The 48,091-nt window shown below is 62.1% G+C and carries 47 protein-coding genes; 37 read left to right on the forward strand and 10 right to left on the reverse strand.

Annotated elements, in window-relative coordinates:
* The first annotated feature begins 181 nt into the window (after positions 1 to 181).
* The 3 genes from yabN to H7C19_RS02565 all read left to right on the forward strand — a co-directional run bounded on the left by yabN (position 182) and on the right by H7C19_RS02565 (position 2,417).
* Complete coding sequence (yabN, locus tag H7C19_RS02555; RefSeq protein WP_185141010.1) at positions 182 to 1,663, forward strand: bifunctional methyltransferase/pyrophosphohydrolase YabN; 1,482 nt, start codon at positions 182 to 184, stop codon at positions 1,661 to 1,663.
* 196 nt (positions 1,664 to 1,859) lie between these two features.
* Positions 1,860 to 2,132: a non-specific DNA-binding protein Hbs gene (gene hbs / locus H7C19_RS02560; RefSeq protein WP_185141011.1), complete on the forward strand. Its 273-nt coding sequence runs from the start codon at positions 1,860 to 1,862 to the stop codon at positions 2,130 to 2,132.
* Between the two features lie 3 nt (positions 2,133 to 2,135).
* Complete coding sequence (locus tag H7C19_RS02565; protein ID WP_185141012.1) at positions 2,136 to 2,417, forward strand: RNA-binding S4 domain-containing protein; 282 nt, start codon at positions 2,136 to 2,138, stop codon at positions 2,415 to 2,417.
* A 159-nt stretch (positions 2,418 to 2,576) separates the two neighbouring features.
* Here H7C19_RS02565 and H7C19_RS02570 read toward each other — a convergent pair whose 3' ends face one another.
* Positions 2,577 to 3,065: a hypothetical protein gene (locus H7C19_RS02570; RefSeq protein WP_185141013.1), complete on the reverse strand. Its 489-nt coding sequence runs from the start codon at positions 3,063 to 3,065 to the stop codon at positions 2,577 to 2,579.
* Between the two features lie 420 nt (positions 3,066 to 3,485).
* Between H7C19_RS02570 and H7C19_RS02575 the strand changes: the two genes are divergently transcribed.
* The 10 genes from H7C19_RS02575 (at position 3,486) to H7C19_RS02620 (ending at position 11,752) form a co-directional block, all read left to right on the forward strand.
* On the forward strand, positions 3,486 to 4,634 hold the full coding sequence (locus H7C19_RS02575; protein WP_185141053.1) for a serine hydrolase domain-containing protein: 1,149 nt from the start codon (positions 3,486 to 3,488) through the stop codon (positions 4,632 to 4,634).
* 12 nt (positions 4,635 to 4,646) lie between these two features.
* On the forward strand, positions 4,647 to 5,969 hold the full coding sequence (locus tag H7C19_RS02580; RefSeq protein ID WP_185141014.1) for a serine hydrolase domain-containing protein: 1,323 nt from the start codon (positions 4,647 to 4,649) through the stop codon (positions 5,967 to 5,969).
* On the forward strand, positions 5,966 to 6,784 hold the full coding sequence (locus H7C19_RS02585; RefSeq protein WP_185141015.1) for an ABC transporter permease: 819 nt from the start codon (positions 5,966 to 5,968) through the stop codon (positions 6,782 to 6,784). Before H7C19_RS02580 ends, H7C19_RS02585 begins: the two co-directional genes overlap by 4 nt.
* Positions 6,781 to 7,563 (forward strand): ABC transporter permease, encoded by a 783-nt coding sequence (locus H7C19_RS02590; protein WP_185141016.1) that lies wholly within the window; start codon positions 6,781 to 6,783, stop codon positions 7,561 to 7,563. The genes H7C19_RS02585 and H7C19_RS02590 overlap by 4 nt, the downstream gene beginning before the upstream one ends.
* A gap of 23 nt (positions 7,564 to 7,586) precedes the next feature.
* Positions 7,587 to 8,600: an ABC transporter ATP-binding protein gene (locus tag H7C19_RS02595; protein WP_185141017.1), complete on the forward strand. Its 1,014-nt coding sequence runs from the start codon at positions 7,587 to 7,589 to the stop codon at positions 8,598 to 8,600.
* Positions 8,601 to 8,620: 20 nt separating this feature from the next.
* Complete coding sequence (locus H7C19_RS02600; protein ID WP_246469269.1) at positions 8,621 to 9,469, forward strand: DNA alkylation repair protein; 849 nt, start codon at positions 8,621 to 8,623, stop codon at positions 9,467 to 9,469.
* Between the two features lie 256 nt (positions 9,470 to 9,725).
* Positions 9,726 to 10,007 carry a sporulation protein YabP gene (gene yabP / locus H7C19_RS02605; protein ID WP_185141018.1) on the forward strand — a complete coding sequence of 94 codons (282 nt, stop codon included), beginning with the start codon at positions 9,726 to 9,728 and terminating at the stop codon, positions 10,005 to 10,007.
* Entirely contained in the window at positions 10,004 to 10,597 is a 594-nt protein-coding gene (gene yabQ / locus H7C19_RS02610) for a spore cortex biosynthesis protein YabQ (RefSeq protein WP_185141019.1), read from the forward strand. Before yabP ends, yabQ begins: the two co-directional genes overlap by 4 nt.
* Positions 10,598 to 10,742: 145 nt before the next feature.
* Entirely contained in the window at positions 10,743 to 11,063 is a 321-nt protein-coding gene (locus tag H7C19_RS02615; protein WP_185141020.1) for an FtsB family cell division protein, read from the forward strand.
* A gap of 242 nt (positions 11,064 to 11,305) precedes the next feature.
* Positions 11,306 to 11,752, forward strand: coding sequence for a S1 domain-containing RNA-binding protein (locus H7C19_RS02620; protein ID WP_185141021.1), 447 nt, complete (start codon positions 11,306 to 11,308; stop codon positions 11,750 to 11,752).
* A 120-nt stretch (positions 11,753 to 11,872) separates the two neighbouring features.
* On the opposite strand, the gene H7C19_RS02625 is transcribed toward H7C19_RS02620, so the two are convergent.
* Positions 11,873 to 12,535: a peptidylprolyl isomerase gene (locus H7C19_RS02625; RefSeq protein WP_376775308.1), complete on the reverse strand. Its 663-nt coding sequence runs from the start codon at positions 12,533 to 12,535 to the stop codon at positions 11,873 to 11,875.
* A gap of 393 nt (positions 12,536 to 12,928) precedes the next feature.
* Between H7C19_RS02625 and spoIIE the strand changes: the two genes are divergently transcribed.
* Positions 12,929 to 15,508 (forward strand): stage II sporulation protein E, encoded by a 2,580-nt coding sequence (gene spoIIE / locus H7C19_RS02630; RefSeq protein ID WP_185141023.1) that lies wholly within the window; start codon positions 12,929 to 12,931, stop codon positions 15,506 to 15,508.
* A gap of 1 nt (position 15,509) precedes the next feature.
* Positions 15,510 to 16,343, forward strand: coding sequence for a hypothetical protein (locus tag H7C19_RS02635; RefSeq protein WP_185141024.1), 834 nt, complete (start codon positions 15,510 to 15,512; stop codon positions 16,341 to 16,343).
* A 255-nt stretch (positions 16,344 to 16,598) separates the two neighbouring features.
* Here the strand turns inward: H7C19_RS02635 and H7C19_RS02640 are convergent, their stop codons facing one another.
* Positions 16,599 to 17,633 carry a helix-turn-helix transcriptional regulator gene (locus H7C19_RS02640; protein ID WP_185141025.1) on the reverse strand — a complete coding sequence of 345 codons (1,035 nt, stop codon included), beginning with the start codon at positions 17,631 to 17,633 and terminating at the stop codon, positions 16,599 to 16,601.
* Positions 17,634 to 17,769: 136 nt separating this feature from the next.
* Here H7C19_RS02640 and H7C19_RS02645 point away from each other — a divergent pair, with 136 nt between their 5' ends.
* Entirely contained in the window at positions 17,770 to 18,660 is an 891-nt protein-coding gene (locus H7C19_RS02645) for an SDR family oxidoreductase (RefSeq protein WP_185141026.1), read from the forward strand.
* 610 nt (positions 18,661 to 19,270) lie between these two features.
* Here the strand turns inward: H7C19_RS02645 and H7C19_RS02650 are convergent.
* Both H7C19_RS02650 and H7C19_RS02655 read right to left on the reverse strand, forming a co-directional pair.
* Positions 19,271 to 20,506 (reverse strand): sigma-70 family RNA polymerase sigma factor, encoded by a 1,236-nt coding sequence (locus H7C19_RS02650; protein WP_185141027.1) that lies wholly within the window; start codon positions 20,504 to 20,506, stop codon positions 19,271 to 19,273.
* A gap of 72 nt (positions 20,507 to 20,578) precedes the next feature.
* On the reverse strand, positions 20,579 to 21,034 hold the full coding sequence (locus H7C19_RS02655) for a carboxymuconolactone decarboxylase family protein (RefSeq protein WP_185141028.1): 456 nt from the start codon (positions 21,032 to 21,034) through the stop codon (positions 20,579 to 20,581).
* A gap of 156 nt (positions 21,035 to 21,190) precedes the next feature.
* On the opposite strand from H7C19_RS02655, the gene H7C19_RS02660 reads away from it, so the two are divergent.
* The 5 genes from H7C19_RS02660 to ftsH all read left to right on the forward strand — a co-directional run bounded on the left by H7C19_RS02660 (position 21,191) and on the right by ftsH (position 27,011).
* Positions 21,191 to 21,946 (forward strand): vWA domain-containing protein, encoded by a 756-nt coding sequence (locus H7C19_RS02660; protein ID WP_185141029.1) that lies wholly within the window; start codon positions 21,191 to 21,193, stop codon positions 21,944 to 21,946.
* Positions 21,930 to 22,850, forward strand: coding sequence for a serine/threonine protein kinase (locus tag H7C19_RS02665; RefSeq protein ID WP_313731287.1), 921 nt, complete (start codon positions 21,930 to 21,932; stop codon positions 22,848 to 22,850). The genes H7C19_RS02660 and H7C19_RS02665 overlap by 17 nt, the downstream gene beginning before the upstream one ends.
* A gap of 16 nt (positions 22,851 to 22,866) precedes the next feature.
* Positions 22,867 to 24,300, forward strand: coding sequence for a tRNA lysidine(34) synthetase TilS (gene tilS, locus H7C19_RS02670; protein ID WP_185141030.1), 1,434 nt, complete (start codon positions 22,867 to 22,869; stop codon positions 24,298 to 24,300).
* A 68-nt stretch (positions 24,301 to 24,368) separates the two neighbouring features.
* Positions 24,369 to 24,911 carry a hypoxanthine phosphoribosyltransferase gene (gene hpt / locus H7C19_RS02675; protein WP_185141031.1) on the forward strand — a complete coding sequence of 181 codons (543 nt, stop codon included), beginning with the start codon at positions 24,369 to 24,371 and terminating at the stop codon, positions 24,909 to 24,911.
* A gap of 102 nt (positions 24,912 to 25,013) precedes the next feature.
* Positions 25,014 to 27,011 carry an ATP-dependent zinc metalloprotease FtsH gene (gene ftsH / locus H7C19_RS02680; protein ID WP_185141032.1) on the forward strand — a complete coding sequence of 666 codons (1,998 nt, stop codon included), beginning with the start codon at positions 25,014 to 25,016 and terminating at the stop codon, positions 27,009 to 27,011.
* A 163-nt stretch (positions 27,012 to 27,174) separates the two neighbouring features.
* Here ftsH and H7C19_RS02685 read toward each other — a convergent pair whose 3' ends face one another.
* The 3 genes from H7C19_RS02685 to H7C19_RS02695 form a co-directional block, all read right to left on the reverse strand.
* Positions 27,175 to 27,498, reverse strand: a complete 324-nt coding sequence (locus H7C19_RS02685; RefSeq protein WP_185141033.1) for a 2Fe-2S iron-sulfur cluster-binding protein — start codon at positions 27,496 to 27,498, stop codon at positions 27,175 to 27,177.
* Between the two features lie 68 nt (positions 27,499 to 27,566).
* Positions 27,567 to 28,745: a hypothetical protein gene (locus H7C19_RS02690; protein WP_185141034.1), complete on the reverse strand. Its 1,179-nt coding sequence runs from the start codon at positions 28,743 to 28,745 to the stop codon at positions 27,567 to 27,569.
* Complete coding sequence (locus tag H7C19_RS02695) at positions 28,738 to 29,277, reverse strand: RNA polymerase sigma factor (protein ID WP_246469270.1); 540 nt, start codon at positions 29,275 to 29,277, stop codon at positions 28,738 to 28,740. Before H7C19_RS02695 ends, H7C19_RS02690 begins: the two co-directional genes overlap by 8 nt.
* Positions 29,278 to 29,856: 579 nt before the next feature.
* Here H7C19_RS02695 and nadA point away from each other — a divergent pair.
* The 7 genes from nadA to cysK all read left to right on the forward strand — a co-directional run bounded on the left by nadA (position 29,857) and on the right by cysK (position 37,051).
* Positions 29,857 to 30,795, forward strand: a complete 939-nt coding sequence (gene nadA / locus H7C19_RS02700) for a quinolinate synthase NadA (RefSeq protein WP_185141035.1) — start codon at positions 29,857 to 29,859, stop codon at positions 30,793 to 30,795.
* Positions 30,796 to 30,817: 22 nt separating this feature from the next.
* Positions 30,818 to 32,428: an L-aspartate oxidase gene (gene nadB / locus H7C19_RS02705; RefSeq protein ID WP_185141036.1), complete on the forward strand. Its 1,611-nt coding sequence runs from the start codon at positions 30,818 to 30,820 to the stop codon at positions 32,426 to 32,428.
* A complete protein-coding gene (nadC, locus tag H7C19_RS02710) occupies positions 32,421 to 33,320 on the forward strand; it encodes a carboxylating nicotinate-nucleotide diphosphorylase (protein ID WP_185141037.1) in 900 nt (299 codons plus the stop codon). The genes nadB and nadC overlap by 8 nt, the downstream gene beginning before the upstream one ends.
* Positions 33,317 to 34,081, forward strand: coding sequence for a type III pantothenate kinase (locus H7C19_RS02715; RefSeq protein ID WP_185141038.1), 765 nt, complete (start codon positions 33,317 to 33,319; stop codon positions 34,079 to 34,081). The genes nadC and H7C19_RS02715 overlap by 4 nt, the downstream gene beginning before the upstream one ends.
* Positions 34,082 to 34,114: 33 nt before the next feature.
* Positions 34,115 to 34,996, forward strand: a complete 882-nt coding sequence (gene hslO / locus H7C19_RS02720) for an Hsp33 family molecular chaperone HslO (RefSeq protein WP_185141039.1) — start codon at positions 34,115 to 34,117, stop codon at positions 34,994 to 34,996.
* Between the two features lie 18 nt (positions 34,997 to 35,014).
* Complete coding sequence (locus H7C19_RS02725) at positions 35,015 to 35,980, forward strand: peptidylprolyl isomerase (protein ID WP_185141040.1); 966 nt, start codon at positions 35,015 to 35,017, stop codon at positions 35,978 to 35,980.
* Between the two features lie 132 nt (positions 35,981 to 36,112).
* The gene (gene cysK / locus H7C19_RS02730) at positions 36,113 to 37,051 is read left to right on the forward strand and encodes a cysteine synthase A (RefSeq protein ID WP_185141041.1); all 939 of its coding nucleotides are present in this window, start codon (positions 36,113 to 36,115) and stop codon (positions 37,049 to 37,051) included.
* 393 nt (positions 37,052 to 37,444) lie between these two features.
* On the opposite strand, the gene H7C19_RS02735 is transcribed toward cysK, so the two are convergent.
* Both H7C19_RS02735 and H7C19_RS02740 read right to left on the reverse strand, forming a co-directional pair.
* Positions 37,445 to 38,605: a copper amine oxidase N-terminal domain-containing protein gene (locus H7C19_RS02735; RefSeq protein WP_185141042.1), complete on the reverse strand. Its 1,161-nt coding sequence runs from the start codon at positions 38,603 to 38,605 to the stop codon at positions 37,445 to 37,447.
* A 179-nt stretch (positions 38,606 to 38,784) separates the two neighbouring features.
* On the reverse strand, positions 38,785 to 38,946 hold the full coding sequence (locus H7C19_RS02740; protein WP_185141043.1) for a hypothetical protein: 162 nt from the start codon (positions 38,944 to 38,946) through the stop codon (positions 38,785 to 38,787).
* A 224-nt stretch (positions 38,947 to 39,170) separates the two neighbouring features.
* Between H7C19_RS02740 and H7C19_RS02745 the strand changes: the two genes are divergently transcribed.
* From H7C19_RS02745 to lysS, 9 genes are all read left to right on the forward strand, one after another.
* Positions 39,171 to 40,850, forward strand: a complete 1,680-nt coding sequence (locus H7C19_RS02745; RefSeq protein ID WP_246469271.1) for an anthranilate synthase component I family protein — start codon at positions 39,171 to 39,173, stop codon at positions 40,848 to 40,850.
* Complete coding sequence (gene pabA, locus H7C19_RS02750; protein WP_185141045.1) at positions 40,847 to 41,425, forward strand: aminodeoxychorismate/anthranilate synthase component II; 579 nt, start codon at positions 40,847 to 40,849, stop codon at positions 41,423 to 41,425. The genes H7C19_RS02745 and pabA overlap by 4 nt, the downstream gene beginning before the upstream one ends.
* The gene (locus H7C19_RS02755; protein ID WP_185141046.1) at positions 41,426 to 42,331 is read left to right on the forward strand and encodes an aminotransferase class IV; all 906 of its coding nucleotides are present in this window, start codon (positions 41,426 to 41,428) and stop codon (positions 42,329 to 42,331) included.
* Positions 42,328 to 43,182, forward strand: coding sequence for a dihydropteroate synthase (gene folP, locus H7C19_RS02760; protein WP_185141047.1), 855 nt, complete (start codon positions 42,328 to 42,330; stop codon positions 43,180 to 43,182). Before H7C19_RS02755 ends, folP begins: the two co-directional genes overlap by 4 nt.
* 5 nt (positions 43,183 to 43,187) lie before the next feature.
* On the forward strand, positions 43,188 to 43,550 hold the full coding sequence (gene folB, locus H7C19_RS02765; protein ID WP_185141048.1) for a dihydroneopterin aldolase: 363 nt from the start codon (positions 43,188 to 43,190) through the stop codon (positions 43,548 to 43,550).
* Between the two features lie 39 nt (positions 43,551 to 43,589).
* The gene (gene folK, locus H7C19_RS02770; RefSeq protein WP_185141049.1) at positions 43,590 to 44,099 is read left to right on the forward strand and encodes a 2-amino-4-hydroxy-6-hydroxymethyldihydropteridine diphosphokinase; all 510 of its coding nucleotides are present in this window, start codon (positions 43,590 to 43,592) and stop codon (positions 44,097 to 44,099) included.
* A 6-nt stretch (positions 44,100 to 44,105) separates the two neighbouring features.
* The gene (gene dusB, locus H7C19_RS02775; RefSeq protein ID WP_185141050.1) at positions 44,106 to 45,128 is read left to right on the forward strand and encodes a tRNA dihydrouridine synthase DusB; all 1,023 of its coding nucleotides are present in this window, start codon (positions 44,106 to 44,108) and stop codon (positions 45,126 to 45,128) included.
* 260 nt (positions 45,129 to 45,388) lie between these two features.
* On the forward strand, positions 45,389 to 45,865 hold the full coding sequence (greA, locus tag H7C19_RS02780; protein WP_185141051.1) for a transcription elongation factor GreA: 477 nt from the start codon (positions 45,389 to 45,391) through the stop codon (positions 45,863 to 45,865).
* Between the two features lie 205 nt (positions 45,866 to 46,070).
* Complete coding sequence (lysS, locus tag H7C19_RS02785; RefSeq protein ID WP_185141052.1) at positions 46,071 to 47,588, forward strand: lysine--tRNA ligase; 1,518 nt, start codon at positions 46,071 to 46,073, stop codon at positions 47,586 to 47,588.
* Positions 47,589 to 48,091: the final 503 nt, after the last annotated feature.

Here is a 48,091-nt window from a genome sequence, read left to right on the forward strand (position 1 = left end):
CCCGCGCGACTGGCCCGCGCTGCCAGGCCTCGCCGGCTCGCGCCTGGGGCGCGGGCTCGCCCGGCTGCACCCCGACGCGCGGCGCTCGCGCCGCGGCGCCACGGATACGGCGGGCTCCGATTCCCGCTGAACCGCGCTGTCTGAAGCTTACATACGCCCGAAAACGAAAGGATGATCACGCATGCCTCCATCCCTGACTGTCGTCGGACTCGGTTCCGGCGGGGAAGACCAACTGACGCTCGGCATCTTGAAGACGCTGGAGGGCGCGCGTCTGCGCTATGCGCGCACGAGCGGCCACCCGGCGATCGACGACTTGCGGGCGCGCGGGATCGCGTTCGAATCGTTCGACGCGCTGTACGAGCGCCGCGAGCAGTTCGAGCAAGTGTACGAAGACATCGCGGGCACCCTGCTGCGCGCCGCGTCCGAGCACCCGGACGAGCCCGTGGTCTATGCCGTTCCCGGCCATCCGATGGTCGCCGAACGCGCCGTTCAACTGCTGCGCGAACGCGCCGCCGGCGCGGGCGTAGCCTTGCGGATCCTGGGCGGCGAGAGCTTCCTGGACCAGGCGTTCGTCCGCCTCGGTTTCGACCCGATCGAGGGCTTCCAACTGCTCGACGCGACCGATCTGAGACGGGAGCATCTGCGCCCGAGGTTGCATACGGTCATCGGTCAAGTGTATGATGCCTACACGGCATCCGACGCGAAGCTGACGCTCATGAGCGTCTATCCGGACGATCACGAGATCGTCGTGGGACAAGCGCTCGGCGTGCCGGGGGAAGAGCGGATTCACCGCATTCCGCTGCACGAGCTGGACCGGCTCCAGGATTACGGGAATCTCACGCTGGTCTACGTGCCCGCGAGCGGCGACGAGCGGCTCAGCCGCCGTTCGTTCGAACGCCTGCATGAGATCGTCGCGATTCTCCGCAGTCCCGAAGGCTGCCCTTGGGACCGCGAGCAGACGCATCAGTCGATCCGGCGCAACTTCATCGAAGAGACGTTCGAGGCCGTCGAAGCGCTCGATCTCGACGATCCGGACGGCATGAAGGAAGAGTTCGGCGACGTCCTGCTGCAGGTGCTGCTGCACAGCCAGATGGAAGAGGAAGCGGGCGCCTTCGACGTGTACGACGTATTGGCCGAGCTGAACGACAAGCTGATCTTCCGCCATCCGCACGTGTTCGGCGGCGACGATGCGTCCGATGCCGAGGAAGCGCTCCGCAATTGGGAAGCGATGAAGGCCGAGGAGAAGCGCCGCAAGGGCATTCCCGAGCGCCAGTCGCTGATGGACGGCATTCCGAAGGATCTGCCCGCGCTGCCGCGGGCGCACAAGATTCAGAAGAAGGCGGCCGGCGTCGGCTTCGACTGGCCCGACTTGAACGGCGTATTCGACAAGATCGCGGAAGAACTGGACGAGCTGAAGACCGCCGTCTCTAGCGAATCGGCGGAGCGCCAGCGCGACGAATTGGGAGACTTGCTGTTCGCCGTCGTGAACGCTTCGCGCTTCATCAAGGCCGATCCGGAGGAGGCTCTCGCCGGGACGAACCGGAAGTTCGCAATCCGATTCCAATATATCGAAGAGCGACTACGTATAAGCGGCCGCACGTTTGACCAAACTGATTTACTAGAGATGGAAGGCTGGTGGCAAGAGGCCAAGCAGCGTTCCTGACCGGTCCGGGAGCCGCCGAATTCGGCACCGTTCAAGCATTTTCTTGCTTTTTCGCGAAAAAAGTTTGTCCATCGTGCAGGATTTTTTTAGCAAAGGCAGAATAGTTATCATCGTGCCCTACTCACAACCACGCTTTCTAGCGCCACGGCGCAAAGAAAAAAATTTGATTCTCTATTTACGGGAGGAATATCAAACCATGAACAAAACCGATCTGATCAACAACATCGCAGAAAAAAGCGGCTTGACGAAAAAAGACGTAGAATCCGTACTGAACGGCTTCCTGGGCGAAGTTACGGACGCGCTCGCTAGCGGCGACAAAGTCCAACTGATCGGCTTCGGCACGTTCGAGACCCGCAGCCGCTCCGGCCGCGTGGGCCGCAACCCGCAAACGGGCAAGTCCATCACGATCGCCGCTTCCAAAGTTCCCGCTTTCAAAGCCGGCAACAAACTGAAAGACGCCGTAAAGTAATTCATGCGTCTTGATAAATTTCTGAAGGTGTCGCGCCTCATCAAGCGCCGCACCGTTGCGAAGGACGTGTCCGATCAAGGGCGCGTCCTTCTCAATGGTCGGGAAGCGAAGCCGAGCGCCGACGTGAAGATCGGCGACGAGCTGGAGATCCAGTACGGGCAGCGTATTCTGACCGTCCGGGTGGAGAGGCTGGCGGAGTCGACCAAGAAGGAAGACGCGGAGGGACTGTACGCCGTGCTCAAGGAAGAGGTCCGCAAGCGAGAGGACGACGGGCTGCTGTTGTGATAGCAGGAGTCCTACTCCGGCCGTAAGTTAGATTCGATAGGCAAAGAAGGCCTTTCCCGAATGGCGGGAAGGTCTTCTTTTGGTTAGGCGGGGCACGATTCGCAGCGGCGGGCACGGCTTTTCTAAATCCCGGTCGTCCTCTTGAATCGCTCTCCAGATTTAAGGCGTCACAGGTACGCCCATCGATTTTAAATCGTCGAAGTACCAGGTCTTGTAACCGTCTATCGGCCGATCTGTCGCCCCCTCGACCCCCGGTCCGTAATAGTCGGAAGTATATTGGTAATCGGCCTTGTCCTTTTGCGTGCCGTAGAAGCGAATGATCATGTCCGGATACCGGCGATCGTCCTTGGCGTAATTTTTAAAGTAGGACTCTTCAATGGCGGTCTGCTGGAATTCCTGAGAAAGAATGAGCGCTTTCGTCTTCAAGAAGATTTCCTTGTCCGCCTCTCGGTCCGACTTCCGATTCAGACGGTAGTTAAACGCGACTTGGGTGGGCGCCATTTGGATTTTGAGGTCTTTAAATTCCTTATGCTCCGAACGAACCTTTTTCTTAAATTCGGTTAATTGTTGGGTTTGGACGTTCTTATGGGTCATGCAGCCGGCTAAAAGAAAGAGAAAGGCCAACAACGTTGTCGCGAATTTCCTCACCGGGAACCCCCCTTCAAGTACAAAGGATAGCGCTATGGAGAAACCATAGAACTATCCTTTATTTTATGCGATTTTTATTGGAAGTACATTACCCCGCCCTGAAGCCATCCATTGGCCATCGCGTCAAAATGGACCCGGTAATCGATGCTGCGGCGCTGACCCCAAGTGGAGACGGCAATCCAACGGTTGTCGTTTACGCGACAGGCGAGTTGATAGAGAGGCCGGCCTTCATATAATTGGCTACATTATCCAGCGCGAAGAATGCAGAGCTTTTCACCCCGCTCAGGGTAACCCCGCGGTCCTTTGCATTGTTTAGAAAACCTTTAATGGACAGACGAACGTGTGATCGCTTAAAATAGGGTCACTTCCTGGCTATTGTCAACATGTACCAAATTGGACGAGAGGATTTGGTATGAATTGATGGAGACGACTGCGTTACATCATGGCCAGACGGACACCGGCCCGGAGGAGACGGGCTACGATTCGGCCGCCCTGCGGCGGCTGAACGAACATTATGCGGCGTTGATCGCCGACGGGACGCTCCAAGGCGCGTCCTACCTGCTGGCGCGGGACGGCCGCATCTTCGCCCATTCGGCGATGGGCAAACGTTCCTATCGGGAAGACGGCCCCGACCTGCTGCCGGATACCATCCGCAAGACTTACTCCATCACGAAGATGGTGACCGCCGCCGCCATCCTGCAGCTGATCGACCGCGGCCAGATCTATCTTAACCAGCCGGTCAGCACCATCCTGCCCCCTTTCGATACGCCCATGCACCGCGACATTACGCTTTTCCATCTCTTGACGCACACTTCCGGCATGAGGCCGGATCCGGGCTTCCGCGAGGAGCCGCACCAGCTCCCTTGGTTCGAATGGGGGATCCGCGAGCGCCGGCGGATCGACCCTAGCACCGATTGGATCCGAATCGCCATGAGCGGACCTCTTACCGCCGAGACGGGCAAGGAATGGCAGTACTCGACGGTCGGCTACGCCCTCTTAGGCGAGGTCGTCAGCCGCGTCTCCGGCTTGTCTTACGCGGAATATATCGAACGGGAGATCCTGATTCCGCTCGGCATGAACCGTTCCTACTTCCTGATCCCCGAGGGACTGCGGTCCGAAGTGTGCGTCACCAATCCGTGGGAAGAACGGAACCTGGACAAGATCTCTTATGAATCCGGCGAGCCGCCGACGGCCGGCAACGGCATGTACGCGAGCCTGCGGGATCTGTACCGTTTCGGCCAGATGCTGCTGAACGGAGGCGGCTTGGACGGCAAGACGATTCTGTCCCCGCGAGCAGTCGCCCTCATGACCCGCAACCACCTGTCCGGCGTCCGGATGCAGGGCTGGGGCGCGAACGAGCGGAATTTCCGCTACGGCCTCGGCGTCTCCCTGGACGATCTGGACCTTTGCTCGCCGGGCACCTTCAGCCATGAAGGCTACGGCCGCAGCGGGCTGTACGTCGATCCGCAGGAGCGGCTCGTCTTTGCCTATCTGGCGCCGAGCCGCAGCGATTATTCGGAAGCCGCCGTCGTTGCGCCCAAGGCCATCGTCTGGTCGGGTATTCAATAGGGGGACCGGGACATGCCAATCATAGAAACGCTTAACCGGTGGACGCCGCAAGAGGCCGGATTCCGTCCGGAGGCGCTGGCCGCGTTAGACGAGCATTTCCGCAAGCTGGTCGCCGACCGCAGAATGCAATGCGGGTCCTACTTGATCGCGCGGGAAGGTCGAATCTTCGCGGAGGCGGCGTTCGGGAGCCGGACGTTCCGAGCGGGATCGGCATCCGAATCGGGGTCGGCATCCGGATCGGAATCGGCAGCCGTAGCAGAATCGTCCTCGGGAACGGACTCGTCCCCAGCAGCGGACTCGGAAGCCGCCCCGCAATCGAGTTCGGCTCCAGCTTCGGAAGACGACCTGCTTCGAACCGACTCCATCCGGCGGATCGCCTCGATCACGAAGCTGTTCGTCGCCGTGGGTATTTTTCAACTGATCGAGCAGGGCAAGCTGAACTTGCGTCAGCCGGTCTCGCATTGGATCGAGGAGTTCAAGCATCCGAAGCATGCGGGAATCCGCGTCTGGCATCTGTTGACGCATACTTCGGGAATCTGGCCCGACCCGGGTTATTACACCGAGCCGTACCCGTTCGGTTCCTGGGACGTGCGGTTCGCCTTCGAACCCGAATCGGAGGGCCCGTTCGCCGTGAAGGACGAGGAGGCGGCGCTGAAGCTGCGCCGTTCGGCCTGGATTCGCGCGATGCTCGCGGGAAGCCCGGGCGGCGAGCCCGGCCGGGAGTGGCGTTACTCGTCGATCGGGTACTCGGTCTTGGGCGAGATCATCAGCCGGGCTAGCGGGATGCCGTTCGAGACGTATATTCTGCGGCATATCACGGAGCCGCTAGGCATGTCGCGCACGTTCTTCGAGGTGCCGGAGGCGCTGCACGGAGAAGTATGCGTCACGATCGATTGGGACGAGCGGCGCCTTACGGACAAGCGGGATCGCACGTTCGACCCCCCGCGCGCGGGAGGCGGGCTGCATTCGACGCTCGGGGACCTGTTCAAGTTCGGTCAGATGCTGCTGGACAACGGCGTCTACGGCGGAACGCGCATCCTCTCCCGCAAGTCCGTCGAGCGCATGACCCGGGACCATCTCGCCGGACAAGACGTGTTCGGCTTCTGCTGGGGCGGCCGCGTCCCCGCGATGAAGCACGGGTTGGGTCCGGGCTTGACGGGGGACGACGAGTGGTACGCGCCGGGCTCCTACGGCCATGAGGGCGCCGGCCGCAGCAAGCTGCTCCTCGATCCGAGCCGCCGCGCCGTCATCGTCTACTTCGTGCCGTCCAATCTGGATTGGGTGCCGGAGTCGCTCCTCATGACGAACAATCTGATCGGATCGGGTTGGCAATGAATCCAGTCGTCCACCTATGGCAATCCGTACGCGCCATAGGGTTCGCTACCTACAAGGAATGGGCCGCCTATCGCTCCCACATGGCGGTCTCCTTGTTGGTCGGACCGGTCTACTTTCTCGTGCAATATATGATCTGGCACGCGATCTACGAGGGCAAGGACGCGATCAACGGCTTGACGCTGGCGCAGATGCTGTCTTACTTCGGGATCGCCGCCGTCGTCAACTACTTCGCCTTCGACTTCGCCGACTGGAACTTGCAGATGCTGGTCCGGACCGGGAAGTTCGTCACCTTCGCGCTGCGTCCGATGCCGCACTGGCTGTTCGCGCTCGCGCAGAAGCTCGGACATCGGTCCTTGGGCTTCGCGATCGAATGCGTGCCCGTCTTCCTCATCTTCCTGTTCGTCTTCCGCATCGACCTGAAGCCCGCCGCCCCGGGGTGGGCGGCGATCTCCATCGCGCTCAGCTTCCTGATGAACTTCATGGTCAATTACTGCGTCGGCCTGACCGCGTTCTGGCTGGTGCGCGCGGAGGGCGTAAGGCGGGTCTTCCTGCTCCTCAAGGACATCAGCGCGGGCTTGTTCGTGCCGTTGTCCTTTTTCCCGGGATGGGCGCAGCATGTGCTGTTCTACCTTCCGTTCCAGTTCATCACCTACGTCCCGACCCGGGTATACGTCGGGAAATACGAGCTCGCGGGCATGCATCTGTCTCTGCCGGGCATCGTCGGGCTGCAAGCCGGCGCGACCGCGATCGTAGCCGGCTTGATGCTGCTCCTGTACCGCCAAGCGCTGAGACGGTTTACGGGGGTGGGCGTATGATCGGCGTGCTCGCCTGCATCGGCGTCGTGCTGCGAACGAAGCTGGCCGCGCAGATGGCTTACCGGAGCCACTTTGTCCTGAGCGTCCTGCTGCTCATCGTCGGCGATCTGATCGTGCCGATGATCACCGTGCTGGTCTATCGGTCCGGCGCATCGCTGCCGGGATGGACGCTGCACGAGGCGCTGCTGGTGCAGGGCATATTCGGCTTGGCGAAGGGGATCGCCTTCCCGCTCTTCTTCGGGATGGTCGGCGCCACGCTCTCTCAGGTGCGGGAGGGCACCTTCGACCTGCTGCTGCTGAAGCCCCGCCCCACCTTGTTCATGACGATGCTGAGCGGCATCGATCCGGACGACTTCGGCCGTCTGGTCAGCGGGGGCGTCTTGTTCGGCTACGCGATCTCGGGCATCCCGTCGCCGAGTCCGGTTCAGTGGCTGCTGTTCGCGGCCTGGTTCCTGGCGTCGCTGGCGGTTCTGTTCGCCTTCTCGCTGCTGCTGTCGGGTCTGCTGTTCCGTTGGGTAGGGAGCAGCCGGGTCTACGATATTTTCGACTCGGTGACGAGCTTCGGGATGTATCCCGGCACTATCTACGCCAAGTCGTTCCAACAGCTGCTCACCTATGTCATCCCGGTCGGTCTGATCGCGTTCGTGCCGGCTTCCACGCTGCTCGGCCGCGCGGGCGGGGGATATGCGTGGGCTGCGGCGTCGGCGGCATTATTCCTGTCGGTTGGGGTCTTCTACTGGCATCGGATGCTGCGGGGCTATACGAGCGCCGGAGGCTAATCCGGAAGGGAGGAACGCAAGCCATGATCGAAGTGAGCCGTCTCACCAAATGCTATATGACGCATGAACGCGGACATACGCTGCGCGAGATCGCGGCGAATCTGATCCGCAGGCCGGTCCGGGAGGTCCGCGCCGTAGACGGGATCTCGTTCTCCGTCGACCGGGGAGAGATCGTCGCCTTCCTGGGTCCGAACGGCGCCGGCAAGTCGACGACGCTGAAGATGCTGACCGGCGTGCTTCATCCGACCTCGGGAGAGGCGAGCGTCATGGGCATGGTGCCTTGGAGACAGCGCAGCGCCTACGTGAAACGCATCGGCGCCGTGTTCGGGCAGAAGTCCCAGTTGCTCTGGGACATCCCGCCGATCGACGCATTCTATATGAACAAAGCCATCTACGGCGTCCCGGAGCCGGCCTACCGCCGAACGCTCGACCAACTGGTCGAGCTCCTGGACGTAGGAGAACTCATCCGCAAGCCGACCCGGCAGCTCTCGCTGGGCGAGCGCATGAAGTGCGAGTTCATCATGGCGATGCTGCATCAGCCGGATCTCGTGTTCCTGGACGAACCGACGATCGGTCTCGACATGATCGCCAAGGAGCGGATCCGCGGCTTCATCGCCGACATGAACCGCCAGGGCGTCACCTTTATCCTGACGACGCATGATCTGGACGACGTAGAGGCGCTGGCGCGGCGAGCGATCGTCATCAACCGCGGCGAGATCGTCTTCGACGACGAGCTGCATGTCCTGCGCAGCCGTTTAGGCGGCCGCAAGGCCATCCGCGTCACGACCGAGACGCCCCTCCCCGATTCGCCGCTGCCCGGCGTCGAGATCGTCCGGCGTACGCACGCGCTGGAGGCCGACATCGAGATCGATACCGCGGTCCTCCCGCTCAAGCGGCTCATCGGCGAGCTGAACGACCGGTACGGCATTCACGATATGTCCATCGAGCCGCTGTCGATCGAGACGGTGATCAAGGAATTGTATCTCGGACCGGTCGAACAGGAGTCGGCCGCTTCGACTGCGGGGCGCAGCGAATAAGAGACAGGCAAGAGGGGATCATGGCGCAACGTCGAAGGCGAACCGCGCAAGACATAAGCGAAGATAGCGTCAACAACAGCGCCAAGACGAGCGCCAAGACGAGCGCCAAGACGAGCGCCAACACGAGCACCAAGACCATAACAGCGAAGATACGCCCAAAGAAAGCGAGGCTATCCATGAACAAGCCGATCGACCCCGAAGCCTACGCCGCCGATCTGGCGTCGTTGCTGCGCGCGCATGCCCATCCTGCCGAAGCCGTCCGGATGGCGGCCTATATGAAGAACCGCTATCCCTTCTTCGGCATCAAGTCGCCCGCGCGCGAAGCCCTGACTCGGCAGTTCGCCGCCGAGCGCGGCATCCCCGAAGGGGATGCGCTGGAGCGCGTAGTCTTGGCGCTATGGGCGCAGCCGGAGCGGGAGCTGCAGAACGTCGCCATGTCCTTGCTGGAGAAGCGCGTCAAGCGGGCCGACCGCGGACAGGCGGACCTGCTGGAACGGCTGATCGCGGACAAGTCGTGGTGGGACACCGTCGACATGCTCGCGGGCAAGCTGGCGGGCACGCTGTTCGCCAAGTACCCGGATCTGATCCCGGCGTACCCCGACCGCTGGATCCTTTCGGACAACCTATGGCTGCGGCGTTCCGCGCTGCTCTTCCAGCTGTCCTATCGGGAGCGGACCGACACGGAGCGGTTGTTCCGCTATATCCGGCTGTGCGCGGGCGAAGCGGACTTTTTCATCCGCAAAGCGATCGGCTGGGCGCTGCGGCAGTATGCGCGGACGGATGCGGACGCCGTACGCGCCTTCGTGCGCGACACCCCTCTGTCGCCGCTGAGCGTTCGCGAGGCGCTGAAGCGTATCGGCTCCGACTAAGCGTCATCCTGCCGCGCGTCCGGCTTCGCCGCCATCCCCGGCCCTGCCGCCTGCCTTCCAAGCGTGCCCGCCGCCCGATCAGGCGCCGTCCCCCGCTCATCGGCTTCACAGGCTTCGCCGACGCCAACCGATCGGCTCCCTCTTAACGTCCGCGGTCCCGCCGCAGCCTCCGAATCTCTTTTCCCCGCGCCGCCTGCCGCCCTGTTCTATTCTGCCAAGCCCTCCCATATGCTAGTCTCAAAAGGAGGGACGTGCCATGGACCAAGGGAAAAGCGGCAAGCGGCAGGAGATCCGCATGCAGAACCGCAAGGTGATGGATATCACCGGGGTGAGCAACGTGGAGAGCTTCGACAACGAGGAGTTTCTCCTCGATACGGAGTGCGGGTTCCTGGCGGTGCGCGGACAGAACCTTCACATGAAGAACTTAAGCCTCGAACAAGGGCTGGTGTCGATCGAGGGATACATCAACTCCCTCGTCTATATGGACGGCAACACCGGCGGGAAGTCGAAGGGCTTGTTCGGGAAGTTGTTTAAGTGAACGCGGCAGTCCACTGGGCTACCATCGGAGCCATGGTGCTATGCGGGCTCGGGATGGGCGCCCTGTTCGACGTCTATCGCGTGTCGAGCCGCCGCTTCCATCTCGCCCGCTGGCTGCTGCCCGCGTTCGATCTCCTGTATTGGGTGGCCGCGACGATCGTCGTCTTCCGCGTGCTGCTCGCGAACAATTTGGGCGAAGTGCGCTTGTACGTATTCCTGGGACTTGGCATCGGCATTACGGGCTACTTCGGTTTGTTCAGCCCGTTCGTCATCAAGCTCACCTCCGGCACGATTACGGTTGTCGGCAGGCTGTTCCGGCTGATCTGGCGGACGTTCCGCACCTTGCTGCTGAATCCCTTCCTCTGGATCGTGCGCATGCTTGCGCGTCTCTTGGATATCGCGTTCATCGTGACCGCAGCGATTCTGCTGTGGCTGTTCCGGCTGCTGCTGAAGCCGTTGGCCCCGCTCGGGCGCTGGCTGTGGGCCAAGCTCCTCCCGGTCCGGCGTTCCGCGCGCAAGGTTCAAGCCAAGTTTCAAGCGGTCCTGAAGCGGGTAAAGGAGATCTGGGAGCTCCTCCAGAAGAAGCTCTGATTCGCCTGCGTGCGGGAGTCCGCTTCTTCGACAGGGCTCGTCCGGGTACCTAAGCCCGAAGAAGGATATGTTCCCCCCACCAAATTATGCTATAATAGTCGCGTCTATAGGCTGAACCGTGAACAAAAGGAGGGGAGCATCAGCCATGGCTGCACACAACGCGACTACAACTACGCCGGTCTCGGTCGGCGCCAGACGACGTCTAAAGCTGCTGCTGCTCGTCGTTGCCTTGTTCATGAGCTGGGCTGCCTATACCTTGATCGTCCAGCAGCACCATACCGGCGAACGCGCGAGCCAGATGCGCGCCGCGAAGGACAAGCTCACCCAAGTCCAACAGAAGAACGCGCAGCTGCAGAAGGAGATCGAGCGGCTGAACGATGACGAGTACATTGGACAGATTGCCAGACAGCAGGGAATGGGCCTGCCGGGCGAACAGTCCATCCATATGGAGAAGCCTTCGCCCTGAAGCCCGAGAGGCCAAGCGTGGACGGGGACGAACGTCTGTTGACCTTGCTTTTCGCAATCGGTTATAATCGGCATAGCCGGACTTATCCAAAGTAAAAACGGCCTCGCCGTCCTCTGAGGAGGGCGATACGTTTTTATCGTAGACGATTTCGAAAAGATAGGTGTAAACTTATCTTGCCGAATCGTGATACTAAGCCGATTCACGTCTCGGCACACTTTGTTCAGGGAGGAACATCGGTTTTTATGGCCATCGAAGTGGGCTCCAAATTGGAGGGTAAAGTAACCGGTATCACGCATTTCGGAGCTTTCGTGGATCTGTCGGGAGGCGTGACGGGTCTCGTGCACATCTCCGAGATCGCAGACAGCTATGTCAAAGACGTTCACGAGCATTTAAAGATTAACGACATGGTCACCGTCAAGGTCATCAACGTGGACAAGGACGGAAAGATCGGGCTGTCGATCCGGCAAGCGGTAGACAAACCGCCGGAGCAACAACAGCAACAGATGCCGCCACGCGGGCCACGAGGCGGAGGCGATCGCGGCGGAAGGAACTTCAGACCGGGAGGACCGGGCCGCGCCACTTTCGAGGACAAGATGTCTCGCTTCCTGAAGGACAGCGAAGAGCGCATTTCCAACCTGAAGAAGAGCACCGAATCCAAACGCGGCGGACGCGGCGGACGTCGTTCGTAAGCCGAACCGCGAACGCGATTATAGAACCATAGAAAAAGCCGGACCCAGGGGGTCCGGCTTATTTGTGCGTTAAGGCGTGCATGGGCATGGCGTCATGGCGTTAGCGCGAAGCCTGGCGGCTTAGGAAACCTTCTCCGGCTCCGGATAGTTCACGCCTTTCGTGTCGACCGTCACCTTCTTCATGATCGGCATCTTGACGGGCTTGTCCTGCGCGTCCGTCTCCACGTTCACGATCTCGTCGACCGTCTCGATGCCCGACGTTACGATGCCGAAGGCGGCATACTTGCCGTCCAGCGTCGCATTCTCCGCGACCATGATGAAGAATTGGGACCCTGCCGTGTCGTTGCTCTGCGCCCGGGCCATCGAGATGACGCCGCGCTTGTGCAGCAGGTCGTTCTTGAAGCCGTTGGCTTCGAATTCGCCCTTGATCGCATAGCCGGGCCCGCCCGATCCTCTGCCGTCGGGATCGCCGCCCTGGATCATGAAGTTCGGAATGACGCGGTGGAATCCGAGCCCGTCATAGAAGCCCTTCTTCACGAGCGAGATGAAGTTGTTCACCGTATTGGGCGCGACTTGGGGGAAAAGCTCGAGCGTAATCTTTTTGCCGCTGTCCATCTCGATGGTGACGACCGGATTCGGGCCGGGAGAGGCGCTGGGGGAAGCTTGCGGGGCCGAAGCGGCCGGCGTATCGTTCATGTTCCTCTTGCCGCAGCCTGCGGCGACGATCGCGATCGCGAAGATCAGGATCAGCATCGCTACCGTTTTTCGATTGACGTGAATCAAGCGGGTGACCTCCTTAGACGTTGATGCCACCCGTATCATAGCATACAATCCTTCGGGGATTCCATTTGAAAAACAGGCAGACTTAATTCGCCTTTGTGCGGCAAAGGCGTGCGAACGCCGTCTACGGCGCGGTGGCGAATCGCCGTCGGATGACGGCGGTTTCCGTCCGGGTGGGGAGGGGCGCGGTGGGGCGATCGGCCTGCGGGACAGCGGTCCGGCCGTTCAGCCGCGCGGGTTTGACGCGCGTCCCGGCGATGTCGGCACGGCGCGTCCGGATCTGTCGGAAAAAACTTTTCGTTCGCCAACGCCGTCTGACAAACTTCATGAATGGACGCTCCTATAATTAGAGGCACTCACTCTTTTGAGGAATCGAGAAACGAGGTGCATTCATTCATGGACAAGCCGTCCGTCATTCCGTTCGTGCCGCGTCCCGGCCAGTCAGGTCAACAGCAGGCCCCGAGCGGGAAAAGGAGAGGAAGGCCATGGTTCGCAAAGCGGCGCGCGCGACGGGCGAACGAGGAACGGCCGCCTCAGCCCGAAGCGGTCAGAGAGGGGCGGTGGGTCGCTTGGCAACGGTCGATCCGGGAATACCAATGGCTCGCGATGGTCCTGATCGTCGGTTTCTTATTAGGACGCGCGTCCATGTTGGAGGGCATTGCGCCGTTTGCGGCGGCGTACTTCGGCGTCATGCTCTATTTGCGCAGGGAGCAGGCTTTCTGGGCGGCGCTTGCCTTGATCGGCGGGAGCTTCTGGGCGGCGCATCCGACCCCGCTTGTGATCGTTGCGGAGATCGGCGTCATCTATCTGCTGTATCGCGGCTTGGAAGCTTATGAGCGGGCGGACTTGTCCCATGCGCCGGTCGTCGTCTTCTCAGCCGACCTGCTGGTGCGGCTGTTCCATACGATGATGATGGACAAGACGGACTGGCTGCCGTACGTGCTCACGGCGGTCGAAGCCGGACTCGCGCTCGTGCTTACGCTGCTCTTCGTCCATGCGGTGCCGATCCTCGCCAAACCGTCGCGTTCGGTGCGCCTGCGGCACGAGGAATGGATCGGCCTCATGATCCTGCTCGCCTCGATCATGACCGGGTTCGTCGGATGGACGGTCTACGGCGTCGCGACGGCAGCCGTGCTCACCCGCTATATCGTCCTGCTGTTCGCGATGTCCGCCGGCCCTGCGCTGGGCACGTCGGCAGGCGTCGTAGCGGGCATCATCCTCAGCTTGTCGGATCTCGGCGCGGTTCCTCAGATCAGCTTGCTGGCCTTCGGCGGACTCCTGGCGGGGCTGCTCCGGGAAGGCGGCAAGGCGGCGGCGGTCTTCGGCTTGCTCTTGGGAACGTCGGTGCTGGCGCTGTACACGGGCAGCTCGGCGGATACGATGGCCTCGGCTTGGGCCTCGGTGGCGGCGTCTCTCCTGCTGTTCGTCACGCCGCGGGCTTGGACGGACTCTATTGCAAAATATGTGCCGGGCACCTCGAATTATGCACAGAATCAGCAAGAATACGCCCAAAAAGTTCGGGACCTGACGGCGGCGCGGGTGGAGCGGTTCTCCGAGGTATTCCGCCAGCTGTCCACGAGCTTCCGCCAGCTGACGCAGGCCGGGGAGACGGCGCGTCAGAATCAGGACTTCAACCACTTCATCAACGCGGTGCACGAACGCAACTGCGGCACTTGCCACAAGCGGGGCCAGTGCTGGGACGGGCAGTTCTTCCAGACGTACAAGCTGATGACCGACCTGATGACGGCGGTCGAGGAGCAGCCGGAGATGACGGCAGGCAGCGTCCCGAAGACGTGGCACCGCCAGTGCGTGAAGATCCCGCAGGTGCTCGACACGCTGAAGCGGCAGTACGAGCTGTACCGCCACGATCTCCACTGGCGGACGCAGCTGCAGGACAGCCGCCTGCTCGTCGCGGACCAGCTGTCCGGCGTCTCGCAGGTCATGGACGACCTGGTCAGGGAGATCCGGCGCGAAGCGCAGGAGCAGAGCCACCACGAGGAGCAGATCCGGGACGCGCTCGACCGGCTCGGCCTGGCCATTCAACATATCGACATCATTAGTCTGGAGGAGGGACATATCGAGATCGAGATGGTGCACGCGTTCCGCCCCGGCTTCGACGAGTGCCGGAAGATCGTCGCGCCGCTGCTCTCCGACATCCTCGGCGAAGCGGTGTCGGTGCGGCATGAGCGGAGCCACGAGCAAGGCGGGCACCTGACTTCGGTGACGTTCGCCTCGGCCAAGGCGTACGAAGTCGAGACCGGCGTCGCGGGAGCGGCGAAGGACGGCGACCTGCTGTCGGGGGACAGCTTCAGCATGATCGAGCTTGGGAACGGCAAGTTCGCGGTCGCGCTGAGCGACGGCATGGGCAACGGCTCGCGGGCTCGCATGGAGAGCAGCGCCGCGCTGTCGATGCTCGAGCAGCTGCTGCAGTCGGGCATCGACGAGCAGCTCGCGATCAAGTCGGTCAACTCCGTGCTCCTGCTGCGCTCGCCGGAAGAGATGTTCGCCACCGTGGACCTGGCGCTCATCGATCTCTATTCGGCGCACGCGACGATGCTGAAGATCGGCTCGACCCCGAGCTTCATCAAGCGCGGCCGGGAGGTCATCCCGATCGCCGCGAACAACCTGCCGATCGGCATCCTGCAGGACATCGAGATCGACGTGCTGCGGGTTCAGCTGCAGCCGGGCGACACGCTCGTCATGATGACCGACGGCATCCTCGATTCGCCCGGACATGCCGTCCACGCGATGAACAAGGAGCTGTGGATGAAGCGGGTGCTGCAGGAGATCGACGGCGACGACTCGCAGGAGCTGGCCGACAGTCTGCTCGATACCGCGCTGCGGCAATTCCCCGGCGGCGACATCCGCGACGACATGACGGTGATCGTGACGCGCATCAGCAAGCATCAGCCCGAATGGGCGACATTCCGCTGGCCGGGGCTGTCCCGGTTGGAGCGGCCAAGGACGGTGAGCTGACATGGGCAAGCTGGCGGGCATTCGCTGGAACGGGCTGAAGGGGTTTAAAATCCGGCTGTATGCGGGTAAAAAGGGGGAGACGAGCATGATCGCGAGGAAGCTGAGGAGTACGGAAAGTACGGTCGGAGAAGAACAAGGGAACGAGGCGATTCGGGCGACTGCGGAGGTTGGCGCCGGTCAGGAGGCGGGCGTCACGCTGCCGGTCGTCGCGAACGAATCCCGTGCGGCGAGCGGCAAGGCGGTCGGCCTGCGACGCCTAACCGGCGCGACCGGCTTCCGGCTATCGGGCGTGAAGCTCGCGGGTCTCCAGCGCGGAGCCGCTCTGACGGTCGTCCGGCAGACGGGCATTCGCGTCTCGGCCGATGAAGCCGTCGTCAAGCGGTCGGTCTTCGGCGCGGCGCGGATAATGCCCGGGCTGGAGGACGCCACAGCAGGCGGATCTCAACCGCACCGCGAGCAAGCGAGCTTCCCGATTGCCGGCGGGCCGGATGCCCGCTTCGTGAAGGGCTTCACGCGCGGCGCAGGCTGGCTCGCTCCGCAGGACGCCGCCGTATCGGAACGTGACGGGCATGAGGGCCGTGAACAGCAGCAGCCGCGCCTGTGGCGCACGGCCGGAGAGACGGCCGCGGCCGTCCAATTACCGGCGGCCGGGAAGATGCGCCGATGGGCGCTCGTTCGCGCGCCGCGTGCGCAGCAGGGACCGGTCGTCGCGAGACGCGGCGCGTCCTTCGGGGCGCAGGCGCGAGGCGCTTCGGTGAGGCAGGGCCCGGAGGTCTCGATCACGGGGCCGCCGCAGAATGCGGCGGCGTCCGTCCCCGCCGGACACTCGCGTTAGCGTAAGATCAGACGCGGGCCTGCCAGCAGGAGCCGTCCCGGGGACATGCCGGAGCCCATTCGCCCGGGTGCCGCCGCAGCCGCTCCTCCTCGTCCGTACCGTCAGCCCTTCCTACTGAATGAGGGCCCTCGTCGGCAGGGCATCTACATAATTTCGTTGGCATGCTCCAGGCATGTGGGAGGTGAGTACCGTTTTTTGGCTTTTCGGGACAGAGCGCGCAGTCATGATGAATAGCAATGATCATCAGGCCGGCCATCAGACCTTTATCTGGCCATGGTCTTGGGGAGGTGAATCGGGTCCGGCATACAGCGCCAGGAGCGCCTTTGCTTCGCCGATCAGCGAGCATCGGAGCGTCTCCGGGAAGAGGACGCTGACAGAAGCGCCATATCCGAGCAGCAGCGTCCGCGCCGAATCCTCCGTGTGAAAATCCGCATCGACTTCCACCCACCCGCTCCCGGAGAGCCGGGTGGTTTTTATATGGACGTAGGGCTCCCTGCGCAGCCGATCGAGCGCTTCGTCGCGAACGCGAACGCGGGCCAGGTAGACGGGCAGCGCGGCCTTGAACCGCTCCGTCGAAAGGGACCACCACGCGGCGAGATCGAAGTCCGGCGGCACCGCGAAGCGATCCTCGAGCAGATGGGCTTCTTCGATCCGGGACACCCGGAAGGTACGGAGATCGTCCGCCGCCGTCGGCGCGGGATTCGTCCCGTCATCCGCCGTCTCGATCCGCGCGACGAAGTACCAGGTCTGCCGCTTCGCCACCAATCCCCAGGGCGCCACGATCCGGTCGGGACGCGGCTCATGACCTGTCGCGGCATAGCGGATGCGAAGTTTGCGCTGCTCCCACACGGCCTGCTGAACGACGGTGAGGAAGCGGGCCGGTTCGCTCGGCGCGCGCCACCCCGCGCCGTCGACATGAAGGTGCCGCCTCGCGAACTCCGCTTCGTCGCGCGCCGTCGGCGGGAGCGCCGAAGCGAGCTTGCGAAGCGCGACAGCCGTATCGCCCGGGAGATCCAGATCGGCTACCGCGCTGGAAGATTGCAGGAGCAGCAGGGCGCGAATCTCCGCCGCCGTCAGTCCGGTCAGCTGGGAGCGGTACCCTTCTTGGAGCACCCAACCGCCTCGGGATCCGCGTTCGGCGTAGACGGGAATCCCGCTCGCGGCGAGCGCCTCCATGTCGCGATGAATCGTCCGCTCGGACACCTCAAGCTTGTCGGATAGCTCGCGCGCCGTTGCGCGTCCGCGGGATTGGAGCTCGTTCAGGATATGGATGAGCCGATCGGCACGCATTCGTTGACCTCCTCTGCGCCTTGGCAAGCAAGGCCCTGTATCGATACGAATATTGTACCACGCATACATGACAACAGATGTCCGGTATGGGGAGGTAATCTAAACTTATCTTGAGGCGAGAGGGGTTCGATAAGCGATGACAAGAGCGTTGGAAGGACAAGTAGCCGTCGTGGCGGGAGCGACGAGAGGGCTGGGCCGGGCGATTGCGGTGGCGTTGGGCGAAGCCGGAGCGACGGTCTACTGCACCGGGCGCAGCGTGAGAGGCAATCCGTCGGACTTGAAGCGCGGCGAGACGATCGAAGAGACGGCGGAACGGGTGTCCGCGAGCGGCGGGCATGGGATCGCGGCGAGGGTGGACCACACGGACGCGGAGCAGGTGCGGAGCCTCTTCGAACGCATCTCGGCAGAGCGGCAAGGCCGGTTGGACATCGCGGTGAACGACGTCTGGGGCGGGGATCCGCTCACCGACTGGGAGCAGAAATTCTGGGAGCACGACCTGAACAACGGCTTGAAGATGCAAGAGCGGTCCGTCTGGTCCCATATGATCACCAGCTATTACGCCGCTCCGTTGATGAAGGCGCGGGGACGGGGATTGATCGTCGAGATTACGGACGGGTGGAACTATCGCTACCGCGGCAATCTGTACTACAGCTTGGCCAAGATCTCCGCGATCCATCTGGCTCAGGGCATGGCGGAGGATCTGAAGCCGTTCGGGGTAACGGCATTGGCCCTGACTCCAGGGTTCCTGCGCTCGGAGGCGATGCTCGATCACTTCGGCGTGACGGAGAAGTCCTGGCAGGATGCGGTGCGCCAAGATCCGAACTTCATCATGTCGGAGACGCCGTACTTCGCGGCACGCGGTTTGGCCGCGCTCGCGGCCGACCCGGATCTGCACGCCAAGACGGGCGGCGTCTTCACCTCTTGGGGACTGTCCGACGTATACGGGATCGAGGATATCGACGGGCGCCGTCCGCACTGGGGACGTTATGCCACGGAGAAAGGCTTCTATCCGGAGGAAGACCAATAATCGGTTGGCCATGCGGCAGATAGCCGTCTGTCTGGAGGGGATGAGGCGGACGTCGATCTGGAGGTGGGCAGATAGCCGCCCCGCAAGAAAAAAAGGGATTCCGTCGTAATCTGTCGTAATCCGTCGTAATACTCGTCAAACAAGCCGATTCGCAGGGGGAGCCAAGAGGAGTTGGCTTCCTTCTGTCGTTAGGGAGTCTTTGCAGAATGGCGTTAGTCGGAAAAATCGACTAATGCGGCACAAAGGGGCAGCCGGCGGGAGAGATAGTCGAGAAAATCGACTAACGCGGTGCAAAAGGGGCAGCCGGCGGGAGAGATAGTCGAGAAAATCGACTAACGTAGCGCAAAAGGGGCAGCCGGCGGGAGAGATAGTCGAGAAAATCGACTAACGTAGCGCAAAAGGGGCAGCCGGCGCGAGAGATAGTCGAAAAAATCGACTAACGTGGCGCGCAAGAGGCAGTCGGCGGGAGAGATAATCGAAAAAATCGACTAGCGGGGTGTACGAAGGCCATTCGTCAGGAGTGATGATCAAAAAAATCGAGCAACGCGGCGCGCCCGGAATTTGGGCTGGATGCGTTGCTCGATTTTTCGTGTTATCCCGTAATCGCCGCTCAACCCTCCAGGAGCTTCAAGTGAGCCAGCTTGTCGGGATTGACGACGAAGTAGAGGTTGGTGAGGAGCGGCGCTTCAGCGATGTCCTCCGCGCCGGAGTTCCAGGCAAGAATAATGACCCCCTTGAGCACGCCGTCGATCCAAAGGGTGATTCCAGGCCGGCCGTTAACGCGCGAGACGGTCATCTCCGCATTCAGGTAAGTGCCCGAAGCCATGGCGGCGAGGAGCGCGATCACGCGCGGACGCGTATAGATCGGTTTGATCGCCGCGCGCGTCTTGCCGCCTCCGTCGGAGACGAGCACCGCATCCTGAGTCAACAGCCGCGCGAGCTCGTCCGCCCGGCCGAGGCGGAACGCGGCGATGAATCGGCGGACCCGCTCTTCCTCCAGGGCGTAGGAGGAGGACGCTGCAGGCGCTCTGCCAGCCCCGCCGCCGCCAGACGCCGCGGTCCCGCCACCGCGGCGCCCTTCTTCCGGCCCGGCCGAGAGCAGGCCCCCGCCGCCGTTGTGCCCGGAACTAGGCGCCTCCGCTTCCTTTCCGGCCGAGAGCAGGCCCTCGCCCCCGCCGTGTTCGCCGCCGCGCTGCCTTTCTTCCTGCCCGGCCGACGGCCGAACCTCGCCTCCGGCATGTCCGGCGCTCGGCGCCCCAGCCTCCGGACCCGCCGCCAGCCTTTTCCGCTCGGCGTCTCTGGCCGCAGCTTCCGCCGCTTCGCGGGCGGGCTCCGCGATCTTCTCCGTCAGCTTGCGCTTCGAGCGGCTAAACAGTTGCCGGCAGTTCGCTTCGGACTTGCCAAGCATCTCTCCTATCTCCGCATATTCGAACTGCAGCGCCTCCCTCAGCACGAACACGGCCCTTTCGGTCGGCGTCAACCGCTCCAGCAGTACGAGGAATGCGTACGACATCGATTCGTCCAGCTCCGCGGCTTCATGCGGAAGAGCCGATCGCGATTCCACGATCGGCTCCGGCAGCCATTCGCCCACGTAGGACTCTCGCCGCCGCCGCGCCGACTTGAGCACGTTCAGACAGCGATTGGCGATTAGTTTGCTTAGATAAGCCCGCGGGTGCCGGATGGCTGCTTCCTTGCCCTGAGGAACGGCGGCCAGGGCGACGAAGACGTCCTGCACCGCGTCTTCGGCATCCGATACGATGCCGAGAAGGCGATAGGCCAAGTTGAACATCTGCCGGCGATAGGTTTCGTACCATTGTTCTACATCGCTTCTTGCCGATTCTCCCATCCGGTACCGCTCCCTGCGCTTCCATTTTCTATATTATAGCGGAAGCTGCGACGGAGCGCCTCTTCCGGCGGCTCAGTGTCCTCCGATCGCGCACCCGGGAAACATGCCTGTCGCCACGCCGATCCGGTTCCAGCTGTTGATCGCGTTGATCGCCATGATGATGTCTACGAATTCTTTCTCGTCCACGAACTCGCGCACGCGCTCATATACCGGCTGCGGCACGCCGGCTTCCGACAAGCGGGTCGCGTGCTCGGTCAGATCCAGCACCGCGCGCTCCTTGTCCGTGTAGCATGGCGCTTCCCGCCAGACCGGGAGCAGGACGACGCGGTCGAGCCCGCCTTCGAGCTTAAGCAGATCCTTCGCGTGCATGTCGACGCAGAACGCGCAGCCGTTGATCTGGGAGGCGCGCAGCTTGATGAGCGCATAGAGACTGGGTTCGATGCCGCGGCTCGAGGCGAATTGCTCCAGGGCTAGCAGCGCTTGGAGCGCCTCGGGGTTGGCGTCGTGGTAGGAGAATCTTGTTTGCATGTGTTTTCCCTCCAAAGGATGAATTTATAGATCTCACCCTATAGACAACGCAGCCTTCGCATTTGTGACAAAGCCGCCGGATTCCCGCCGAACGGTTAAATCTCCCATCCGTTGGCGACAATGCTAATAGAGAAAGAGATAAGGAGTGAGTGCGTAATGAACCAAATTCTACTGATCACGGACGGCGGCTCGAACGTAGGCGAGAGTCCCGTCATCGCGGCGGCGCAAGCCTATGCGGAAGGCATCACGGTAAACGTGGCGGGCGTCGTGGACGACGGCAGCGTGGGCGAGCAGGGGTCGATCGAGATCGCCGAGATCGCCCGCGCGGGCGGCGGGATGAGCCGCATCGTCTCCACGCAGCAGCTCTCGCAGACGGTGCAGATGATGACCCGTCAGACGGTGCAAGGCACGATCCGTCAGGCGGTGAATCACGAGCTTCGCCAGCTCTTGGGCGTGGAATCGGTCGCCGAGTTGCCGCCGGTCAAGCGGGCCGAAGTGGTCCGCGTCATGGAGGATCTAGGCGAGACTTCGCCGCTGCGGGTCGCGCTGCTGATCGACGCGAGCGGCAGCATGAAGCCGAAGCTGAACGCGGTCGAGGAGGCCATCCGCGACCTCGGGCTGAGCTTGCAGGCGCGGAAAGGCGAGAGCGCCGTCGCCGTGTTTCATTTCCCGGGCGAATTGTCCAATGAAGCATGTATGCTCGATTTGGATTGGAGCGACGCGCCGAGCCGCTTGGGCGCGATCTTCGCCAAGCTGCGCATGAAGGGGACGACGCCGACCGGGCCCGCCCTTTTGCGCGTGGTAGAGTTTTTCCGGGAAACTTGTGGTAAGATTATTACAGAACCGCAGCAACCAATAACGCTGACGAAGCGTGACGATATGGGCGGGGTGCGGAGTGATTACGTCGTCTGAGAAGCAACTGCCGCCTGGTACGGTATTGCGTGGCAAGTGGAACGGCAAGCGTTACCGCCTCGAGCGCCTGCTCGGCCTCGGGGCGAACGGGCAAGTCTACCTCGCGACGTGCGGGAGCCGGACTTGCGCCTTGAAGATCGGCAAGGAGACCGAGGACCTCCAAGCGGAAGCGAACGTGCTGGCCTCGCTGGATCAGCGGGAGCGAAGCCGTCCGCCTTTTTTGCTGGACGTGGACGATGCGGAGTGGCAGGGGAAGAAGCTGCCGTTCTATGCGATGCAGTACGTGCCGGGGTCGCCCGTCAAGGCGTATCTGCGGCTGCATGGTTCGCAATGGTTCGGCGTCATCGGATACCGTCTGCTGGAGCGGCTGTCGGAGCTGCATGAGGCGGGTTGGGTGTTCGGCGACGTGAAGAGCGACAACGTGCTCGTCTCCGGCTACGGGCGCGTCGCGCTCGTGGACTACGGCGGAGCGACGGCCATCGGACGGGGCGTCCGCCAGTTCACGGAGATCTACGACCGGGGCTACTGGGCCGCGGGCAGCCGGACGGCGGACCCGGCTTATGACGTATTCGCGGTGGCCGTGCTCTGGATTCACGCGCTCGACGGCAAGCGCCTGCTCCAGCTGACGCGGACGCTGCTCCCGCAGAACCGCCATCCGAGGGAGCTCGTGGAGCTTATCCGGACGAATCCGACGCTGAGGCCGATGGAGACGTGGCTGGATCGGGCGCTGTACGGCCGGTTCCAGCATGCGCGGGAAGCTAGCGAACACTGGCGCGCGCTCGTGCACGCGGCGGCTCAGCCGAAGGATGCGAGCGACGGGCATGTACCCGGATGGATGGCCGGCCTGCTGGCGGCCTCCGTGGTACTGTGCGGCTCGGCGGCGGCGATCTGGTTTCTTCATTAGATAGGAGGACGAACCGTTGGCGGCAAAAGGCGATCTCCTGGCCCGCGTGAGGGCGCTGGTCCAAGCGGAAGGCTGGCTGCGCGAAGGCGCCTGCGTCGTGGCGGCCGTATCCGGCGGTCCGGACTCGATGGCGCTGCTGCATCTGCTGCGCGAGCTGGCTGGCGAAGCCGGCGTCCGCCTGGTGGCGGCTCACGTGAACCATCGGTTCCGGGGCGCGGAGTCGGATGCCGAGGCGTCGTTCGTGAAGCGGATCTGCGAGGCGTGGGACGTGGACTGCGAGGTTGCCGAGATCGACGTGCCCGCGTATATCGCCTCGACGGGCATGAATCCCCAGGAGGCCGCCCGGGAGAAGCGCTACGCGTTCCTCCGCGAGACCGCCCGGCGGCACGGCGCGCGCACGATCGCGCTGGGCCACCATGCGGACGATCAGGCGGAGACCGTGCTGATGCGGCTGATGCGGGGGAGCGGCGTCGGCGGCCTGGCTGGAATTCCCATGCGGCGCGCCGAAAAGGAATTGGAACTCATTCGGCCGCTGCTGCGTATTACCAAAGGTGAGCTTCTATTATATGATGAGCGCAACGGCGTGCCGTACGTGACGGACAGCAGCAATGCCGATCCGCATTACTTCCGCAACGCGATTCGTCTCGAGGTGATGCCGCTGCTCGAACGATACAACCCGCAGCTTCGCGGGTCGCTGGTCCGGCTCGCGGAGCTGGCGTCGGCCGACCACGATTATCTCGAAGCGGAGGCGGCGAAGGCGCTCGCGGACGCGGCTTCCCGCGAAGGGGAAGGCTGGTCGCTGCAGTGCGGGCGGTTCCGCGGCCTTCACGTTGCTTTACAACGCAGATTGATTAAACTAATATTAGATTGTCTTGCGGGACCGCGTTCCCCCCAGCCGTTCGAGCAGGTGGAGGAAGTCTCGGCGGCGATCGCCGCCGAAGCGCCCGCTGTCGTACGGATGGACGTCGGTTCCGGCATCGTCCTGATCCGCGAATACGACGTTGCGTATATCGGGCCTTCACGGCCTGCGCAAGCCGCGTTCGCCTATCGGGTGCCCGAGGCCGACGCGGACGTGAACGTGACGGAATCGGGCCTGATCTTCCGGTTCCGCCGCGCGGACGGACCTCACACCTCTCCGTCGGATTTCCGAAGGGAGGCTTTTTTTGACGAGACGGATATCGCCTGGCCGCTCGTCATCCGCAATCGAAGGCCTGGAGACCGGATGGACCCGATGGGACTAAACGGCTCTAAAAAAGTGCAAGATATGTTCGTTGACGCCAAGATCCCCAGATCCGAGCGCGATCAGCGGCCGCTGCTCACGGACAGCGCGGATCGCATCCTGTGGATTCCCGGATTGAGACGCTCCCGGCACGCCGTGCCAGGCGCGGGCGCACATTCGGTCGTCCATGTCGCATGCGGGCCGTTCCGTCCGGAGACCGGAGCCGATTGACGATACGGCGACATGAAGTTCGTCAAGCCATCATACCGTGTATTAATTCGGACTGGGAGGTCCCCTCTTTGCAGAACGACATTCAAGAAGTACTCTACTCGGAAGACCAGATTCAATCGAAGGTTCGGGAGCTTGGCGCTGCCATCAGCCGCGATTACGAAGGGCGCAACCCGCTCGTCATCTGCGTGCTCAAAGGCGCTTTTATTTTTATGGCGGATCTGTCCAAGAACGTCACCGTCCCGATCGAGCTCGACTTCATGGCCGTGTCCAGCTACGGCAACTCGACCCGCTCGTCGGGCGAGGTGAAGATCGTCAAGGATCTGGACACGTCGGTCGAAGGCCGCGACGTCATCATCGTCGAGGACATCATCGACAGCGGCTTGACGCTTAGCTATCTGATCGACGTGCTGGAGCGCCGGAACGCGCTGTCCGTCCGGGTCGTCGCCTTGTTCGACAAGCCCGGCCGCCGGACGGTGGACCTGAACGCGGACTATACCGGATTCGTCATTCCGGACGCGTTCGTCGTCGGTTACGGTCTTGACTATGCGGAACATTACCGCAATTTGCCTTATGTCGGCGTCCTGAAGCCGGAAGTGTATTCCAACCGTTAAGAGATGCCCAGTTATCCATGCTTTCGCGCTATCGCGCCTTCTATTGAGATGCCAAGACAGGCTATGGTAAAATGATGTAAGCGTGTCGGGAGGAGGTCAGGGATGAATCGGATTATCCGCAACACAGGCTTTTATTTGCTTATCTTTTTGGTGACCGTCGGTATCGTCCAGTTCTTCATCAGCAAGAACGAGACGGCCGAGCCACTTACTTACAACAAAATTATCGAATCGATCGAACAGGACAATATCAAGGATTTGACCCTGCAAGTCGATCGCGGCACGTACCTGGTTACCGGCCACTACAAGACCAAGCCGGACGGTCACAAGTCGGATACCTTCTCTGGCCGGGTCGCTCTGACCGAGCAGCAGGCCAATATGATCTCCGAAGCGGGGCTTAAGCAGAAATTCGACGTCGTGAACAAGCAAATGCAGGGCGAAAGCTTCTGGCTGACTTTCCTCACTTCGATCATCCCGTTCGTGATCATGTTCATCCTGTTCTTCTTCCTGATTAATCAGGCGCAGGGCGGCGGCGGGAAAGTGATGAACTTCGGCAAGAGCAAAGCCCGTCTCTATAATGAAGAGAAGAAGCGGGTCACGTTCGAGGATGTGGCCGGCGCCGACGAAGAGAAGCAGGAACTGGTCGAAGTCGTCGAGTTCCTGAAGGATCCCCGCAAGTTTGCGGCGCTGGGCGCCCGCATCCCGAAGGGCGTCCTGCTCGTCGGGCCTCCGGGTACCGGTAAGACGCTTCTCGCGCGCGCGGTAGCGGGCGAAGCGGGCGTGCCGTTCTTCAGCATCTCCGGCTCGGACTTCGTCGAGATGTTCGTCGGCGTGGGCGCGTCCCGCGTCCGCGACCTGTTCGAGAACGCGAAGAAGAACGCGCCTTGCATCATCTTCATCGACGAGATCGACGCCGTCGGCCGTCAGCGGGGCGCAGGCCTCGGCGGCGGACACGACGAGCGCGAGCAGACGCTGAACCAATTGCTCGTCGAGATGGACGGCTTCGGCGCGAACGAAGGCATCATCATCGTCGCGGCGACGAACCGTCCCGACATCCTGGATCCGGCGCTGCTGCGCCCGGGCCGCTTCGACCGCCAGATTACGGTCGACCGTCCGGACGTGAAGGGCCGCGAAGCGGTACTGAAGGTGCATGCGCGCAACAAGCCGCTCGCCAAGGACGTCAAGATGAACACGATCGCCAAGCGCACGACCGGCTTCACCGGCGCCGACCTGGAGAACTTGCTCAACGAAGCGGCGCTGCTCGCCGCCCGGAAGAACAAGAAGGACATCGCCATGCAGGAAGTCGACGAAGCGATCGACCGCGTCATCGTCGGTACCGAGAAGAAGAGCCGCGTGATCAGCGACCGCGAGAAGCGGATCGTCGCCTATCACGAGTCCGGCCATACGATCGTAGGCTTCTTCCTGGAGCATGCCGATATGGTGCACAAGGTGACGATCATTCCGCGCGGACGCGCGGGCGGCTACGTCATCATGCTGCCGAAGGAAGACCGCATGCTGGTCACGAAGCAGGAGCTGCTCGACAAAGTCACCGGGCTCCTGGCCGGCCGCGTCGCCGAAGAGCTGTTCATCGGCGAGATCGGCACCGGCGCCTACAGCGACTTCAAGCAAGCGACGGGCATCGTGCGCAGCATGATCATGGAATACGGCATGAGCGACAAGCTCGGGCCGATGCAGTTCGGTCAGACCCAAGGCCAAGTGTTCCTGGGCCGCGACCTCGGCCATGAGCAGAACTACTCGGATGCCATCGCATACGAGATCGACCAAGAGATGCAGTCGATCATTCAGTCCTGCTACGACCGCGCGAAGAAGCTGTTGACCGAGAAGAGCGCCGAAGTGCACCTGCTCGCCAACACGCTGCTGGAGCAGGAGACGCTCGAACTCGAACAGATCAAGGCGCTGATCGAGAAGGGCAACCTCGAAGTTACGGAAGACGGCGACGACGATGGCGGAGAGCCGAAGTCCGAACCGATCATCGATACGCTGGGCGGCAACATGCGCGTACGTATCCAACCCCGCGACGAAGAGGGCACGCCTCCGAATCCGGACCAACGCCGCGACGACGGCGAAGGCGAACCGCAGTAAGGCAAGTATTTCAGCATGAAGACGCACCTCCAGGTACCATCGGAATCCGAAATTCCTTCCGATGCTATTCCTGGAGGTGTTTTTTATCGTAAACGGGTCGGAGCAACCACAAGACAGGCCGTCACCCTAAGCGGATGACGGCCTGCAGCTGCTCAACCTAAGACTATTCGGCGACTGGCGTGCCCGGCTCGAGACCGGATTCGGACACGGTCATAACAGGCTTCACGGTCAGATCGCGATGAACCCGGATCTGGCAGGACAGGCGAATGTTCTGATCGGCGTAGCCTTTGGCGTTCAAGATCGCCGCCTCAGCTTCGCCTACCGGGCCGGCGTCTCCTGCGAGCACTTCGACGCGGCACGTGGTGCATCTTGCGTTTCCTCCGCAGCGGTGAAGCATGTCCACTCCGTTGCTCTCCAGAGCCAGGACGAGCTTCTGCCCCTCCGTCGCTTGGATCGACGCTCTGCCTTCTACTTGAATCGTGGGCATGCCCATCCTCCTTTATTTGCGCTTCCTCTCTATCTTACCCGAATTCTACTAGAAAAGAACGTGTCCGATTAAGCCGGCATCGTAAGGACCATGAATCGGACTTTGCCCTGCTCGAAGAGGAGGTGGAACTTCAGGTAGTCGCCGATGCGGTAGCTCCACTTCGTGTCCGTCTTCGCATTCGGCTCGCCCAGCTTCCGAACCACTTCGTCTGCCGTGAGGCCAACTCCAATCCCGTCCGAGGTCCGGTTCGCATCCGTGGCGAACACGATCGTCTGGCCCAGCCGGAGAACATCCGGTTCGTTACCTTGACCGATCATTTGGATGAAGCCCGACGTCCCGAGGCTGCTGTCGCAATAGCGGATGCCGGAGGAGAGGACTAGGAATTGCTGCTCCCACGCGTTATAGTCGCGGCCGGAGACTTGGAGGCGGTCCGGCTTATAGGATTTGTTGTTCGGCTCCCCGTTACCGCTCGAATTCTCGGCCTCGACGCGCCCTTGTTCCGTGAGATCGCCGTAATCAGCCCAGACGGAGCCCGAATTCAGCAGGCTCTGCAGGAACAGCCATACTTGGTCGTCGGCGTAGAAGCGCGTTCCCTTGCCGCCTATGATTCCATAAGTATTGCTGGCGGGATCGTAGTCTAACGTATAATTCTTGCCCGATGCCTTGAAGATGAGCGTAGAGGAGTCGGATGATCCCATGTAATACTCGGGTCCCTGTCCCTCCGGCATCCGTGCCGCCTTGAGATCCAATCCGTTCAGATTCTGCAGCAGGACATACATGCGAGCCTTCGGGACCGTCAGTACCGGACCGGACCTAGGGGGTTGAACCGTAATCTCCTCTACGTCTTCCGTAGAGAAAGGAAGCTGATCCCCGAGCGTCCCCTCTAACCGCTCGGGGTTGATCGCTTCGCCCCAGTCCGACTGGGGATTCTGCGTAGCCCCGCCATTCGGCCCTGGGGCCGTCGCGATCTGGCTGGGTGCCGGCGGTTCCGCGACATGGGATCCCGTCCCGCCAAAGCGCCAAAGCGCCGTTAATCCGACGATGACGATCAGCGCCACGGCCGCGCTCGCGCGAAGGCGATTCGAGCGGCGGCCGCGCGAAGAGCGCCTGTCTTCGATCATGTTACGCATCTGCGCATCCCCCCAGGCTCGCCGTTCGATGCGGCTCATCTGCGCTTCCGTGAATCCCGGCTCGCGCACCGGATTTCCTTTTAACCTGGCGTACCAGTCCGGTTCTCTCTCACGCATCCGCTTCCTCCTCCTCTCGGCTGTCCGTCATTCGTCCGCGCGCCCGGGCGAGCCTGGACTTCACGGTTCCCTCCGAGAGCCGCAGTAGATCCGCGATCTCACGGATGCTCATCTCGTACTTGGCCTGGAGGATGAGGACTTCCCGCAGCTTGAACGGCAGCGCGAGCACCTTCGCCCAGATCTCGTCCGACAGCGTCCTGGCCAACGCTTCGATCTCGGCCGACGGACTCGCCCGCGTGTCGGTCACCCATGCCGTCAGCGTCACTCGGCGCATGAAGGCGGTCCGCATCGCATTGATCGACGTATTGCGGGTAATCGCGAGCAGCCAGGTCCGGACCGAGGAGGAACCGCGGAAGGAGCCGATGGTCGTATAGGCTTTGAGGAACACGTCCTGAGAGACATCGTCCGCCATGTCGCGGCTGCGGGTCAGGATGAAGGCCAGATTCCATACGTCCTGACCGTACTTGTGCATCAATTCGCGGAGCCCGGTCGGGTCCATCCGCTCGATATAGGACCAATGCGCGTCCTCCAAACCCCATCACCTCCCTAGATTAGACAACGCAGATCGGGATGAAGTTCCGCTGCAGGGTGAATGTCCATCGGAGTGCGTGAAAATCATCTCTATAATATAGGAACATTCATTGACAGCCCCTCCCTACCCGTGTAAATTAGTTGTTAAACAGCCACATTTGACACGCGCGGAAGCGCTGTGGTCCCATGTACCCGGCCGTTTGACCTGATCATTCCGGATTCGGGCGCGTTCGCGCTCGGTCACTCCTGAATGGTCGCCGATACAGACGTCTCGCCTGCTTCCGAAGAACGGCGAAGCCGTGTTTTCCGAATCATTCAGCGTGTATACGTTTCAAGCCTATTCATCACTGAATGATCTCCGATAAAAACGTATCGCCCTCCATGGAAGGCGGCGAAGCCGTTTTTACTTGCATGAAGAGCAAGGTTGTCCCAACCTTTGTGCCTAGATTCACAAACTATGGAATACGACCCGAACTTGCGTCACTCGATCCCGGCGCCCGGTCGGCGGCAGTCGCCGCCCGAACCGGGATGATGTGCGACGGACCCCGGCAAAGTTCAGGCCGTAGGGAGGAGAACCCACATGGAAGCTTTGGCCCTGGAACGCAAGGCGGAACAGAACCGCGAATTGCGCGAGCGCCTACTGCAGCTGAAAAAAGAACGCAACGCCATCATTCTGGCTCATTATTACCAACGCGACGAGATTCAAGAGGTCGCCGACTTCCGCGGCGATTCGTTCCTGCTGGCCCAGAAGGCGGCGGCGACCGATGCGGACGTCATCGTCTTCTGCGGCGTGCACTTCATGGGCGAGAGCGCCAAGATCCTCGCGCCGAACAAGGTCGTGCTCGTGCCTGACGAGCGCGCGGGCTGCCCGATGGCCGACATGGTGAACCCGATCGGCCTGCGGGAGCTGAAGGCGAAGCATCCGAACGCCAAAGTCGTGACCTATATCAACTCCTCGGCCGACGTGAAGGCGGAGACGGATATCTGCTGTACGTCCGCCAATGCGGTGAAGGTCGTTAATTCGGTCGATTCCGACGAAGTGATCTGGTGCCCGGACAAGAACCTGGGCCACTACGTGCAGCAGCATACCGACAAGAAGATGATCATCTGGGAAGGCTACTGCAACACGCACGACATGCTGACCGTGAAGGACGTCCACGAGATGCGGGCGAAGTATCCGAACGCCCAATTCGTCGTCCATCCGGAATGCCGTCCCGAAGTCGTGGAGCTGGCGGACTTCGTCGGCAGCACGACCGGCATCCTGAAGTACTGCCGCGAGTCGAGCCACCAAGAGTTCATCGTCGGCACCGAGGACGGCACGGGCTATCAGCTGCGGGTCGACAGCCCCGACAAGACGTTCCATTTCGCGAGCAAGTTCCTGGTCTGCCCGAACATGAAGGTGAACAACCTGAAGAAAGTCGTCAAAGCGCTGGAGACGATGCAGCCGCAGATTCACGTGCCGCAAGACGTCGCGGACAAAGCCCGGGCTTCGCTGGAGCGCATGCTCCTCGTGAAGTAGGCGGACGGGTGGGGGACCGGTCATGATACCACGCTATATTGTCGATTTCGATCTGGAGAAGCTGCCGACCGTCGAGACGGATGTGATCGTCATCGGCGCCGGCATCGCGGGGCTCTTCACCGCGATCAAGGCTAGCAAACGCAACCGTGTGTTAATGATCACGAAGAAGTCGCTGTTCGACAGCAATACGCGCTATGCGCAAGGGGGAATCGCCGCGGTCATCTCCGACGAGGATTCCCCCGAATTCCATCGTCAGGACACGTTGATCGCGGGAGCCGGACTGTGCGATCCGGAGGCGGTCGACATCCTCGTGCACGAAGGACCGGAGGGCGTTCAAGCGCTCATCCGGTACGGCACGCATTTCGACGAAGAAGACGGTCAATTGGCGCTGACGAAGGAAGGAGCCCACAGTCAGCGCCGTATTTTGCATGCGAACGGCGATGCGACCGGCTTCGAGATCGTGCGCGCGCTGGCCGACAAGGTGAAGTCGAGCGGTATCGAGATCTGGGACGATCACTTCGCCCTCGATCTGCTGACCGAGGACGGCTTATGCTACGGCGCGCTCGTGCAGAAGCCCGACGGCTCGCGCGTCGTCGTGCGGGGCAAGGCGACGATCCTGTGCTCGGGCGGTACGGGGCAGCTGTACCGCTATACGACCAACCCCGAAGTGGCGACCGGGGACGGGATCGCGATGGCTTACCGGGCCGGAGCGAACATTCGCGACATGGAGTTCAACCAGTTCCACCCCACGTCGCTCTGCTACCCGGGCGCGCCGCGCTTCCTGATCTCGGAGGCCGTGCGCGGCGAGGGCGCGGTGCTGCGCAACATTCGCGGCGACCGGTTCATGGAGAAGTACCACGAGCAGATGGAGCTCGCGCCGCGGGACGTCGTCGCCCGCGCGATCCTGAGCGAGATGGAAGCGACCAAGTCCACCTATGTCTACATTGACATTACGCACGAATCGCCGGAGCTGATCCGTCACCGCTTCCCCAATATCTACGAGTTCTGCTTGAATTACGGCCTCGATATGACGACGGACTGGATTCCGGTGGCGCCGGCTGCCCATTATATGATGGGGGGCGTGCGCACCGACCTGCACGGGGAGACGAGCATCTCGCGGCTGTTCGCGTGCGGAGAAGTCTCGTCGACCGGCGTTCACGGGGCGAACCGTCTGGCGAGCAACTCGCTGTCGGAGGCGATCGTATTCGGCCGCCGGATCGTCGAGCGCATCGACGCGATGGGGCCGCTGGCCGGCCGGCTCGCGACGAGCGGCCGCCAAGGCCGGACTAGCGCGCCGACCGGCGCGATCGTGGAGCGGCGGCTGAAGCTGCAGAAGGTGATGGTCCGGTTCGCGGGGCTGCGCAGAGACGCCGCGGGCTTGCAGAAGGGCCTCGAAGAGCTGCGGCGCCAGCTCCCGCTGTTCCAGACGAATATCTCCAAGCGCGAGGAGCTGGAGTTCGCGAACCTGCTGACCTGCGCGATGCTGGTCATGGAGGCCGCGCTGGCCCGCGAAGAGAGCCGGGGCGCGCACTACCGGGAAGACTTCCCGGAACGGGACGATCTGATTTGGCGCAAACATACGGTGCTGCATCGCGAGCTGGGCATCGGCGAGGAGGTCATTAGCCATGTTTGAACGGGAGAACGACTGGCGGATCGGCGGCCCGGCCGTCGATGCCGTCCGCGCGCAGATTCGCGCGTGGCTGGCCGAGGATATCGGCAGCGGGGACGTGAGCACGATGGCGATCGTGCCGGAGGGGCATCACTCGATCGGGATCATCCATGCCAAGCAAGCCGGCGTGATCGCGGGCCTGCCCTTGGCGCGGATGGTGTTCGAAATCGTGGATCCTTCGCTGACGTTCGACAAGCAGGCGACCGACGGCGAATGGATCGAGAGCGGCACGGTGCTCGCGGTCGTCAAAGGCGCCACGCATAGCATCCTGACGGGCGAGCGGCTCGCGTTGAACCTGATGCAGCGTCTATCGGGCATCGCCACCAAGACGAGGCAGTACGTAGCCGCAGCGGAAGGGTTCGCCGTGCGGATCGCGGATACGCGCAAGACGACGCCGGGTCACCGGACGCTCGAGAAGTACGCGGTGCGCGTCGGCGGCGGGGCGAACCACCGCTTCGGCCTGTATGACGCCGTCATGATCAAGGACAACCATATCAAAGCGGCCGGCGGGATCGCTGCCGCCGTCGAAGCGGCGAAGCGCCGGGTGCCGCATACGATGATGATCGAAGTCGAGGCGGAATCGCTCGCGCAAGCCGTCGAAGCGGCGCAGGCGGGCGCGAATATCGTCATGTTCGACAACATGTCGCCGGAGCAGACGCGCGAAGCCGCGGTCCGACTGCGGGAGCTGGCGCCGCATATCGTGCTGGAGGCGTCGGGCGGCATCCGTCCGGAGCGCGTGCGCGAGATCGCGGCCAGCGGCGTCGACGTCATCAGCGTGGGCGGGCTGACGCATTCGTTCCAGGCGCTCGACATCAGTCTGGATCTGAACGAGATCAAAAAGGGGGAAAAGGCGTGATCTTAGTCGTCGATGTCGGGAATACCAACATCGTGCTCGGCTTGTACGAGGGAGAGACGCTGAAGCAGCATTGGCGGCTCAGCACGAACCGTTCCTCCACGGTGGACGAATACGGCATTCTGATCACGAACCTGTTCCAGATCGCGGGGATCCGCGCCGCCGACATCGACGGCGTCATCCTCGGCTGCGTCGTGCCGCCGTTGATGCCGACGCTGGAGCAGCTGTTCCGCAAGTACGTCGGACGGGAAGCGCTCGTCGTGGGACCGGGCATCAAGACGGGACTGAACATCCGCTACGAGAACCCGAAGGAAGTCGGCGCCGACCGGATCGTCAACGCGGTGGCGGGCATCGAGCACTACGGCACGCCGCTCGTCGTGGTCGACTTCGGCACGGCGACGACGTTCGACTACATCGACGGGAACGGCTCGTACCTCGGCGGCGTGATCGTGCCGGGCATCGGCATCTCCGCCGAAGCGCTGTACCAGCGGGCGGCGAAGCTGCCGCGGATCGAGCTGACGAAGCCGCGCGTCGTCGTCGGTCGCAATACGGTCTCCGCCATGCAGTCGGGCATCATCTACGGCTATGCGGGACAAGTCGACGGCATCGTGAAGCGGATCTCGGAGGAGCAAGGCGTGAAGCCGCGCGTCATCGCGACGGGCGGACTCGCGGAACTCATCGCGGGAGAGTCGGAGTCGATCGAATTGGTCGATCCGCTGCTGACCCTGGAGGGATTAAGGATCATCTACGAACGCAATATCTGAACGCATGAGCTGAAGCGTAGAAGGGGTGACTTCGTGAAAGACGAATTGATTAGAGGTACCGCTTGGGACGGCGCGATCCGCGTGTTCGCCGCCCGGACGACGGAGCTGGTGCGCGAGCTGCAGCGGCGTCACGATACGTTCCCGACGGCTTCGGCCGCCTTGGGACGGACGGCGACGGCCGCCGCGATGATGGGGACGATGCTGAAAGGCGACGAGAAGCTGACGGTCCAAGTGAAGGGCGACGGCCCGCTCGGGCAGATCGTCATCGATGCCAATGCCTCGGGCGAGGTGCGGGGCTACGTCGATTATCCCCACGTGCACTTGCCGAGCAACAGCATGGGCAAGCTGGACGTCGCGGGCGCCGTCGGCAAGACGGGATTCCTGAACGTGACCAAAGACCTGGGGCTCAAGGAGCCCTATCGGGGCAGCGTGCCGATCATCTCGGGCGAGCTGGCCGAGGACTTCACCTATTACTTCGCCGCGTCGGAGCAGACGCCGTCCGCCGTCGGCCTGGGCGTCCTGGTCGATACGGACAACTCCGTGCTGCACGCGGGCGGCTTCATCGTCCAAGTCATGCCGGGGATCGGCGACGAACAGCTCGCGCGTCTCGAGCGCGCGGTATCGACGATGCCGCATGTGACCGCGCTGTTGGATCAAGGCGAGACGGCGGAAGGTCTCCTTCGCTTCCTGGTAGGCGACGATCTGGTCATTCACGATTCGATCGAGCCGGGCTTCGTCTGCCAATGCTCGAAGGAGCGCGTCGAACGCACGCTGATCAGCCTTGGCGAGGCCGAGCTGCGCAAGCTGATCGACGAGGACGGACAGGCCGAAGTTCACTGTCATTTCTGCAATGAGGCTTACACATTCGACAAAGCGGAATTGACGCAGGTTCTTGAACGCGCCAAGTCGCGATAGAAACGGGGGATGATGGCCATGAGAAGGACGAAGCGGCTGCTGAAGCCGATCGTTCTGCTCGCCCTAACGTGGACTCTATTTGTCGAATCAGGCTGTACGGCGAATCATTCGAATACACCGGCCCCCCCGAACGCCGATCCCAGCGCGATCGAGCCGTCCGGCGCCCCGGGCACGACCGAAGAGGCCGTGGCGGTCGTGGACGGAGAGCCGATCACGCGCCGGCAATTGGTGGATCAGCTGCTGGACTCCTACGGCGAGCAGACGCTCCATGTCCTCATGCTCCGCATGGCGGTCGAGCGGGAGGCGGCGGCCGAAGGCGTCGTCGTGTCGGATGAGGATGTGGCGCAGGAACTGCGCAAGATGAGCGATGGCTACGACAGCGAGGAGCAGTTTTACGCCGCCAGGCGAGAGCAGCTTGGCATGAGCCCTGAAGAGGTGCGCAAGGACGCGAAATACCGGCTGCAACTGGAGCGGCTGGCCATCCGAACGGTCAAGGTGCCGGAGAGCGAGATCGACCGGTACGTTCGGGAACATCAAGAGGAATTCAACGGCCGGGTGCGATTGAACTTCGCCCACCTGGTCGTGGACAAGCGGTCGGACGCCGAGGCTTTGCTGCGTCAGCTGGAGCAGGGAGCCGATTTCTCGGCGCTCGCCGCGCGATACTCGAAGGACGAAGAGACGGCGGAGAACGGCGGCGGCCTGGGATGGGTGGAGGAGAACGATCCCTTCGTGGACCCGGACCTGCTGTCCGCGGCCGCCAAGCTCGACGTCGGCGAGACGACGGGACCCGTCCGCACCGAGGCCGGCTACGAGCTCGTGCAGCTGATCGGCCGCGACGAGACGCGGGCGCTGGATCCCGAGGCGGCGCGCGCCGAAGCCCGCGAGCAGCTGGCGCTCGACCAGGCGCCGCCGCTGCCCGAGCTAGAAGCGTCGCTACTGGCCAAGTATGGCGCGGAGATCCTAGATCGCTCGTTGCGATCGTAGTTCTCTAGGCGCAGAGGCTATTGACAATCTCTTCTATCATTGATAAGATGAGATCATGAAAACCGACTGAATTAGTCGGATTAAGAGCTGCAGGGCGTCATCGTCCGCTTCATATTTAGGAGGGAATACGTCATGGCAAGGATCGTGCAGAACGTAACCGACTTAATCGGAGATACGCCGCTGGTGCGTCTCAACCGAATCGTTCCGGAAGGCAGCGCGGAGATTTACGTTAAAGTGGAATACCAGAACCCGGGCGCAAGCGTCAAAGATCGGATCGCCCTGAGTATCGTAGAAGAAGCGGAGAAGGAAGGCAAGCTGAAGCCGGGCGGCACGATCGTCGAAGCGACGAGCGGCAACACCGGGATCGGCCTGGCATTGGTTGCGGCTGCGAAGGGCTATCGAGCCTTGATCGTCATGCCGGAGACGATGAGCTTGGAGCGGCGCAACCTGCTCCGCGCTTACGGCGCGGAGCTCGTGCTGACGCCCGGCTCCGAGGGCATGAACGGCGCGGTCAAGAAGGCCGAAGAGATCCTTCGCGAGAACCCGGACTACTTCCTGGCCGATCAATTCAAGAATAAAGCCAACCTGAAGATCCACTTCGAGACGACGGGTCCCGAGATCGTCGAAGCGATCAACTCCCTCGACGGCAAGCTGGACGCGTTCGTAGCGGGCATCGGCACGGGCGGCACGATCTCCGGCGCGGGCGAAGTGCTGAAGCAGAGCTTCTCCGGCGTGAAGATCGTCGCGGTCGAGCCGGCGGCGTCTCCGCTGCTGTCCGAAGGCAAGGCCGGTCCCCACAAGATCCAAGGCATCGGCGCCAACTTCGTACCTGAGATCCTGAACAAGGAGATCTACGACGAGATCATCGCGGTCGAGAACGAAGACGCGTTCGAGACGGCGCGTACGGCTGCGAAGAAAGAAGGCATCCTCTGCGGCATCTCCTCGGGCGCCGCGATCTTCGCCGCGCTCAAAGTCGCGAAGGAATTGGGCGCTGGCAAACGCGTCGTAGCGGTCGTTCCGTCCAACGGCGAACGCTATCTGAGCACGCCGCTGTTCAACTTCGACAACTAATCGCAGCAATGCGACAACCCCCGGCACGTTCCCTGCGGAACGTGCCGGGGGTTGTTTGTCATCCGACAAGGCGGTGGAGCGGCGTTACTTGTCATACAGGATGTATAAGCGTTACGCCTATCCATCTCTGTATGTCCTCCGATAAAAACGTTTCGCCCTCCTCTGAGAAGGAGGCAAAGCCGTTTTTACTTGGTCATGCAGAATGTATAAGCGTTATGCCTATCCATCTCCGTATGACCTCCGTTAAAAACGTATCGCCCTCCTCCGAGAAGGAGGCAAAGCCGTTTTTACTTGGTCATGCAGAATGTATAAGCGTTATGCCTATCCATCTCCGTATGACCTCCGATAAAAACGTATCGCCCTCCTCCGAGAAGGAGGCAAAGCCGTTTTTACTTACAGCCAATCCTTCACCTTGACTTGGAGCTTATGCACGGCCTTGTCCTTGACGCCTTGATATTCCAGGTAGATGATGCCCTCCTGCTCGCCTGTGACGACCAGCGTGTCGCCGCGGTAAGGGATGTCGTTCTTCTCCGCGTATTCGCGCTCGGGCTGGTCGAGGAGCTCGTAGAGCAGCTTCTGGTTGCCGTTGACCGGATCGACCAAGGTCAGCAGCCCGGTAAGGTTCGGCCGGATGAGCAGATACCCGTCGCCGATGCCTTCCACGGAGTAGCTCTCGTCCTTGGCGCCGAGCTTCGGGAGGTCGTAAGTCGTCGCCTCCGAACCGTCCGGATTCAGCAGGAACAGCGACTTGCCGTCCGTGAGCAGCGGCTGCCAGCGGAAATGGGCGACGTTGTTCGTCATCCGCTGGAAGTAAGAGGCCTCGGCTTGACGGAGCAGCTTGTCGTCTTTGATATAGGAGGTCGTTGCCGTCATGTTGACTTGCGGTTCCCCAAAGAAGTTCGAGGCGGTCACCACGAACTCGCCTTCCTTGAGCCGCTCTGCGCGAAGAGAGACGTTCAAGCCCTTGAATTCGGTGTCCAGCTTGCCCGTCAGCTTGGCCGGGCTGGCGAACGGATAGGACTCATAGAGCTCGCCTGTCCGGATGTTCAGCCAGAAGGCTGCGGGGGCTTCGGTCGTGGCCCAACCCATGACGAGCTTGCCGTCGTCTGCGATGGACACGGTGCGCTTCGCGCTCTGCCAATCGACCGTGGCGCCGAGCGTCTGGGCGATGAAGCGGATCGGCACGTACACGCTGCCGTCCTTGAGTTGGGCGGGCGTCGTCATGGGCAGCGCTTGCCCGTTATGTTGAACGGTCTTCTGTCCCAAAGTGAGCTTAACGGTATGCCCGGGGGCGTAGATGGACACTTGCTTCGTCTTCGCATTCCAGTCGACGACTGCCTGCAGGAGCGTCGAGACGGTGCGAAGGGGAACGTAGACGCTGTCTTTCTCCAGGTAGGGATGCTGCGCCGAGGCGATCGTATTGCCGTTGATCTCGAGGACGATCGGTTTGGCGGCAGCAGTCGCGGCCGAGGATAGGCCCGCGCCCGCGAGGGAGCCGACGGCCAGACAGACGGACAAGCCGAGCGCGCGCCATTTTACGCGAATCGCATGCATGTAAGATCATCAACTCCTTTTTCCATTCCTTAACACCATAGACGATTCGTTCAAACCGAACGTTGCAAAAAAAATCGGAGGCGACGCGTCGAGGCGGCGATCTCCTGCGGCGAGAGAGACGGAAGGTCCCGGCTGCGGAAGCGCCGCGGCCGCGAATGGGTTGCGCCGCTTCCCGCGGGTTACTTGCGGCTCTTCCGGGACGCCGCCCAGAATGCGAGGATCACGAGCGGAATGACGATAAACCACGGAATTTGAATGGTCCCGCCGATCATGAAGGCGAGAATCACGAGGACGATTACGCCGATGATGATGTAAAGGCAACCGCGTCCGAACGTTTCCACAGGCGATCAGCTCCTTATTGTATCCATGCAGGTTCGCTTCTTAAGGAAGGATACGGCGCCCGCATGGAAATAGTTGCGCGATCGGCTCGAATCTCGTTTGTCCGTCATACAACATGTATAAGTTTCACGCCTATACCTTTCTGTATGACCGACGATAAAAACGTGTCGCCGCTTGAGAAGCCGTTTTTACTTGCCGGACCGTTTTTCGTTATAATAGGAGCACATTGATCGCGAAACACGGATGGGCGCGGAGCATCGGGGGATCGGACGAGTTGGAGACGTTGACAAGCTTGGAGCAGTGGGGCCGTTGGGCGGCAGACGGCCGTGCCTACAATAAACTGCCTTACGTGAGGCGTTATGCGCTCGGGGAGGGCGAGGACCGCGTGCTGCGCTGGCAGCGCGCCTGGGAAGCGGCGTCCGCGCATGCGTTCGTGCTGGAGAGCGGCAAGGACGGGCGCTATACGTTCCTCGGTCTGAAGCCAACGGCGGTCATCCGCGGCACGAGCGGCGAGGCGACGGAGGCCGCTGCAGGCGCCGAAGCCGGGAACGCCGTGAGCGCCGGGGATGCCTGCGGCAGGCGGCATGAGGACGCCCCCCTCGCCGTTATGCGGGAGGTCATGGCGCGCTGCCGTGCGCCGAGCGTGCCGGGCGCGCCAAAGTTCCTCGGCGGCTGCGTCGGCTACTGGAGCTACGACGTGGCGCGATCGCTCGAGCGGCTGCCGGAGCTGGCAGCGAACGATCTCGGCCTGCCGGATTATGCGTTCTTGCTCGTGGACGAGCTATGGATCGTGGACCACGAGGCGAGGGCGCTCTATCTCGCCGTGCATGCCGACGTGCCGAAGGAAGCGGAGGATGAGACCCTTCGGCGGGCGATGTCGGACGCCGCAGGCCGGGCGGACGAGATGAAGCGGATCTGGGACCGCGTCGCGGCCGGCCGGGCGGATGCGGCGGCCTCGGCTGCCGTGGAGGCGATGAAGGCGGCGATGGCGGAGGACGGTCTGGAGCTGGACGTGAAGGCGTTCGCCGACGCCGGCCATCTCCGGACCTCGATGAGCAAGGAAATCTTCAAGCAGGCGGTCCGCCGCATTCAGGCCTATATCGGCCAGGGCGACGTGTTCCAGGTGAACCTGTCGATGCGGCAGAGCATGCCGGTCGCGGCCCGGCCCGAGGACCTGTACGAGCTGCTGCGCCTGATTAACCCCTCGCCGTACATGGGCTTCCTGAAGTTCCCCGACTTCCAGCTCGTCTCGGCTTCGCCCGAGCTCCTCGTGAAGCGGGAGGGCGACCGAATCGGCGCGCGTCCGATCGCGGGGACCCGGCGCCGGGGCCGCACGCCGGACGAGGACGCGGCGATGGAGCGCGAACTGCTCGCCAGCGAGAAGGAGCGGGCCGAGCACGTCATGCTCGTGGATCTCGCGCGCAACGACTTGGGGCGCGTCGCCGCCTATGGCTCGGTCCGCGTGCCGGAGCTGCTGACCGTCGAACGCTACTCGCACGTCATGCACCTCGTGTCGCAGGTGGAGGGCCGCATCGCGCCGGGCTGGGATGCGTTCGACGTGCTGGCCGGATCGTTTCCCGGAGGGACGATCACGGGGGCGCCGAAGATCCGCACGATGGAGATCATCGAGGAGCTGGAGCCGGTGCGCCGCGGCGTCTACACCGGATCGCTCGGATGGATTGACTATGCCGGGAATATGGAATTTAATATTATTATCCGCACCATGGTGGCGAAGGACGGGATCGTCCATATTCAAGCGGGCGCGGGCATCGTCATCGACTCCGACCCCGAGCGCGAATTCTACGAATGCCTGAACAAAGCCAAAGCGCTCTGGAAAGCGGTGCAGTACGGGGAGCGGCTCCGAGATCGAAAGGAACCGGTTCACCTGGAGGAGGGACGTTCATGATTCTGGTCATCGACAACTACGATTCGTTCACGTATAACTTGGTTCAATATCTGGGCGAGCTGGGCGAGGAGATCGTCGTTCGCCGCAACGACGAGATCGATCTCGACGGCATCGCCGCGCTGAAGCCGGACCATATCCTCATCTCGCCGGGACCCTGCACGCCGAACGAGGCGGGGATCAGCCTCGATCTCATCGCGCGGTTCAAGGGAGAGATTCCGATCCTCGGCGTCTGCCTCGGCCACCAGTCGATCGGCCAGGCGTTCGGCGGCGACGTCGTGCGCGCGGACAAGCTGATGCACGGCAAGACGTCGGAGATGACGCACGACGGACGTACGATCTTCGCGGGCATCCCGTCCCCGTTCACGGCGACGCGGTATCATTCCCTGATCGTCAAAGAAGACACGCTGCCGGACAGCCTGGAGATCAGCGCCAGATCGGACGACGGAGAGATCATGGGGCTGCGGCACAAGGAATACGTCATCGAAGGCGTGCAATTCCATCCCGAGTCCATCATGACCGATCACGGCCGCACGATGCTGCGCAATTTCCTGAATAACAAGGCAGGAACGCGATAAATGAAGCTGCTGTTGGATGGACGAATCCAGGACAGCGAGGAAGCCGTGATCTCAGTCTACGATCACGGCTTTCTCTACGGGATGGGGCTGTTCGAGACGTTCCGGACCTATGGAGGCAAGCCGTGGCTGCTGAACCGGCATGCCGAGCGGCTCGCGGCGAGCTGCGGCGCGCTAGGCATCGCCTACGCGCCCGATCCGGCGCGGATGGCGGAAGACGTGAAGCGGCTGCTGGCCGCGAATGGCCTGGCGGACGGGTACGTCCGCTGGTCGGTGTCCGCGGGCGCGGGCGAGATCGGTCTCCCGGAGGGCGACTACGCGCGTCCGAGAGAGATCGTGTACATGAAGCCGCTCGCGCCGGACCGGCCGGAGACACGGGCGGGCAAGCGGCTGCGGCTGCTGCGGCTCGCGCGGAGCACGCCGGAGGGCGGGGAGCCGCGGTTAAAATCGTTTCATTATATGAACAATATGCTGGCGAAGAGAGAGCTGACGGCCGGCGGAGCTGCGCCGGGCACGGAAGGTTTATTTCTCTCCCCTGACGGGTATGTGTCGGAAGGGCTCGTGAGCAACGTATTCTGGGCGAAGGACGGCGTGCTCTATACACCCGCGCTGGAGACGGGTCCGCTACCGGGCATCACGCGGGGCTGGGTGCTGACGCGAGCGCTGGAGACGCTTGGACCCGATGGCGTTCGCGAGGTCCGCGAAGGGCGTTACCGATGGGACGCGCTGCTTCAGGCGGACGAGGCGTTCGTGACGAATTCCGTCCAGGAGATCGTGCCGGTCGTCGCGCTCGAAGAGCCGGACGGGACGATCGCGCGGCCGTGGCCGGAGGGCCCCGGGCGGGCGACCCGCCGCCTCATGACGGCCTATCGGCTGGCGGCCGAACAGGGAAGCGAGGATATGCGATGAGACCGACTTATTATAGACGTTCCTACAGGCTGCATGACGGACTGACGCTGACGCTCGGCGAGCGCACGCTGCTCATGGGTATCTTGAACGTCACGCCGGATTCGTTCTCCGACGGGGGCAAGTACGCGAACGCGGAGGCAGCCGTCGCGAGGGCGAAGCAGATGGCTGAAGAGGGCGCCGACCTGATCGACATCGGCGGAGAGTCCACGCGCCCGGGTCACGATCCGGTGACGCCGGAGGAGGAGCTTCGTCGCGTCATTCCGGTCATCGAGGCGGTCCGCGCGGCGGTGAAGCTGCCGATCAGCATCGATACGTACCGGGCCGAGACGGCGCGTCAGGCTTTGGAGGCCGGCGCGCACGTGCTTAACGATATTTGGGGGCTGAAGCGGGAACCGAAGATGGCGGAGATCGCCGCGGAATACGGCTGCCCGATCATCCTGATGCACAACCGGACGGCGCGGGACTACCTCGACTTCGTGCCCGACGTCCTGCAGGACCTGCGGGACAGCGTGGCCCGGGCGCATGCCGCGGGCGTGTCGGACGAGAACATCTGGCTCGATCCCGGCATCGGCTTCGCTAAGGATTACGGCGAGAACGTCGAGCTCATGGGCCGTCTGGACGAGCTGGCCAGCCTCGGCTACCCGGTCTTGCTGGCGACGTCCCGCAAGACGTTCATCCGCCAGACGCTGGATCTGCCCGCGGATGACGTCGTGGAAGGCACGGCCGCGACGACGACGGCCGGCATCCTGCAAGGCTGCCAGATCGTCCGCGTTCACGACGTGCGCGAGATGAAGCGGGTCGCGCGGATGACCGACGCGATCGCCTACCGCCAAGCGAATAGGGAGGGGTAACGGGAATGGACCGCATGCTGCTGAAGAAGATGGTATTTTACGGGTACCATGGCGTTTTTCCGGAAGAGAACAAGCTCGGCCAGAAGTTCATCGTGGACCTCGATCTGCGGCTCGATCTCAGCCGCGCCGAAGCCAGCGACGACGTGAACGATACGATCAATTACGCGGAGATTCATGCCCTCGTCAAGGAGATCGCCGAAGGCCCCCCGGTCAAGCTGATCGAGACGCTCGCCGGAAACATTGCAACCGCGGTACTCGGTACGTATACTAGTATCAACGAAGCGACGGTATCGGTTACGAAACCGAATCCTCCGTTCGACATTACGTTCGACGGGGTGACCGTAGAGCTTCGCCGAACCCGGTCCTGAAGTGCGGGTTCATCGCGCTCGCAGAGGATTGAAGGAACGGTGAAGGAAGCATACGTGGCGCTGGGCGCCAATCTGGGCGACCGGGAGCAATCGCTGAACGAAGCGATACGCCGCCTGGACGCGTTCGAAGGCATTGAAGTGCGCCGGATATCGGATAGGTACGAGACGGACCCGGTTGGTTATACCGATCAGCCGGCGTTCCTGAATATGGCCGTCGCGGTCGGCACCGAGCTGGACCCGCTGGCGCTGCTGCGCGCGCTGCTCTCGATCGAGCAGGAGATGGGACGCGTGCGGGAGATCCGCTGGGGACCGCGCAAGATCGATCTGGACCTGCTGCTGTACGAGAACGAGACGCTCGGCACGGACGAGCTCACGCTCCCGCATCCCCGCATGGGGGAGCGGGCGTTCGTGTTGGTGCCGTTGCGGGACGTATGGACGCCGGGCGAGCCTTTCCCATGGGAGTCGTCGCTCGCGGGCGACGTCATGGAACGGGAAGGCATACATCGGCGTGCTCCGCAATCGGAGGCGCGCCCTCGGAAGGAGCTGTAAAAGCGAATGTTGAAGATTGGCAACGTGGAAATGAGCAACAATGTCGTCCTCGCGCCCATGGCGGGCGTGTGCAACCCTGCATTCCGGCTGATCGCCAAGGAATTCGGATGCGGACTGGTCTGCGCCGAGATGGTGAGCGACAAGGCGATCCTGCACGGCAACCAGCGGACGCTGGAGATGCTGTTCGTGGACGAGCGGGAGAAGCCGCTCAGCCTGCAAATCTTCGGAGGCGACCGCGAGTCTCTCGTCGAAGCGGTCAAATTCGTCGACAAGAACACCAACGCCGACATTATCGACATCAATATGGGCTGCCCCGTGCCGAAGGTCACGAAGTGCGACGCGGGCGCCCGCTGGCTGCTCGATCCCGCCAAGATCTACGAGATGGTGTCGTACGCCGTAGACGCGGCGAAGAAGCCGGTCACCGTCAAGATGCGGATCGGCTGGGACGACGAGCACGTCTATGCGGTGGAGAACGCCCAAGCGGTCGAACGCGCGGGCGGCGCGGCCGTCAGCGTGCACGGCCGGACCCGGGAACAATTGTATACCGGTCACGCGAACTGGGATATTATAAGGGACGTTAAACAGGCCGTGTCGATTCCGGTCATCGGCAACGGGGACGTCTTCTCGCCGGAGGACGCGGAGCGCATGCTTCAGCATACCGGCGTGGACGGCGTCATGATCGGGCGCGGCGCGCTCGGCAACCCGTGGATGCTGTACCGGACCGTTCACTACCTGACGACCGGAGAGATGCTGCCGGATCCGGTGCCGGGCGAGAAGATCCGGATCGCGATGCTGCACATGGACCGCCTGATCAACTTGAAGGGCGAAGGCCAGGCCGTACGGGAGATGCGCAAGCATCTGGCCTGGTATCTGAAGGGCCTGCCCGATGCGGCCCGCGTCAAGAACGACATCATGGAGCTGACCACCCGCGCCGCCGTGGCGGCAAAGCTGGAGCAATATGTCGAATCTCTCGCGGAGCTCGCGGCGGCCGAACAATCGGAGGCCGCAGATTCGGCGACGGTGCATTGAACCCCTTTACCGCTAATTGACATTTCCTAGGGGTTGAAATATAATTCTAAGCAATATTCGCACGGAAGCCGGTTTGACCGGGACGAGGAGCGTGCCTTTCGGGAACGAATAGGCGCGCGCGCGTGTCATGTCAACGGTGATTCGCCATATATTTGAGTAGCAACGGCGGCTCGCCTACCGCTGACGAAGCGAGGAGCCGCTTGAACGCACCCTATTCATGCCGCGCATGAAAATCATACCCTTGACAGGAGATCGGTGAGATGAGCGAAAAGGAAGTCCTTCTGACCCCGGACGGGTTGAAGAAGCTCGAAGAGGAGCTCGAGAACCTGAAGTCCGTCAAGCGCCGGGAAGTGGCGGAACGGATTAAGGTCGCGATCGGATACGGCGATATCAGCGAGAACTCGGAATACGAGGATGCGAAGAACGAACAGGCATTCATCGAAGGACGCATCATCACCCTCGAGAAGATGCTCCGCAACGCCCGCATTATCAACAATGACGAGATCGATCTCGATACGGTCAGCATCGGCTCCACCGTCGTCGTAGAAGACAAGGAGTTCGACGAGATCGTTGAATATACGATTGTCGGCACCGCCGAATCGGACCCGCTGAAGAACAAGATCTCGAACGAAAGCCCCGTCGGCCGCGCCATTATCGGCAAGAAGAAGGGCGCGCTCGTCGAAGTAAGCGTTCCCGCGGGCATCATTCAATACAAGATCGTCGATATCAAAAAGTAAACGGATGGCGCGGGGGCTCAAAGCCTCGACACCTCCTCCATCGGCCGAAAAAGCTTCCTCCGGAAGCTTTTTTGAATGATTCGGAGCGTATTGCCCTTGGCCTCGCCCAACGGGATCCGTATCCTCTACATCATGACGTAGCCGCCTCCTCTCCATGGAGGCGCAGCTGTTTCTACTTGCAATGAGAACGAAAGGGTGTCTATTCATGAGTCAAGATCAAGTGAATCCTGTGGCGGAGACTTCCGCCGAAGAACTAAGCGAGATGCTGCAGATTCGCCGCGGCAAGCTGGACGAGCTGCGCGCGCTCGGCATCGATCCGTTCGGCACGAAGTTCGAGCGTTCGCACAATGCCGGCGAGATCCTCGCCCGCCTGGACGGCTACTCGACCGAGGAGCTGGACGAGCGCGCGGAGGAAGTGACGGTCGCGGGCCGCATCATGCAGAAGCGTTCGATGGGCAAGGCGTCTTTTGCGCACATTCAGGACTTGTCCGGCAAGATCCAGATCTACGTACGCCAGGATTCCGTGCCCGAAGAGAAGTACAAAGCGTTCAGCCTGCTCGACATCGGGGACGTCATCGGCGTCCGCGGCGTCGTCTTCAAGACGAAGACGGGCGAGACTTCGATCAAAGTATCCGATCTTGAAGTGCTGACCAAGTCGCTTCTTCCGCTGCCGGACAAGTTCCACGGGCTGAAGGACGTCGAGACGCGCTACCGTCAGCGCTATGTGGACCTGATCGTCAATCCCGACGTGCAGAAGACGTTCGTCACGCGCTCCCGCATCATTCAATCGATGCGCCGTTACCTAGATGGCCGCGGCTACCTGGAGGTCGAGACCCCGACGCTGCACGCGATCGCGGGCGGCGCCGCCGCGCGTCCGTTCATCACCCACCACAACGCGCTGGACATGCAGCTCGTCATGCGGATCGCGATCGAGCTGCATCTGAAGCGGCTTATCGTCGGCGGTCTGGAGAAGGTATACGAGATCGGACGCGTCTATCGGAACGAAGGCATCTCTACCCGCCACAATCCGGAGTTCACGCTGCTCGAGCTCTATGAGGCTTACGCGGACTACGAGGACATCATGCGTCTGACGGAGGATCTGATCGTCCATCTCGCGCAGGACGTGCTCGGCACGACGCGGATCGTCTACCAAGGGCAGGAGGTCGATCTCTCCACGCCATGGCGTCAGGAATCGATGACCTCTTTGGTTCAGAAGGCGGTCGGTATCGACTTCACGGCCGAGATGAGCGACGAAGAAGCGCATCGTCTGGCCAAGGAACACAAGGTGCACGTAGAGCCGCATATGACGTTCGGACATATCGTGAACGCGTTCTTCGAGACGTTCGTCGAGCATACGCTGATTCAGCCTACCTTCGTAACGGGGCACCCCGTCGCGATCTCGCCGCTGGCGAAAAAGAACGAGAAGGATCCGCGCTTCACGGATCGCTTCGAGCTGTTCATCGTGGCGCGCGAGCATGCCAATGCGTTCTCCGAGCTGAACGACCCGATCGACCAACGCCAGCGCTTCGAAGCGCAGTTGGTGGAGAAGGCCGCGGGCAATGACGAGGCGCAGGATCTGGATGAAGACTTCATCCGCGCCCTCGAATACGGTCTGCCGCCGACCGGGGGTCTCGGCATCGGCATCGACCGCTTGATCATGCTGCTGACCGACGCGCCTTCCATCCGGGACGTGCTGCTGTTCCCGCACATGCGCGGAGAATAACAATAGAAGTGCATTGTACGAGGAAGAGCGGGAGGCCGGAAGTCGATCCGGTCTCCCGTTTTTTCCCTCGTCTTAAATGGTTGACGGGGATTGTCCGGACGTGGTACATTGTACTTCCGCCGTTGAGCGGGTGTCGCCGAGCAGGCGGTAACGGCAAAAGAGAATGCAACCTTCCAGAAATTACAGGTTGCCATCGCCTAGCCGGACATGATATATTAATCAAGTCGCCGCTGAGAGGCCAGGCAAGAACGAGGCCGAGAGCGAAGACAAGATTGCTCCTTGAAAACTGAACATCGAGCGTAAGAAACGTCGGGTTTCGACAGTCGTGCTTGCACGACGGAGAAGCCGGACGCTAACGGACCCTGTCGCCTTCGGGTGACGGACAACGATTTAAAACAACGAATGAGCCATCGAGGTTCTTCAAACCGTCCGTATCAGCTCTCACACTTCCTCCGGAAGTGCTGCCGCTGAAACGGACCTTTATGGAGAGTTTGATCCTGGCT

It is taken from the genome of Cohnella nanjingensis, from assembly GCF_014212125.1.
Taxonomy (GTDB): Bacteria; Bacillota; Bacilli; order Paenibacillales; family Paenibacillaceae; genus Cohnella; species Cohnella nanjingensis.

Bases quoted from the DNA above. Each gene is read 5' to 3' on its own strand.
- yabN (WP_185141010.1), top strand. From the start codon at position 182: ATGCCTCCATCCCTGACTGTCGTCGGACTCGGTTCCGGCGGGGAAGAC.
- hbs (WP_185141011.1), top strand. From the start codon at position 1,860: ATGAACAAAACCGATCTGATCAACAACATCGCAGAAAAAAGCGGCTTG.
- H7C19_RS02565 (WP_185141012.1), top strand. From the start codon at position 2,136: ATGCGTCTTGATAAATTTCTGAAGGTGTCGCGCCTCATCAAGCGCCGC.
- H7C19_RS02575 (WP_185141053.1), top strand. From the start codon at position 3,486: ATGGAGACGACTGCGTTACATCATGGCCAGACGGACACCGGCCCGGAG.
- H7C19_RS02580 (WP_185141014.1), top strand. From the start codon at position 4,647: ATGCCAATCATAGAAACGCTTAACCGGTGGACGCCGCAAGAGGCCGGA.
- H7C19_RS02585 (WP_185141015.1), top strand. From the start codon at position 5,966: ATGAATCCAGTCGTCCACCTATGGCAATCCGTACGCGCCATAGGGTTC.
- H7C19_RS02590 (WP_185141016.1), top strand. From the start codon at position 6,781: ATGATCGGCGTGCTCGCCTGCATCGGCGTCGTGCTGCGAACGAAGCTG.
- H7C19_RS02595 (WP_185141017.1), top strand. From the start codon at position 7,587: ATGATCGAAGTGAGCCGTCTCACCAAATGCTATATGACGCATGAACGC.
- H7C19_RS02600 (WP_246469269.1), top strand. From the start codon at position 8,621: ATGGCGCAACGTCGAAGGCGAACCGCGCAAGACATAAGCGAAGATAGC.
- yabP (WP_185141018.1), top strand. From the start codon at position 9,726: ATGGACCAAGGGAAAAGCGGCAAGCGGCAGGAGATCCGCATGCAGAAC.
- H7C19_RS02615 (WP_185141020.1), top strand. From the start codon at position 10,743: ATGGCTGCACACAACGCGACTACAACTACGCCGGTCTCGGTCGGCGCC.
- H7C19_RS02620 (WP_185141021.1), top strand. From the start codon at position 11,306: ATGGCCATCGAAGTGGGCTCCAAATTGGAGGGTAAAGTAACCGGTATC.
- spoIIE (WP_185141023.1), top strand. From the start codon at position 12,929: ATGGACAAGCCGTCCGTCATTCCGTTCGTGCCGCGTCCCGGCCAGTCA.
- H7C19_RS02635 (WP_185141024.1), top strand. From the start codon at position 15,510: ATGGGCAAGCTGGCGGGCATTCGCTGGAACGGGCTGAAGGGGTTTAAA.
- H7C19_RS02640 (WP_185141025.1), bottom strand. From the start codon at position 17,633: ATGCGTGCCGATCGGCTCATCCATATCCTGAACGAGCTCCAATCCCGC.
- H7C19_RS02645 (WP_185141026.1), top strand. From the start codon at position 17,770: ATGACAAGAGCGTTGGAAGGACAAGTAGCCGTCGTGGCGGGAGCGACG.
- H7C19_RS02650 (WP_185141027.1), bottom strand. From the start codon at position 20,506: ATGGGAGAATCGGCAAGAAGCGATGTAGAACAATGGTACGAAACCTAT.
- H7C19_RS02655 (WP_185141028.1), bottom strand. From the start codon at position 21,034: ATGCAAACAAGATTCTCCTACCACGACGCCAACCCCGAGGCGCTCCAA.
- H7C19_RS02660 (WP_185141029.1), top strand. From the start codon at position 21,191: ATGAACCAAATTCTACTGATCACGGACGGCGGCTCGAACGTAGGCGAG.
- ftsH (WP_185141032.1), top strand. From the start codon at position 25,014: ATGAATCGGATTATCCGCAACACAGGCTTTTATTTGCTTATCTTTTTG.
- H7C19_RS02685 (WP_185141033.1), bottom strand. From the start codon at position 27,498: ATGCCCACGATTCAAGTAGAAGGCAGAGCGTCGATCCAAGCGACGGAG.
- H7C19_RS02690 (WP_185141034.1), bottom strand. From the start codon at position 28,745: ATGCGTGAGAGAGAACCGGACTGGTACGCCAGGTTAAAAGGAAATCCG.
- nadA (WP_185141035.1), top strand. From the start codon at position 29,857: ATGGAAGCTTTGGCCCTGGAACGCAAGGCGGAACAGAACCGCGAATTG.
- nadB (WP_185141036.1), top strand. From the start codon at position 30,818: ATGATACCACGCTATATTGTCGATTTCGATCTGGAGAAGCTGCCGACC.
- nadC (WP_185141037.1), top strand. From the start codon at position 32,421: ATGTTTGAACGGGAGAACGACTGGCGGATCGGCGGCCCGGCCGTCGAT.
- H7C19_RS02725 (WP_185141040.1), top strand. From the start codon at position 35,015: ATGAGAAGGACGAAGCGGCTGCTGAAGCCGATCGTTCTGCTCGCCCTA.
- cysK (WP_185141041.1), top strand. From the start codon at position 36,113: ATGGCAAGGATCGTGCAGAACGTAACCGACTTAATCGGAGATACGCCG.
- H7C19_RS02735 (WP_185141042.1), bottom strand. From the start codon at position 38,605: ATGCATGCGATTCGCGTAAAATGGCGCGCGCTCGGCTTGTCCGTCTGT.
- pabA (WP_185141045.1), top strand. From the start codon at position 40,847: ATGATTCTGGTCATCGACAACTACGATTCGTTCACGTATAACTTGGTT.
- H7C19_RS02755 (WP_185141046.1), top strand. From the start codon at position 41,426: ATGAAGCTGCTGTTGGATGGACGAATCCAGGACAGCGAGGAAGCCGTG.
- folP (WP_185141047.1), top strand. From the start codon at position 42,328: ATGAGACCGACTTATTATAGACGTTCCTACAGGCTGCATGACGGACTG.
- folB (WP_185141048.1), top strand. From the start codon at position 43,188: ATGGACCGCATGCTGCTGAAGAAGATGGTATTTTACGGGTACCATGGC.
- dusB (WP_185141050.1), top strand. From the start codon at position 44,106: ATGTTGAAGATTGGCAACGTGGAAATGAGCAACAATGTCGTCCTCGCG.
- greA (WP_185141051.1), top strand. From the start codon at position 45,389: ATGAGCGAAAAGGAAGTCCTTCTGACCCCGGACGGGTTGAAGAAGCTC.
- lysS (WP_185141052.1), top strand. From the start codon at position 46,071: ATGAGTCAAGATCAAGTGAATCCTGTGGCGGAGACTTCCGCCGAAGAA.